The sequence below is a fragment of the Streptococcus parasanguinis genome (genome assembly GCF_901875555.1).
Taxonomy (GTDB): Bacteria; Bacillota; Bacilli; order Lactobacillales; family Streptococcaceae; genus Streptococcus; species Streptococcus parasanguinis_H.
Map to the genome: position 1 here is coordinate 171,338 of NZ_CABFMD010000011.1, position 57,671 is coordinate 229,008.

Here is a 57,671-nt window from a genome sequence, read left to right on the forward strand (position 1 = left end):
GTCGTTGGTATTCATTTGCGCTCCTTTTATAATAAATTTGTGAGTAAATAGATGGCTGTCCCGATAGCTAAGAGCATCAGGCAGATTCCCATCAAAAAGATCAGGACCTTGAGAATCTTTCTTTGATGAATCAAAAAAGATAAGAGAAAGACAAGGAGTCCGATCAGAAAAATGATGAATAATAGTGATACAATCATACCTTTCATTATATCACGAATCGACTTGAAAATGAAAAAAATGCCAGAAAAAGATAGCGGTTTCACTTGACAAAAATTGGTCTATACCATATAATAAAAGTATAGAGAAACAGGAGGTCTATCCAATGAAAATTATTGAAGTAAAGGACCAAATTGAGGGTGGAAAAGTTGCCTTTGATATATTGAAAGAATCCTTAAAGGAAGGTGCTCAAACCTTAGGTCTTGCGACAGGTAGCAGTCCCCTTGAGTTTTATAAACAAATTCGTGAAAGTGATTTGGATCTGTCCAATCTAATCAGTGTTAACTTAGATGAGTACGTAGGGTTAACAGGAGATGATCCTCAATCTTATCGTTATTTCATGGAGAAACATCTCTTTGATGCCAAACCATTTAAAGAAAGCTACCTCCCATCAGGTGTAGAAGAATCTGCCGATCAGGAAGTAATCCGTTATAACCAAATACTCAAAGACCATCCAGTGGACCTTCAAATCTTGGGTATTGGGCGCAATGGGCATATCGGTTTTAATGAGCCTGGAACATCCTTTGATAGTCAGACACACCTAGTTCAGTTGGATGCCTCTACGATTGAGGCCAATTCTCGTTTCTTTGATAAGATAGAAGATGTACCAACTCAAGCCATTTCGATGGGGATTGCCAATATCTTAGCTGCCAAATCAATTGTCTTGTTTGCCTATGGGGAATCGAAAGCCCAAGCGATCAAAGGTACGGTAGAAGGTGAAAGGACAGAAAAAGTGCCAGCTAGTGCCCTTCAAGGACATCCAAATGTGACCATTATTGCAGATAAGGAAGCCTTGAGCTTGTTGAGTCGTTAAATGAAGGGACCTATCGCTGATTTTGCAGGGGTGATAGGTTTTTTTATACTTCAAAGTATGGTACAATACAAGTAATTATCTGCTGTGATTAGCTCTTTTCATCTACTGGGAGACAAGAGGAAAGGGCGTGAGGGCTAGAAGCTTATTTCAGCCTCTAGCTGATTAGTCTGTAATAAAGGAAAAGTTTATGATAAAAAAATATTTGATCCATATTTGCCTCCTTTTGAGTCTCTTATGCCAGCCAATTCTAGCGAGTGCGGATGAATTGGTGGATATGGCGCAAAAGATGTATCCAAATGACCATGTCCAAGCCATTAACCGTCCACACTCTTCGCTCATTATTGACGGAAATACGGGAAATGTTCTTTGGAAAGACAATATCGATGAAGTCAGAGATCCGGCCAGCATGAGTAAGCTCATGACGCTCTATCTCTTGTTTGAAGATATGGCAAATGGCAAGATCAGTAAGGATACAGTGATCAAGGCGACCGCTTCAGATCAAGCGATCGGAAAGATCTATGAGATCTCCAATAATAATATTGTTGCTGGAGTAGACTACACAATTCCTGAGTTAATCACCATGACAGTGGTTCCATCCTCAAATGTATCGACCCTCATGTTGGCCAATCTCATTTCCAACAATGATCCAGACGCCTTTATCGAGCGAATGAATGCCAAGGCTAAGGAATTAGGGATGACCAATACGGTCTGGAATAACCCGAGTGGGGCGGCCATCTCCACCTTGCAAGGCTACTATCAGGTAAATAATTATCCTAATGATGCGGCCAACCAGACAACTGCACGTGATTTGGGAATTTTGGTCTATCATTTCATCAACCAATACCCAGATATCTTAAGCTATACCAATCAAGCACAAGTCACGGTCAAAAAAGGAACTCCGTATGAGGAAACCTTTGATACCTACAATTATTCATTGCCAGGAGCAAAGTATGCCTTAAAAGGGGTGGATGGTTTAAAAACCGGATCGAGCCCTCGTGGAGCCTTTAACTACATCGCAACGATTAAACGGGGTGATCAACGTTTAATTGCTGTGATTATGGGAGTTGGGGATTGGGCAGACCAAGATGGGGAATACTACCGTCATCCATTTGGGAATGCCTTGATCGAAAAAGCCTATAAAGATTTTGGCTATAAAAAATTGTTGGATGCAGGTGTCCAGAAGATTGACGGCAAGACCTATACACTCGAAAAACCCTTCTATGCAACGGTCAAAAAGGGTGCTAAAGAACCAACCCTTGCAGTAAAAGATGGGTATTTGACAGCGGATAACGATCTCTATACTTTGTCTGAAGGAATCCGAGATGACATGAAGGTGGAAGAAGGAGCCAAGCCAGAACTGGTCAAAGAAACAGCAAGTGGGAAAAAGACAGCTGCTAAGCAAAGTAAATGGCTTTCGCTAGATCACTTCCTGATTTTGATTCCGATTCTCATTCTTGTCATCATTCTCTCGATTGAAAAACAAAGTCGTGAGAGACGCAAAAAAGAGGCTCAAAAGCGCTATAATAAAGAATAAAATAAAACCTAACTGATTGTCAGTTGGGTTTTGTCATTGTCTCATTCCGATATTTTTAGAAAGGATTTATATGAAAAAATTCCGAAATTCTTATTCGGCTTATATGTTGCTCTATAGTTTTTATTTTATGTCCACATCTCTCTTTACGACCCTCATATCCGTCTATTTGATGGGGAAACACTATAGTGCCACCCAAGTGTCGACCTTAGTATCGGTTGCCTTTTTCTTATCCATGGTAGCCCAACCCTTCTTTGGCTATATCAATGAACGATTTGGAATCGTAAAAATGACAACCCTCAGTCTGAGCATTATCATAGGTGGAGTTTTAGGTTTTCTTTGGGCTCCCAATCTCTTTTGGCTGACAGCTTTTTATGGAATCGTTTTAGTCTGTTTGAATGGAACAGCTCCCATGATGGAAGTTTTTGCAACGCAAAGTCCATACGCTTTTGGGAAGATTCGCGTTTGGGGAACGATTGGCTACTCAGTTGGAGTACAAATCGCTGGCTGGGTTTATCATCAGTTTAGCCCTCAAGCGGTCTATTATACTGTTTTAATCACTATTGTCCTAAGTATTTTCTGTCTGAGTGCCGTTCGAATGAAGAAAAAAGAGACAGTTATAGAAAAGGAAACAGAGCCCGTTTCTATTTGGCCTCTTCTTCACAACGGTCCTTATCTCTTCTTTATTATTCTGATTGGCTTGGCTTCAGGGGTTGGTAATATCGGTCACACCTATATTCCTGAGTTGCTCATGGATAGTGGTCTACCGGTTCATATTGCCTCTACGGTTGTGGCTATCTCAGTTGTAGTAGAAGCTCCTTTGATCTTTTTCTCCGATCGATTCATGGACCACTGGCCTTTACGGGTTTTGATCGCTCTTCCAATCGGGATTATTTTCGCTCAATATGCCGTCTATGCTCTTCCAAGTCCTGTCTTCTTAAAAGTACTCCTGACACTCTTATCCAAGCATACGACGGGCATGGTTTTGATTATGGTATCCTTGCGTTTTATTGCCCAACAGGTGAAGGGGAAAGACTTGGTTCTTGCTATGGCTATTGTACAGGGGGCACGCTACCTAGGTACGATTCTATTACAACCGATAGCAGCCCACTTTATTGAAGTAGGTGGCTACCAACTCATGAGCTTCTTTTTAGCAGGAGTTGTTGGTCTTGCCTTTCTTCTGAGTTTTGCCTTAAAAATGCCCCAAGGAAGATCTCACAGCCTTTTTGGTGGCAATGTAGAATAATTTATTTGTTAGAATTGTACGACTAGCTCCTGAGGAATTGGACAGAAACACTGATTTCATCGTGTTTTGTCCAATTATTTTTGCTATTATCAAGAACTAGTAATTAATTTGACAATCAAAGTATTCGATGATAGAATGAGGTGAAATAAAAATAAAGGAGACCATTTTATGAAAAAAATGATCTTATCGACTGCCGCACTTTTGACTCTTGTCTCGCTTGCTGCTTGTTCAAACAAGCAAGAAACAAAGAAGGAAACTTCCAATAGTCAAACAACTTCAAAAGTCACCAGTAAGTCTTCTGGCACTTCAAAAAGTAAAAATACGGCAACAGATTCTGAAGAAGGATCTGCTTCAAGTGTTGTGACAGATGATGACATCAGTAAGGCAAAGACAGTTGGCGACTTCAAAAAGCTGTTTGCAAAATTAATGGATCAATCTGTTTCTATTACTGAAGAAGCAGGTACTTCTGTGACAGGTTCTGCAAAAGAACAATACGATGCAACTGTTAGCGCCTTGAAGCAAGAATTGGAAAATCAAAAAGAAATCTTTAATGAAGGCTTGGAAAGCATAGGTTCAGATAGCACTGTCGTTCCTAAAGAAGACCGTGAAGCTCTGATCGAAAGCTTGAAAGATGCTCGAGAAGAGTTGGAAAGTACTCGTAAAGAGATGAAAGATATGCAGAAAGAATTGAGTAAATCACCTGTTGCAGATGACGACAGTGATGATTCAGATTCTGAAGAATAAAAGGAAGAAAAGGTTGGAATTTCCAGCCTTTTTCTTATTTTTTTTCGAATGATATAGATGAGGAGGTGGGCCTATGTTTATTGCCGTGGATAAAAATCAAAAGCGGTGGAACTGTATGGAAGAGATCCCACCTGTGGCAGCAGGGCCCTTTTATTGCTTAGCTTGTCAGAGTGAAGTGCGGTTGAAAAACGGTACGGTGCTACGGGCTCATTTTGCCCATGTAGAATTACAACAGTGTCCCTACCATCATGAAGCTGAGAGCATGGAACACCTGGAATTAAAAGCCAGTCTTTATGACTGGGGATCAAAGGAAGCTAGAACAGAAGTCGAATATTATTTGCCAGAGTTTCAGCAAATTGCGGATCTTTTGGTTGTGGATAAGAAGTTGGCTTTGGAGGTGCAGTGCAGTCCCTTATCTTTGGAACGATTAAAAGAGAGAAGCGATGCATATCGAGCCCACGGTTATCAGGTTTATTGGTTGCTGGGAAAAAAGCTGTGGCTCAAGGAAAGACTGAGCAACTTACAAGCTGGTTTTCTTTATTTTAGTCAGAATCGTGGATTTCATCTTTGGGAATTGGATCTTGCAAAGAGAGAAGTGCGGTTGCAGTACCTCATTCATGAGGATTTACGGGGACGACTGCATTATAAAACAGAAGTATTTTCTTTTGGGAAAGGGCCCTTGCTTGAAATGCTACGGACACCTTATCTAAAGCAACCCTTGCAGCAACTACCAGTAGACCTGGATCGGCAATTTTTATCTTACGTAAGGCAGCAACTATTCTACCGTCAGCCAAGGTGGATGAAGTTACAGGAGCAACTCTATTTGCAGGGACACCATTTACTTGAGAAAGATCTAGATTATTTTTATCCTATGTGTCGTCCCATTGTTTCAGACCATTTGATTCAGATTGAGGGCAATCTCAAAGATTATTATCAGCAATTTCTCGCTTATTACAAGGAGCAAGGAATAAAGCCGGTTCAAACTCTTTATTCTCCCTGCTTTTATAGGTGGCAGAAAAGATAATTTTCTGTGTTGGAATTCCCCACCAAACACTATTTTTATAACGGCAATTATCGAGTTTGTCTATTATAACGGCAATAAAAAAAGCCCTCGGGCTCGTTCTCTCAATTGTGCGGGCAATGAATACGATTTTGAATACGATTTTTTTCAATTATTGAAAAATGACGAAAACGATATTTTAACAAAATACGCGTTTTTTAAACGTTTGAGAATGTATAGCGCAATAATGGCAACAGTTTTTGAAATATGCTAAAATAGTACTTTGGAGGATGAATTGAAATGGTAAAACAACGTAATGAAATTGATGAAAAATACCAATGGGATTTGTCGACGATTTTTGCGACAGATCAAGCTTGGGAAGATGAAGCAGCCAGCTTAGCTGCGGATATGAAAGCAGCCAGCCACTATGCTGGTCATTTATTGGATTCGGCACAAAGCTTGTTAGACACCACCGAAGCTTATTTGGAATTGAGCCGTCGTTTAGAAAAGGTCTACGTTTATGCTCATATGAAAAATGACCAAGATACACGAGTGGCTAAATACCAAGAATACCAATCAAAAGGGATGTCTCTTTATAGCTTGTTAGGCGAAACTTTTGCCTTCTATGAGCCTGAGTTCATGGCCATTACGGATGAGCAGTACAAAGCTTTTGTGAGTGAGGTTCCAGCCTTGGAACAATATGGTCATTATTTTGATCGTTTGCTAGAGAAAAAAGAACATGTCTTGTCCCAAAAAGAGGAAGAATTACTTGCAGGAGCTGGTGAGATCTTTGCTGCTGGTGGGGAAACATTTGAAATTTTGGACAATGCAGATATTGTTTTTCCAACTGTGCATGATGACAAGGGTGAAGAAGTTCAATTAACACATGGGAACTATATTTCTTTGGTAGAGTCAAAAGATCGTGCCGTTCGTAAAGAAGCTTATGAAGGGCTCTACAAGGTCTATGAACAGTACCAACATACCTATGCTAAAACCTTGCAAACCAATGTAAAAGTTCACAACTTCAATGCCAAAGTGCGCAAATTCTCTTCTGCTCGTGAAGCAGCCCTTTCTGAAAACTTTGTGCCAGAAAGCGTTTATGAACGCTTGGTAGTCGCAGTCAACAAACACTTGCCACTCTTGCAACGTTATATTCAGTTGCGTTCTAAAATTCTTGGAATCTCTGACTTGAAGATGTATGATATGTATACCCCATTATCAGATACAGACTACAAGTTTAGCTATGAAGAATCATTGGCAAAAGCAGAAGAAGTCTTGGCTGTTTTGGGTGAGGATTATCTGTCTCGTGTGAAACGGGCCTTTAGTGAACGATGGATTGATGTCCATGTTAACCAAGGAAAACGCTCAGGTGCCTACTCAGGTGGTTCTTATGATACCAATGCCTTCATGTTGTTGAACTGGCAAGATACACTGGATAATCTCTTTACCTTGGTTCACGAAACTGGTCACAGTATGCATTCGAGCTATACCCGTGAAAATCAACCCTACGTCTATGGGGACTACTCTATTTTCCTTGCTGAAATTGCCTCTACGACCAATGAAAATATCTTGACAGAACGTCTCTTGGAAGAAGTAGAAGATGATCAAACCCGCTTTGCCATCCTCAACCATTTCTTAGATGGTTTCCGTGGAACCGTCTTCCGTCAAACTCAGTTCGCTGAATTTGAGCATGCGATTCATAAGGCTGACCAAGAAGGGACTGTTTTGACGAGTGAGTTCTTGAACAACCTTTATGCAGATCTCAATGAGAAATACTATGGTCTTTCAAAAGAAGACAACCCTGAGATCCAATATGAATGGGCTCGCATTCCTCATTTCTACTATAACTACTACGTTTTCCAATATTCAACTGGTTTTGCGGCAGCTTCAGCTCTAGCTGAAAAAATTGTTCATGGAACCCAAGAAGACCGTGATAAATATATCAATTACCTGAAAGCTGGAAACTCTGATTATCCACTTAATGTCATCCGCAAAGCAGGTGTGGATATGGAAAAAGAAGACTATTTGGACGCAGCTTTTGCAGTCTTTGAACGTCGTTTGAATGAATTTGAAGCCCTCGTAGAAAAATTAGGACTCGCATAAAATGGTAGAGTCTTATAGTAAAAATGCCAACCACAATATGCGCCGGCCAGTCGTTAAAGACGAGATCGTTGACTTTATGCGGACCCGTCAAAAACCGGTAGCTGGTGCCCTCAAGGAATTAGAAGCATTCGCTCGCAAGGAAAATATTCCCATCATCCCGCAGGAGACGGTCGCTTACTTTCGATTACTTCTGCAAAGCCTACAACCAAAGAAAATCCTTGAAATTGGGACGGCCATTGGTTTTTCGGCCCTCTTGATGGCGGAAAATGCCCCCAATGCGCAAATTACCACCATTGATCGAAACGAGGAAATGATCGGTTTTGCCAAGGAAAATCTGGCTAAATTCGATCAGAGAAAGCAAATCACCTTGCTGGAAGGAGATGCGGTGGATGTCTTACAGGATTTAACCGAGACCTATGACTTTGTCTTTATGGACTCAGCCAAGTCTAAATACATCGTCTTTTTGCCACGGATCCTAGAGCTTCTAGAAGTTGGAGGTATCGTGGTGCTAGATGATATTTTCCAAGGGGGAGATGTTGCCAAAGACATCCTGGAGGTCCGTCGTGGACAACGAACCATCTATCGAGGTCTGCAGAACCTCTTTGATGCAACTCTCAATCATCCAGATTTGACCGCTAGCTTGGTGCCGCTTGGTGACGGCATCTTGATGATCCGAAAAAATGCAGAGACAGTTACCTTGCCAGAGCCTGGCTCATTTTAGGTAAATTTAAGGTATTCTCTCTAATTTGTGGTAAAATAGAAGAAGTTTAAAAAAGGAACGGAGAAATTTCATGAAGAAAAAACTTGTAGCAGGTGCTGTGACCTTGCTATCAGTCGTAACACTAGCAGCATGTGCCAATGGCACAAACAAAGATATCGTGACCATGAAAGGGGACACGATTACAGTTTCTGATTTCTACGATGAAATCAAGAACAACCAAGGAGCTCAACAAGTTCTTTTCCAAATGACCATCAATAAGGTCTTTGAAAAAGAATATGGATCAAAAGTTTCTGATAAAGAAGTCGATAAAGAATTGGCTAAACAAAAGAAACAATTGGGGAACCAATTCGATGCTTACTTGGCACAACAAGGCTTGACGGAAGAAACAGCGAAGAAACAAATCCGTAGCAATATGTTGTTGGAATATGCAGTCAACCAAGCTGCTAAGAAAGATATCAAAGATTCAGACTACAAGGCGGCTTTTGAATCTTACACACCAGAAGTAACAGCACAAATTATTAAGTTGGATTCTGAAGATAAAGCAAAAGAAGTGTTGGAAGCGGCTAAAGCTGAAGGTGCAGACTTTGCTCAAATTGCCAAAGAAAATTCAACAGATACTGCTACAAAAGACAAAGGTGGCGAAGTCAAGTTCGACTCAGGAACAGCAGATATTCCATCTCAAGTCAAAGAAGCTGCCTTTAAGTTGGATGAAAATGGCATTTCAGATGTGATCACCGTATCAGCAGGCCAAAACTATTCTGCTAGCTACTATATTGTGAAATTAAACAAGAAGAATGAAAAAGGTTCTGACTGGAAGAAATACGAAAAACGCTTGAAAGAAATCATTGTCGAAGGTCGTAAGCAAGATACTAACTTCATCCGTAGCATTATTGCCAAAGCGATGACCGATGCCAATATCAAGGTCAAAGATGATGCCTTCAAGTCAACCTTTAACCAATATTTGCAAAATATCGGTGTCCAAACGAGCGATAGCAGCTCATCATCTAAAAAATAGTTGACGGTTCCTTTTGGAACTTGTATAATGAAATAGTTGAGAATAAATCATTGTTACTCGGAATCAGAGAAGTGGCGGGGGTGCGAGCCATGGAAGAGAAATGATTTTGCTACTCGGCTGAGACAATTGCATACAAAATGAAGAATGACAAGTTCATTGAATGAAGGTGGTACCGCGGTTTTTCGCCCTTCGTTTGGTGGCTTGTCTTTTGTTTATGCATGCCTGTTAGCGTCTTTTCAAAGGAGATAGAAAATGAGAACCTATCAAGTGAAACAAAAATTTCGATTGGGTGGTGAACGCTTCGATATCAAGGATGAGTTAGGAAATATTGAATACCAGGTTGAGGGATCCTTTTTTAAAGTTCCTAAAACTTTTACCATCTATGATAATGAGGGGCAAGAAGTCAGTCAGATCACGAAAAAGCCATTCACCCTTCTTTCAAAATTTGAGGTTAGCTTGAAAAATGGGGATCGCTTTTTTATCACTAAAAAGCTTACGCTTTTGAGAGACAAATACGACATTGAAGATTTGGGACTGCGGGTTCAAGGAAATATCTGGGACCTGGATTTCAAATTGTTGGATGATCGGGATCAAATTGTTGCTGAGATTAGCAAAGAACTCTTTCACCTTACCTCAACTTACCAAGTATCGGTTTATGAGGATGAATACGCTGATTTAGTCATTTCACTGTGTGTCGCTATCGATTATGTCGAAATGTTAGAAGCTGGCGCAAATTAATCTTAAAAAAATAAGGAGATAAATATGAAACAACTATCTAGTGCACAAATTCGCCAAATGTGGCTTGATTTCTGGGCAAGCAAGGGACATTCTGTAGAGCCATCTGTTAGCTTAGTTCCAGTTAACGATCCAACCCTTTTATGGATCAACTCAGGGGTTGCAACTCTTAAGAAATACTTTGATGGAACCATCAAACCCGAAAATCCACGGATTACCAATGCTCAAAAGGCTATTCGTACCAATGATATCGAAAACGTAGGGAAGACTGCTCGTCACCATACTATGTTTGAAATGTTGGGGAACTTCTCCATCGGAGATTACTTTCGTGATGAAGCCATTACGTGGGCTTATGAGCTTTTGACAAGTCCGGAATGGTTTGATTTCCCTAAAGACAAACTTTACATGACCTATTACCCTGACGATAAGGATTCATACAACCGTTGGATCGCTGTTGGTGTAGATCCAAGTCACTTGATCCCAATCGAAGACAACTTCTGGGAAATCGGTGCGGGACCTTCTGGACCAGATACAGAAATCTTCTTTGACCGTGGAGAAGCCTTTGACCCTGAAAATATTGGTCTTCGTCTGCTTGCAGAAGATATCGAAAACGACCGTTACATTGAAATCTGGAACATTGTCTTGTCCCAATTTAACGCAGATCCTGCTGTACCTCGTAGTGAATACAAGGAATTGCCACACAAGAACATTGATACGGGCGCTGGTTTAGAGCGTTTGGTAGCTGTCATTCAAGGGGCTAAGACCAACTTTGAAACAGACCTCTTCATGCCGATCATCCGTGAAGTTGAAAAGATGTCTGGTAAAACCTACGATCCAGATGGCGACAACATGAGCTTCAAGGTCATTGCTGACCACATCCGTTCGCTTTCATTTGCGATCGGTGATGGGGCTCTTCCAGGAAATGAAGGACGTGGCTATGTCCTTCGTCGTCTCCTCCGTCGTGCTTCTATGCATGGCCAAAAATTGGGTATCAATGAACCTTTCCTTTACAAATTGGTTCCAACTGTTGGAAAAATCATGGAAAGCTATTACCCAGAAGTGCTTGAAAAACGTGACTTTATTGAAAAAATCGTTAAGAGCGAAGAAGAGTCATTTGCTCGTACCCTTCACTCAGGTCAACACTTTGCTCAAGGTATCGTAGCTGACTTGAAGGCCAAAGGTCAATCAGTTATCGATGGACAAGACGTCTTCAAACTTTATGATACTTATGGATTCCCAGTTGAATTGACAGAAGAAATTGCTGAAGAAGCTGGTATGACTATCGATCGTAATGGTTTTGAAGCAGCTATGAAGGAACAACAAGAACGTGCGCGTGCATCAGCTGTTAAAGGTGGATCTATGGGCATGCAAAATGAAACTCTTCAAAACATTACAGTTGAAAGTCACTTTAACTATAATGCTAGCCAATTGTCTTCTAAGTTGGTAGCTATCGTAGCGGACAATACAGAAGTAGAAGCTGTTTCAGAAGGAACTGCATCTCTCATCTTTGCTGAAACTCCTTTCTACGCTGAAATGGGTGGACAAGTAGCTGACCACGGTCAAATCTTGGATGCGGCAGGAAATGTCGTAGCGAATGTAACAGATGTTCAAAAAGCACCAAATGGTCAACCACTCCATACCGTTGAAGTATTGGCACCACTTTCCTTGAACCAAGAATACACCTTGGCTATCGATACCAATCGTCGTCATCGTGTTATGAAGAACCATACAGCAACTCACTTGCTCCATGCGGCTCTTCACAATATTCTTGGTAACCACGCAACCCAAGCAGGATCTCTCAACGAAGTAGAATTCCTTCGCTTTGACTTTACCCACTTCCAAGCCGTAACGCCTGCAGAATTACGCGCTATTGAGCAACAAGTCAATGAAAAAATATGGGAAGCTATTGCAATCAAGACAATTGAAACGGATATCGATACAGCTAAAGAAATGGGAGCAATGGCCCTCTTTGGTGAGAAATACGGTAAAGAAGTCCGTGTTGTCACCATCGGTGACTACTCAGTGGAACTCTGTGGTGGTACCCATGTAGGCAATACTTCTGAAATCGGTCTCTTCAAGATTGTCAAAGAAGAAGGGATCGGATCAGGAACTCGTCGTATCTTGGCAGTGACTGGTAAGGAGGCCTTTGAAGCTTATCGTGATCAAGAAGATGCTCTGAAAGCAGTCGCAACAACCTTAAAAGCCCCTCAACTCAAAGAAGTCCCTCACAAGGTGGAAGGCCTTCAAGAGCAACTCCGTCAATTGCAAAAAGAAAATGCAGAATTGAAGGAAAAAGCAGCGGCTGCAGCAGCAGGTGATGTCTTCAAGAATGTTCAAGAAGCAAATGGTCACAGCTTTATCGCAAGCCAAGTTTCTGTATCAGATGCAGGTGCTCTTCGTACCTTCGCGGATAACTGGAAACAAAAAGACTACTCTGATGTGCTTGTCCTTGTTGCAGCCATCGGTGACAAAGTGAACGTCCTTGTAGCCAGCAAGACAAAAGAGGTCCACGCAGGTAATGTGATTAAAGAATTGGCTCCAATCGTTGATGGACGTGGCGGTGGTAAACCAGACATGGCCATGGCAGGGGGAAGCAACCAAGCGAAAATCCAAGAATTGTTGGATGCAGTAGCAGGTAAATTGTAATAATAGGAGAGAGTGGGACAGAAATCTGTAATTTGTTAGAATTCGATTTCGTCGTCCCACCTCCGCACAGTTGAGTAGGGCTGTAAAGGCTGATGAAATCAGTGTAGTAGAGCCCACTCAACCACTGCGTCTTGCTCGACAATCCAAAGACAAGAAGAGGCTAGGACTTTTGTCCCAGCCTCTTTTTTCAAATAAGAAGCAGATCCAATCAGTAAAAGATTGCAACAAAAAACCTCTCCGTCTGGAAAGGTTTTTCTTCTTATAATCCGTAATTGTAATCATCATCCTGCATGGCTTCTACTTCACCGAGAAGGTAACCATTTCCGACTTGAGAGAAGAAGTCGTGGTTGGAGGTTCCGGTTGAGATTCCGTTCATGACGATTGGGTTGACATCATCTGCTGAGTCAGGGAAGAGCGGATCTTGTCCCAAGTTCATGAGGGCTTTATTGGCGTTATAACGAAGGAAGGTCTTGACCTCCTCTGTCCAGCCCACACCGTCATAGAGGCTCTCTGTGTAGCCTTCTTCATTCTCATAGAGGGTGTAGAGCAGGTCGTACATCCACTCTTTGAGTTTTTCTTGCTCGTCTTCTGGTAATTCGTTAAATCCAAGTTGGAACTTGTAGCCGATATAGGTTCCGTGAACAGATTCGTCTCGAATGATCAACTTGATAATCTCAGCCACGTTAGCTAACTTGTTGTTCCCAAGATAGTAGAGAGGTGTGAAGAAACCAGAGTAGAAGAGGAAGGTTTCAAGGAAGACGCTGGCGACTTTCTTTTCAAGAGGAGTCCCATTGAGGTAGATTTCGTTGACAATCTCAGCTTTTCTTTGAAGATATGGATTGGTGTTGGTCCATTCGAAAATCTCTTCGATTTCTGACTTGGTATTCAAGGTCGAAAAGATAGAAGAGTATGACTTAGCATGGACTGATTCCATGAATTGGATGTTGTTAAAGACAGCTTCTTCGTGGGGAGTACGAATATCTGCACGAAGAGCTTGAACACCTGTTTCAGATTGCATGGTATCCAACAGAGTCAATCCACCAAAGACTTTACCAACGAGGTCTTTTTCCTTATTAGATAACTTTCTCCAGTCATCCAAGTCGTTTGACAAAGGGATACGCGTATCCAACCAGAATTGCTCGGTTAGTTTTTCCCAGGTCGATTTATCGATGACATCTTCGATAGCATTCCAGTTAATGGCTTTGTAGTATGTTTCCATTTGCATCACTTTCTTTTTCTATTCATTCAATCGTTACTATTCTACCATAAATTGATAGAATACCGCACAAAAAGTCGGCGAACCGACTTTTGATAGCTATCTAGGATAGCGGATTAGATGACACAGCTTTCACATTGGTTGGCACCAACTTCTCCACCATCATCTGTAAAGGTGCGAACGTAGTAGATAGACTTGATTCCCTTGTTAAAGGCGTAGTTGCGAAGGATAGACAAGTCACGAGTGGTTTGTTTGTTTTCGGTTTTCCATTCGTAAAGACCCTTTGGAATATCGCTGCGCATAAAGAGAGTCAGTGAAAGACCTTGGTCTACATGCTCAGTAGCGGCAGCATAGACATCGATGACTTTTCGCATATCCATGTCGTAGGCAGAAGTGTAGTAAGGAATCGTTTCTGTTGACAATCCTGCTGCAGGGTAGTAGATCTTACCGATTTTCTTCTCTTGGCGTTCTTCAATCCGTTGTGTGATTGGGTGGATAGAAGCAGAGACATCATTGATGTAGCTGATAGATCCATTTGGTGCGACAGCCAAGCGGTTTTGGTGGTAAAGACCATCTGCTTGAACTTTAGCACGCAGTTCTGCCCAGTCAGCAGCGCTAGGAATAAAGATATCTTTGAACAATTCTTTGACACGATCGGATTTTGGAACAAACTCTCCAGTCACATACTTATCAAAGTAAGTGCCGTTAGCATAGTCTGATTTTTCAAAGTTGTGGAAGGTAACGCCTCGTTCACGCGCGATGTTGTTTGATTCTACGAGAGTCCAGTAGTTCATGAGCATGAAGTAGATACTTGTAAACTCAACAGACTCCGGTGATCCGTATTCAATCAATTGTTGCGCAAGGTAGCTGTGAAGTCCCATAGCTCCAAGACCAAAGGTATGGGCTTGTTTATTACCATGATCAATAGTTGGGACGGCCACGATATGGGAGCTATCTGTAACGAAGGTTAAAGCACGCACCATGGCACGAATCGAACGACCAAAATCAGGTGACGTCATCATGTTAACTACGTTGGTTGAACCAAGGTTACATGAGACGTCGGTTCCCATTTGGACAAATTCTTGAGCATCGTTGATCAAGCTTGGTTCTTGAACCTGTAGGATCTCTGAACACAAGTTACTCATGATGATTTTCCCATCAACAGGATTTGCGCGGTTAGCTGTATCAATATTGACGACATATGGATAACCGGATTCTTGTTGCAATTTAGAAATTTCAGTTTCCAAATCACGCGCCTTGATCTTTGTCTTGCGGATATTCGGATTTGCTACTAATTCGTCATATTTTTCAGTAATGTCGATGTAGTTGAACGGCACACCGTATTCGCGTTCGACAGAGTATGGGCTGAAGAGGTACATCTCTTCATTTTTACGTGCCAATTCATAGAATTTGTCTGGAACGACGACGCCTAGTGAAAGCGTCTTAACACGAACTTTTTCATCGGCATTTTCTTTTTTAGTTGAAAGGAAGGCGATGATGTCTGGGTGAAATACGTTGAGGTAAACAACTCCGGCACCTTGACGTTGACCTAATTGGTTAGAGTAAGAGAAGCTATCTTCAAACAACTTCATAACTGGAACGACACCTGAAGCAGCACCTTCATAGCCCTTGATGGGTGCACCACCTTCACGAAGGTTGCTGAGGGAAATTCCCACACCACCACCGATACGTGAAAGTTGAAGAGCTGAGTTGATAGAACGTCCAATGGAGTTCATATCATCTGTTACCTGGATCAAGAAACATGACACCAATTCACCACGACGTGCACGACCTGCATTTAAGAAAGAAGGCGTAGCAGGCTGGTAGCGTTGGTGGATGATTTCATTTGCGATATCTTTGGCAATGGCTTCATTTCCATCAGCGAAGTAGAGAGCATTAAAGAAGACCCGGTCTTCCATGCTTTCAAGGTAAGCATCCCCATCATTAGTTTTCAAAGCGTACTGGTTATAAAATTTATAAGCTGCCATGAAGGACTTGAATTGGAAGTGTTGGTCTTTGATAAATTGGACCAATTCTTCCAAAAATTCTGGACGGTACTTCTCGATAAAAGCTCTTTCAATGTAATTATGCTCTAGAAGGTACTGAATCTTGTCAGTGATTGAATCAAAGGCCAAAGTATTTGGCACTACATTTTCTTTAAAGAAGGCATCCAAAGCTTCTTTGTCTTTATGAAGCATGATTTGGCCGTTTACTGGACGGTTGATTTCATTGTTAAGACGAAAATACGTCACATCTTCGAGAGATTTTAATCCCATAATAATCCTTTTCTAGTTCAAAAAAATGAAGAGGAGAAGTCCTCTCTTTACAAGTAAAAAGTCTAGTGTTAGGTTGCTAACGCTAGACCCCTATTTCAGCAAAATACTGCGTTTATTAAGAAAGTTTCTTCAACTTAGCTGGTTGAAAACCAGAAAATACTTCATCCGGTGTTTGAATAACTGGAGCTGCATTGAAGCCAAGGTTTTTAACATGTTCTACAAATTCTGGCTGTTCATCTAAGTTAATTTCGCGGTATTCCACGTGATTACTATCGAGGAATCGTTTGGTCATTTTGCACTGAACACAATTATTTTTTGAATAAATGGTTACCATTTCTTTTTCCGTTCTCCTATCAAAATATAAATCTGTAAACAGTATAAACAAAATCCTGCAACTTGTCAACAAAATAAAACTAAATATTGTGCAAAGAAATGAATTGGGGTTTTTAAAACACAATATATTGTGGTGGACGGAAATTGAGAAATTCCAAGAAATGGGATAGGAATAGGCTTTAAAGCATCTTTAATTAGTTATAATTTTTTGGTGAATCAATATCCTGTGGTACAGTTGCTTCTTTTTATTTGAAAGCGGAGGAAAATGTTACTTATAATATAGTAGAAAATTGAAAAGATATTTTCTCCGTTCTTCAGTAGCTTCTTAGAATGTATCTAAATTGGGATTTTTCGCAGTCTTTTTCTGTAAGTCAGTGATAAAAATCTTGAAAAAAATTTCAAAAGATGATATAATACCAAATTGTAAGGGTTATCAAAAGGTAACTCAAAAACTATTTTTAAAAAGGAGAGTCCAATTATGGCTTCTAAAGATTTCCACATCGTGGCAGAAACAGGTATCCACGCACGTCCAGCAACTTTGTTGGTTCAAACTGCTAGCAAATTTGCATCAGACATCACTCTTGAATACAAAGGTAAATCAGTTAACTTGAAATCAATCATGGGTGTTATGAGCCTTGGTGTTGGTCAAGGTGCTGACGTTGTGATCTCTGCAGAAGGTGCTGACGCTGATGATGCGATCGCAGCTATCTCAGAAACAATGACTAAAGAAGGATTGGCTTAAAATATGACAAAAATGCTAAAAGGAATTGCAGCATCTGACGGTGTTGCCGTTGCTAAGGCATATTTGCTCATTCAACCAGACTTATCATTTGAGACTGTTTCAGTCGAAGATACAAGTGCAGAAGAAGCTCGTTTGGATGCAGCTCTTGAAGCTTCACAAAACGAGCTTTCTCTTATTCGGGAGAATGCAGTAGCAAGCCTTGGTGAAGAAGCAGCGCAAGTTTTTGATGCGCATATGATGGTTCTCGCTGACCCTGAAATGATTGGTCAGATCAAAGAAACGATTCGTACGAAAAAAATCAATGCAGAGGCTGGCTTGAAAGAAGTCACTGACATGTTCATTGCAATCTTTGAAGGAATGGAAGACAATCCTTACATGCAAGAACGTGCAGCAGACATTCGCGACGTTACCAAACGTGTGCTTGCCAACTTGCTTGGTAAGAAATTGCCAAACCCTGCTTCTATCAATGAAGAAGCAATCGTGGTGGCGCATGACTTGACACCATCTGATACAGCTCAGTTGAACAAAAAGTACGTAAAAGCCTTTGTTACTAACATCGGTGGACGTACCAGTCACTCAGCTATCATGGCGCGTACACTTGAAATCGCAGCTGTTCTTGGTACAAATAATATCACAGAACTTGTCAAAGACGGTGATGTTTTGGCTGTTTCAGGGATCACTGGTGAAGTGGTCATCAACCCAACTGAAGAACAAATTGCAGCCTTCAAAGCAGCTGGTGAAGCTTATGCGAAACAAAAAGCTGAATGGGCTCTCCTTAAAGATGCTCAAACGGTAACAGCTGATGGCAAACACTTCGAATTGGCTGCTAACATTGGTACTCCTAAAGATGTTGAAGGGGTCAACGCAAATGGTGCAGAAGCAGTTGGTCTCTACCGGACTGAATTCTTGTACATGGATTCTCAAGACTTCCCAACAGAAGATGATCAATACGAAGCATACAAAGCAGTTCTTGAAGGTATGAACGGTAAACCTGTTGTCGTTCGTACAATGGATATCGGTGGGGATAAAGAACTTCCTTACTTCGATCTTCCTAAAGAAATGAACCCATTCTTGGGTTACCGTGCTTTGCGTATCTCTATCTCTGAAACTGGTAATCAAATGTTCCGTACACAATTGCGTGCTTTGCTTCGTGCATCTGTTCACGGTAAATTACGGATCATGTTCCCAATGGTTGCTTTGTTGAAAGAATTCCGTACAGCTAAAGGTATTCTTGAAGAAGAGAAAGCAAAATTGGTTGCTGAAGGTGTTGCAGTTGCAGATGATATCCAAGTAGGTATCATGATTGAAATCCCAGCTGCGGCTATGCTTGCTGACCAATTTGCCAAAGAGGTTGATTTCTTCTCAATTGGTACAAATGACCTTATCCAATACACAATGGCTGCTGACCGTATGAACGAACAAGTTTCATACCTTTACCAACCATATAACCCATCAATCCTTCGTTTGATCAATAACGTGATCAAGGCGGCTCACGCAGAAGGTAAATGGGCCGGTATGTGTGGTGAAATGGCTGGTGACCAAACAGCTGTTCCGCTTCTTGTCGGAATGGGCTTGGATGAGTTCTCCATGTCAGCTACTTCAGTACTTCGTACACGTAGCTTGATGAAGAAATTGGACACAGCTAAGATGAAAGAATACGCTAACCGTGCTCTTACTGAATGTTCAACAATGGAAGAAGTTCTTGAACTTTCAAAAGAATATGTGAATGTAGACTAAGAGTCGAATAAGACTAAGACAAATCTGTCTTAGTCTTTTTTGTGAATTTTTTTCATGCTCACTAGTGCAAATGTTTGTGTTTGTTTGCAATCAACTAGTTAGTGATAATTTTTTAAACAGAAATGTTCGGTTTCTTGTTTAATTTTACTAAGATATATAGTATAATCGTAAGTAAGATGAAGAGGATGACCAAGGAAGGATAGAAAAGGTTCAGGAAAGAAAATGAAAAAATTTTTCCTGATAATTTTACATGATTTTACAGGAATCAACTTGAAAATTAAGTGATTTTATAGTAAAATAAAAACAAATAGAAAACGCTTTCAGAAGGTAAAAGAGGTGAGTATATGGATAGAAGCACAGATTTATGGACATTTGGAAGAGGGGATAATTTCCAGCTTCAAGAGTATTTAGGTGCTCACAAGGAAACAAGGGGAGAACAAGAAGGGTATACTTTCCGTGTTTGGGCTCCCAATGCCCAGGCGGTCGATCTGATTGGTGACTTTACTGATTGGGAAGCCCGGAAAATTCCAATGGTTCGTAATGAAGGAGGCGTCTGGGAAGTCTTCTGTTCAGATGCAAAAGAGGGAGATATATACAAATATTTGGTGACACGACATAATGGTCATCAGGTTCAAAAAATTGATCCCCTAGCGTTATGGATGGAAAAACGCCCCAATACAGGGTCTATCATTAAGACCATTCCGGAAAAGAACTGGAAAGACGGTCTTTGGAGAGCACGCCGAAAGAAATTTGGTTTTAAGGAACGACCTGTTAATATCTATGAGGCTCACGCAGGATCGTGGAAACGAAATGAGGATCACAGTTCTTATACTTTCAAACAACTAAAAGAAGAACTCATCCCTTATTTGGTTGAGATGAACTACACCCACGTAGAATTTATGCCAGTGATGGCCCATCCATTGGGACTGAGCTGGGGGTATCAGCTCATGGGCTATTTTGCCCTCGAGCAGACTTATGGTAGCCCAGAAGAATTTCAAGACTTCGTGGAAGAATGTCACCTCAACAATATCGGAGTGATCGTGGATTGGGTGCCTGGCCATTTCATCATTAATGATGATGCTTTGGCATATTATGATGGAACACCAACCTTTGAATACCAGGATGAACATCGGGCTCATAACTATGGTTGGGGGGCTTTGAACTTCGATTTAGGAAAGAATCAAGTACAGTCTTTCTTGATTTCTAGTTTGAAGTTTTGGATTGAAACCTATCATTTAGATGGAATTCGGGTCGATGCTGTGAGCAATATGCTCTATCTCGATTATGATAGCGGTCCATGGACTCCAAATATTGATGGAGGAAACCTCAATTATGAGGGCGTTCATTTCCTTAGACGTTTGAACGCGATTATAAAAAACGATCATCCAGATGTCATGATGATTGCTGAAGAAAGTTCTGCTGGTCAAAAGATCACAGGCCCTGAAGAAGAAGGTGGTCTTGGTTTTGACTATAAATGGAATATGGGTTGGATGAATGATATTCTCCGATTCTATGAGGAAGACCCGGTCTACAGGAAATTTGATTTCAATCTGGTGACTTTTAGCTACATGTATGCATTTTCTGAAAATTTCCTTCTTCCGTTTTCACATGATGAAGTAGTGCATGGCAAGAAGAGTTTGATGCACAAGATGTGGGGAGATCGCTACAATCAATTTGCTGGACTTCGTAACCTCTTGACCTATCAGATCTGCCACCCTGGTAAGAAACTACTCTTTATGGGTTCAGAATTTGGTCAGTTTTTGGAATGGAAGTCTGAAGAGCAACTGGAATGGGGCAATCTAGAGGACGAAATGAATGCTAAGATGCGTCGTTTCACTTCCCAGCTTAATCATTTCTACAAAGAACACAAGGAATTGTGGGAGATTGATGATAGCTTTGAAGGCTTAGAGATTATTGATGCAGATAACCGGGATCAAAGCGTCTTGTCTATGGTCCGGAAGAATCGTAAAGGTGATCTTCTGGTATGCGTCTTCAATATGGCACCAGTAGAACGCAAGGACTTTACGATTGGTGTGCCTGTATCAGCGGTCTATGAAGAAATTTGGAATACAGAATTAGAAGAATGGGGAGGTGTCTGGAAAGAGCACAATCCAACAGTTCAGTCTCAAGAGGGACTGTGGAAGGATTATGAACAAACCTTGACCTTTACCTTGCCGGCTTTAGGAGCTAGCATTTGGAAGGTAAAACGCAAGGTGCGTAAGACAAAATCTAAAACATCAGATAAGAAATGACGATCGGTTGACTCTATGGGAGTCCAAGCTTTAAAAAGAGGAAGTAGTCAATGAAGAATGAAATGCTCGCTTTAATTCTTGCCGGTGGGCAAGGAACACGTCTTGGAAAATTAACCAAAAACATCGCAAAACCTGCGGTTCAATTTGGTGGGCGCTATCGGATTATCGATTTTGCGCTATCAAACTGCGCCAACTCAGGAATTCACAATGTTGGTGTGATTACACAGTACCAGCCACTTGCCCTCAATAGTCATATTGGAAATGGTTCAAGCTGGGGCTTGGATGGAATCAACACAGGAGTGTCTATTCTCCAACCTTATTCAGCTAGTGAAGGAAATCGGTGGTTCGAAGGAACTAGTCATGCCATCCTCCAAAACATCGACTATATCGACAGTATCAATCCTGAATATGTCTTGATTCTTTCTGGTGACCATATCTACAAGATGGACTATGATGATATGCTTCAATCTCACAAGGATAATAATGCGAGCTTGACTGTTGCCGTCCTAGATGTACCTTTGAAGGAAGCAAGCCGTTTTGGAATCATGAATACCGATGCCAATAATCGGATTGTTGAATTTGAAGAAAAACCAGCTGAACCAAAATCTACCAAGGCTTCTATGGGGATTTACATCTTTGACTGGGCTCGTCTCCGCAATATGTTGGTTGCTGCTGAAAAGAGCGATATCGATATGTCAGACTTCGGTAAAAATGTCATTCCAACTTATCTAGAATCAGGCGAAAGTGTTTATGCTTATGAATTCAATGGTTATTGGAAAGACGTTGGTACGATTGAGTCTCTTTGGGAAGCCAATATGGAATATATCGATCCGAATAATGCCTTGGATAGTCGCGATCGTCACTGGAAAATCTATTCACGCAACCTCATTTCTCCACCGAACTTCTTTGGGGAACATGGCCACATCGAAGATTCTCTTGTCGTCGACGGTTGTTCGGTAGACGGTACAGTCAAACACTCCATCTTATCAACAGAAGCTCAAGTTCGTGAAGGAGCAGTTGTCGAAGATGCTGTCGTGATGAGCAATGCCATTATCGGTAAAGGAGCTGTTGTGAAACGCGCGATTATCGGAGAAGGCGCAGTCATTGCAGAAGGTGTCGTGATTGATGGAACAGAGGAAGTACAAGTTGTCGGTTACAATGAAAAAGTGGGGGTAGCAACAGATGAAGATTGATAAATATTCAGCCATTTTAGGAAATACAGTTGGGTATCATGATATGTCCACTTTGACCAGCCATCGTCCGGTAGCATCCCTACCGTTTGATGGGAAATACCGCTTGATTGACTTCCCATTGTCTAGTCTTGCGAATGCTGGTATTCGCAGTGTTTTTGGAATTTTCCAACAAGAAAATATTAGTTCGGTCTTTGACCATATTCGTTCAGGTCGTGAGTGGGGCTTGTCTACTTTATTGAGCCACTATTACCTCGGAATCTATAATACTCCAGTTGAAAATACAACGGTAGGGCCAGAATACTACCAACAATTATTGACCTATTTGAAACGGTCTGGTTCGAACCAAACAGTTGCTTTAAACTGTGATGTTTTGATGAATATTGACCTCAACCAAATTTTCCACCTTCATAATACCATTGATCGTCCGATTACAGTGGTTTATAAAAAATTACAACCTAAAGACATTTCAGAGGTTAACGCTGTTTTAGAAATTGATGAAACAGACCATGTTACAGAGCAAAGACTTTTTGATGGCAAGGATCCTGATGAAGTCTACAACATGTCCACAGATGTCTTTATTGTGGATACTCCTTGGTTGATTGAAAAAATTGAAGAAGAAGCCAAGAAAGAATACCCACAAAAATTGCGCTATATCTTGCGTGATTTGGCGGTAGAATACAATGCTTTTGCTTTTGAATATACAGGCTACCTAGCCAATATTCATTCAGTTGAATCTTACTACCATGCAAACTTAGATATGTTGGAAAACCAAAAATTCATGAAGCTCTTTTCTCCAAACCAAAAGGTTTACACGAAAGTGAAGAATGAAGAGCCAACTTATTATTCCAAGACTTCAAGTATAAAAACTTCTCAATTTGCTTCTGGTAGTATTGTGGAAGGAACCGTTGAATGTTCTGTTGTTTCTCGTCGAGTATATCTCCATGAAGGTTCAGAGGTCCGTAGTAGTCTTCTCTTCCCTGGTGTTGTGGTTCATAAAAATGCAATCGTTGAACATGCCATTCTGGATAAGGGTGTCGAAGTAGCCGCTGGTGTGACGATCCGTGGGACAGAAGAAGCACCTCTCGTGGTTAAAAAAGGAACGATTGTTACAGAGGATATTGTCTAATGAAACTATTATTTGTTGCAGCTGAAGGAGCACCGTTTTCGAAAACAGGTGGTTTGGGAGACGTTATTGGTGCTCTTCCTAAATCCTTAGCTAAAAGTGGTCATGATGTCCGCGTAATTCTCCCATATTATGATATGGTAGAGGCAAAATTTGGAGATCAAATCGAAGACGTCTTGCATTTTGAGACCAAGGTTGGCTGGAGAAGTCAATATGTGGGTGTGAAGCGCATTGTACGCGATGGAGTGACTTTTTACTTCATTGATAACCAACATTATTTCTTTAGAGGTCATGTTTATGGTGACTTTGATGATGGCGAACGCTTTGCCTTCTTCCAGCTCGCAGCCTTGGAAACGATGGAACGAGTTGACTTCATTCCAGATGTTCTTCATGCCCATGATTACCATACAGCGATGATTCCTTTCTTACTTAAGGAAAAATACCGTTGGATTCAAGCTTATCATGGAATTAAAACAGTATTGACCATCCATAATTTGGAATTCCAAGGTCAGTTCGACCCAGGAATGTTGTGGGATCTATTCGGAGTGGGATTTGAACGCTATGCAGATGGAACGCTTCGGTGGAATGATTGCCTGAACTGGATGAAAACCGGCATTCTATATGCCGACCGTGTGACAACTGTTTCTCCTAGCTATGCGCATGAAATTATGACATCTGAATATGGTTGTGGCTTGGATCAGATTCTTCGAATGGAATCTGGCAAGGTAACTGGAATTGTTAACGGAATTGATGCAGATCTATATAATCCTGAAACGGACCCACTCTTGACGTATCATTTCAGTCTCTCAGATCTTTCAGGTAAAGCAGCTAGTAAACGAGCTCTTCAAGAACGTGTCGGTTTACCTGTTCGTGATGATGTTCCTTTGTTTGGGATTGTCTCTCGTTTGACACGTCAAAAAGGTTTTGATGTTGTGGTAGAAGAGTTGCATCAACTCTTGCAAAAGGATATTCAGATTGTCTTGCTCGGTACAGGAGATCCTGGATTTGAAAATGCCTTTGCTTGGTTTGGTCAAGCCTACCCAGATAAACTTTCAGCTAATATCACCTTTGATATCCAATTGGCCCAAGAAGTCTATGCGGCGTCGGATGTCTTCTTGATGCCAAGCCGCTTTGAACCATGTGGCCTTTCTCAAATGATGGCCATGCGTTATGGAACCCTTCCTTTGGTGCATGAAGTCGGTGGACTTCGAGATACGGTCCAACCGTATAATGCTGTTGATGGAAGTGGAACAGGTTTTAGCTTCAATAATTTATCTGGCTATTGGTTTAACTGGGCAGTTGATGAAGCCTTGGCTGTCTACTATAATGACAAACAGGCTTGGTATGGCCTGCAAGAACAAGCTATGACGCGTGACTTCTCATGGGATACGGCTAGTCAACGATACAACGATTTGTACCAGTCCTTATAAGTAAATCTTGTGTAAAAACGCCTTTCGAGGCGTTTTTTGTTTTGCTTTCTTCCTATAAAGAAAACGGTTTATTTTTTTGAGTTTTAGAGCTTGCTAAAATAAAAGAAAAAAGATAAGATAGGTAAAGGTAAAAAATCCCGGGAAGGTTTTTATTTCTGGAAAGGGTCTCATCCTCTCTAGAAACAATCAGGTCCCTGTTTGAGGATTAAATATTACTATATAGGAATTTTAGAATGAAAAAAGCGAAACAAACGTTTGAAAAAATGACCAAATATTCGATTCGGAAATTATCTGTCGGGGTTGGTCCTGTTGCCATTGGAGCCTTTTTATTAGGGGGAACTCTCTTAGGAGCTCGTCCTGTACAAGCAGATCAGGTGACCTCACCTGCGAATGTGCACTTAGGTTATGTGACAGAAGAAGAGCTAACCGCTGAAGAAAAAGCACAGGTGATTCATGCAATTCCTGAAGACTATCAAAATGAAGATACCTTCTTTCTAGTTTATAAGAAGAAGGAGGCAACTCAGCCAGTGCTTCCCCAAACAGGAAGTCAGGAAGTGGCCCTCTTCGGTCTAAGTATAGCCACTGCTTCTTTTGCTGTGCTCTTACTTTCTAAAAAGCAAAGAAAGAAAGTCATGGCTGTTCTTTTGATTGGAGCCATGGGACAAAGTCTTCTGCTACCAAATGAAGTTGCAGCTTTGCAAAACCAAGTTTTACGCGCTTATAATCAGGATCTTTCGCTCTCATCTAGTAAAGATCTGGCAAATGGCGTGATTCATATTGACGGCTATGACTATGTTGGCTATCTGCGCTACCCGTCTATCCAAAAACAGAACTCACAAGAACCAAAAGCTATTCAGAGAATCCAACCATCTGCAGAGAGTTCTATCAAAACAAGTGCAGGGATTGCACAAATGGAACCACAAGCGCGTGTGACGCCAGAAGTCGCTCCAGCCTTTCCTCAAGTTGAAAAACCAAGCCTTGAAGTCTCTACTGAGCCTGTGCCGTTTGAAATTGTCAACCAAGCTGATCCTACATTAGCCAAAGGGCAAACCAAGGTGCTGACAGCTGGCCAAAATGGAGAGCGGACTATCTTGACGGAAGTGAGTGTAGTAGATGGACAAGAAGTTCGCAGAGTAGTTGAAAGCAAGCTCACTAAAGAACCGGTTTCGCAAATTATTGCTATTGGAACAAAGGAGGAGATTCAACAAAGTCCTCTACCTGCTCCAGTTGTAACAGCTAAGGGGACGCAGGAAGAAGGTCACGTGGGTGAAGCTCCTGTTCAACCTGAGAACCCAGCCTTTACAGGAGTATTGGAAGCCAAGGGAACGCAGGAAGAAGGCCATGTTGGCGAAGCTCCAATTCAGCCTGAGAACCCAGCCTATACAGGAGTAGTGGAAGCTAAGGGGACGCAGGAAGAAGGTCACGTGGGTGAAGCTCCAATTCAGCCTGAGAACCCAGCCTTTACAGGAGTAGTGGAAGCTAAGGGGACGCAGGAAGAAGGCCATGTTGGCGAAGCTCCAATTCAGCCAGAGAACCCAGTTTACCAAATAACGGAAGGAACAGTTACAGAAACAGAAACGGTGCTCCTTCCTTATGAAACTGAATATGTACCAGATGCGGACCGCTATACTGATGAAGAAAGTATCCTTCAAAAAGGAGAGGCAGGTAGCCAGGAAATTCGTCGTGTCTATAAAACGGTCAATGGTGAGAAAGTTGGAGAGCCTCTCAGCACGACAACTGAAACGGTAAAAGCTCCTGTGACAGAAAAAATTAGTCGTGGGACTAAGGCGATTGAAGGCCAAACAGAGGAAGTTGATTTTGAGGAAATTCCATTTAAGACGGTAACCGAAGAAGATGCCACCCTGCTAAAAGGAAGCGAAACGGTTTCTCAAGCAGGAAAAAATGGAAAGAAGAAAATCAGCAAAGTTTATAAGACCATTAAAGGTGTAAAAACTGCGGATGCTCCAACGGTTTCGGAGGAAGTCATTGAACAAGCCCAAGATCGGATCATTCAAAAAGGAACCAAAGAACTAGATAAGCCAACCTTGACTCTAACCAACCTTGATAAGGAAGAATTGAAGCGCAGTGCTAGGGCTTCCTATCATTTGGATAAACCAGAGGGGGTGACCATCAAGTCCATCCAGGCTGTATTGAAAAAGGGCGATCAAGTGGTGAAAACGTTCGCCCTTTCAGAGTCTGATTTAGCAGCTGCCTTAGCGGACTTGGACTACTACAAGGATTATACGCTGGCAACGACCATGGTCTATGACCGTGGAAATGGGGATGAAGAAGAAGTTCTCAAGGAAGAACCACTAAGACTTGACCTTAAAAAAGTTGAAGTCAAAAACATCAAGGAAACTAGTCTGATTAGCGTGGATGACCAAGGCCTTGAGACTGATCGTAGCCTCTTGTCAGAAACACCTTCAGATGTGAAACCTTATTACTTAAAGGTTACCACCCATGATAATAAGGTCACAAAACTGGCTGTTGATAAAATTGAAGAAGTGACGGTAGATGGAGCGACCTTATACAAAGTAACAGCCAAAGCTCCAGATCTGATCCAACGGACTGCGGACAACCAGTTTAGTGAGGACTATGTTCACTATATTGCGAAGCCCAAAGCTCATGAAGGAGATGTCTACTACAATTTCAACGAACTTGTAAAAGCTATGCAAGCCAATCCGACTGGTATCTTTAAGCTTGGTAGCAGTATGAATGCAAGTAATGTGCAACCAGCTGGCAAGTCTTATGTAACCAATGCCTTCAAGGGAATATTGGAAAGTACAGAAGGCAATACATTTGCCATCCATAACATTACGAGACCGTTATTTGGTAACATCGAAGGTGGTACTGTTAAGAATCTCTTGCTTGAAAATGTTAACATTGACATGCCTGGATTTGATCGAGTAGCACCAATCGCAGGTGTCATCAAAAATAATGCGACTGTCGAAAATGTTAAAGTAACAGGAAACGTTGTTGGAAACAACGATGTAGCTGGTATTATCAATAAAATTGATGGTAGTGGGAAGGTCAGTAATGTTGCCTTCATCGGGAAACTGCACGCTGCTGGCAATAAAGGTGGTTATCTGGCAGGTGTTGTTGGCGAGAACTGGAAAGGTATTGTCGAAAAGGCTTACGTTGATGCTGAAATTACTGGGAATAAAGCAAAAGCTGCAGGTTTAGTTTATTCTTCTCAAAATGGTGGGAATAACAATACGCTAGGTAAAGAAGGAGTTCTCAGAAATTCAGTTGCTAAAGGTTCTATTGAACTGAAAGAAGCGGTCCAATCGGGTGGATTACTAGGGACTAACTGGGCCTTAGGTGCTATTGAAGACAACATCACCATGATGAAAGTCAAAACTGGTGAGATGGTCTTCGGACACTCGGATATCGACGCAGATGATTACTTTACTTACTCAAGAACCAAACGCAATTACAGCGTGGAAGGCGTGAGTGAAGGGAAGAAAACCTATAACAACTCCCGTAAAATTCCTAGCATCTCTCTGGCAGAAGCTGAGCAGAGAATCGATGCAATGGGAATTACGGCTGATAAATTTACCAGCAGCAAACCGATTGAAGATACGCTCAATAATCTCGTTAACAAAGACGATCAATACAAGGCGATCACTGCTTACGATGCGACTCGTGAGCTAGCATACCGCAATATCGCTAAATTGCAACCTTTCTACAATAAAGAGTGGATTGTCGACCAAGGGAATAAATTGGCTGCAACTAGTCCTCTCTTGACCAAGGAAGTCTTGTCTGTGACCGCTATGAAGGGCAATGATTTTGTAACAGAATTGGCTGATGCCGACCACATTCTGATCCATTACTCGGATAAGACAAAAGATATCTTTAGCATTTCACCGAAAGATTCAAAAGTTAAACAAGTGAAAGAGTACAGTGTAGCTGAGCTAGGAGATGTGGTCTACACGCCAAATATGGTTGACAAAGACCGTAGCGATCTTATCAATGCTATCGTTGAAAAATTAAGCCCTGTTGAATTGCAATCAGATCCTATCTACACACATCTAGGTAGAACTGGTCCAAATAAAGTCAATGCCATTAAGAACCTTTACCTGGAAGAAACATTCAAAGAAGTCAAGGATAATCTGGCTCACTTTGTCAAACAACTGGTTGAAAATGAAGACCATCAATTAAACACTGATGAGGCTGCAAAACGTGCGCTGATCAAGAAGATTGATGACAACAAGGCTGCTGTTCTTCTTGGTTTGTCTTACCTCAATCGTTACTACGGAGTTAAGTTTGATAACTTCAATATCAAGCAACTCATGTTGTTCAAACCAGACTTCTATGGTAAAAATGTAAGTGTGTTAGACTTCTTGATTAAGATTGGTTCTAAAGAAAATAACATTAAAGGTGATAGAACTTTAGAAGCTTATCGCGAAACTATCGGTGGAGTTATCGGTATAGGCGAGTTAAACAGTTTCTTAGACTATAATATGCGCCTATTCACAGAAGACAAAGATCTAAATGATTGGTTCATCAAAGCCACGAAAGACAATGTTTATATTGTGGAGCCTGAGACTTCAAATCCAGCATTTGCTTCTGCCAAACACCGGGCATATGAAGGCTTAAATAACGATATCCACGGTAAAATGATCTTGCCGCTCTTGAATCTTAAAGATGCGCATATGTTCTTGATTTCAACCTACAATACCTTGGCCTATAGTTCCTTTGAAAAATATGGTAAAAATTCAGAAGCAGAACGGACTGCTTTCAAGGCTGAGATTGATAAAGTAGCCAAAGCCCAACAAGACTACTTGGATTTCTGGTCACGATTAGCAGCTGATAATGTTCGCAACCAGCTCCTAAAGAGCAATAATATGGTGCCAACACCGGTCCTTGATAATCAAAACTACAAAGGCATTAGTACAGACCGTTATGGCCATACGAATAGTGGTAAAGATGTCGCTCCAATCCGTGAATTGTATGGTCCAACCGATCGTTACCATGCGACAGATTGGCGTATGGGAGCAACTGCTCGCGTCTATGGAAATCCTTATAAAGATGATTCGGTCTTCTTCATGGTGACGGATATGATCAGTGATTTTGGGATTTCTGCTTTTACCCATGAAACGACCCACGTCAATGACCGGATGGTATACTTGGGTGGCTGGAGGCACCGTGAAGGAACGGACTTGGAAGCCTATGCTCAAGGCATGCTCCAAACACCATCCGTATCCAATCCAAATGGGGAATACAAAGCCCTAGGTCTCAATATGGCCTATGAACGACCGAACGATGGGAACCAATGGTACAATACCAATCCAAATGACCTCACCTCACGCGAGGAGATTGATCGGTATATGAAAGGCTATAATGACACCCTCATGCTTCTAGATTATCTAGAGGGAGAAGCTGTCCTCAACAAAGGAAGTCAAGACTTAAACAATGCTTGGTTCAAGAAGGTGGATAAACAATACCGAGGGGCTAACACCAAGAATCAATTTGATAAGGTGCGACCTTTGAGTGATGAGGAAAAAGCCATCACCTTACATTCAGTAGATGATCTCATCACCAACAACTTCATGACCAATCGTGATCCTGGAAATGGAGTCTATAATCCATCTGACTTTGGTTCAGCCTATGTGACTGTGCCGATGATGACAGGGATCTATGGAGGAAACACCAGTGAAGGAGCTCCAGGAGCCATGTCCTTCAAACACAACACCTTCAGAATCTGGGGTTACTATGGCTATGAAAAAGGCTTCCTAGGATATGCTTCAAACAAGTATAAACAGGAATCGAAACAAGCTGGACATGCCACTTTAGGAGACGACTTTATCATTCAAAAGATTTCTGATGGAAAATTTAACACTCTTGAAGACTGGAAGAAAGCTTACTTCAATGAAGTAGTGACTAGTGCCAAAAATGGACTTCAATCAATCGAAATCGATGGTACAACATACAATAGTTATGAAGACTTGAAACGTGCATTTGCTGAAGCAGTTGATAAAGATAAGGCTACTCTAAGTAACGGATCCGTCAAATTTGACAACACCGTATCACTGAAAGAAAAACTCTTTAAGAAATTACTTCAACAAACAGATAGCTTTAAAACTTCTATGTTTAAATAATCAATGGACTCTCATCTGCCTAGCAGGTGGGAGTTTACTTTTTAGGAAAATAGCATCGGGTGTATTGTATCAGAAGGATAGAAGGGGCGGAAGTATTTCAAAATAGGAGTTGATTGAAAAAATAAGGGTGAAGTTTCCCCCGTAGAATAGGACTTTTATAAAAGTAAAACGCTTACTTTATGAGGAAATATTTGACTATTAAATTTAATAGGAGTAAACTAATAAGGTAAAATTTATAAAAGGAGAATTCATCATGAATTTAACATTTTTAGGTCTTTGTTTAGCCTGTTTTGGTGTATCACTGGCAGAAGGTTTGATGATGAGCAGCTTATTGAAATCTGCGTCTCGTCAACCAGAAATTATTGGTCAATTGCGTAGCCTCTTGATTCTTGGTGTTGCCTTTGTCGAAGGTACTTTCTTCGTAACCTTGGTTATGGCCTTTATTATCAAATAGATGCTTCTGTTTTAGAAAAGGAGGTGTCAAACCTTGGAAGAAAGTATCAATCCAACGATTACTCTTGGACCTGTAACTTTTAATTTGACCCTACTTGCTATGACCTTGATTGCTGTTTTGGTGGTTTTTGGCTTTATTTATTGGGCCAGCCGTAAAATGACGATCCGACCAAAGGGCAAACAAAATGTGCTGGAATACGCATATGACTTTGTCGTAGGTTTCACCAAAGGAAATATTGGGGAACATTATATAAAGGACTATTCCTTGTTCTTGTTTGTTCTTTTCCTATTTCTTTTAGTGGCCAATAACATTGGATTGATGGCTAAAATCGAAACGACCAATGGTTACAATTTGTGGACATCACCAACCGCTAACCTTGGTTATGACTTTGCCTTTTCATTTTTGATCACCTTGATCGCCCATGTAGAAGGAATTCGCAGGCGTGGTGTAAAGGAATATTTGAAGGCCTTTGTGACACCTGGATTTATGACCCCCATGAATATTTTGGAAGAATTAACGAACTTTGCCTCCTTGGCACTTCGGATCTTCGGAAATATCTTTGCGGGTGAGGTACTAGCAAGCTTGCTTGTGACTTTATCGCATCAAGCTGTTTATTGGTATCCATTTGCCTTTATTGGAAGCATGGCGTGGACAGCGTTTTCGATTTTCATTTCATGTATCCAAGCCTATGTGTTTACCATGTTGTCATCAATCTACATTGGTAAGAAAATTAATGGCGAAGAGTAAGTAGAGGAGGAGTAGAAGAATGCATGTATCAATGAGTGAAATTATTGGTAACTTTATTCTCATTGCTGGTTCCTTCCTATTATTAATCTTTTTAATAAAGAAATTTGCATGGAACAATATCAATGGAATTTTAGAAGCGCGTGCCAAAAAGATTACAGATGATATTGATGGAGCAGAATCAGCTCGTCAAAAAGCTGAGGAACTAGCAAATAAACGTGAAGAAGAGTTGGCGGGTAGTCGCAAAGAAGCTGCGTCTATCGTAGAAAATGCAAAGGAAACTGCTGAAAAGAACAAATCGCAAATCCTTTCAGATGCCACTCAAGAAGCTGTACGTTTGAAAGAAAAAGCGCAACAAGAAATTGCGCACAACAAAGAAGAAGCATTGAACAGTATCAAAGGCGATGTGGCGGATCTTACTGTGCATCTCGCTGGAAAATTGTTGAGCCAACAGCTAGATGCTGAAGCTCAACGCCAACTGATCGATCGCTATCTTGATGAATTAGGAGAAGCCTAATGGACAAAAAGCAACTGATGGTGATTGAGAAATATACCCAGCCTTTTGTTCAATTGGTCTTTGAAAAAGGAGAACAAGACCTGGTCTTTGAAAAGTTAACCCAAATCAAGGGTGTTTTTGAGGAGACGGGACTTGCTAACTTCTTAGCTCATATCGGTGTAGAGGATGAAGAGAAAGCAAAAAGTCTACGACTTTTTCAACCCTCGGATTCACAATTACTCGACCATTTGATTGAAGTGGTTATTCTCAATCATCGTGAAGCCTTATTTTATGACATTGTAACGATCTGTTTGGATCAGATCCAACGACTGAGTAATGCTTTCGTCGTGACGGTTACGACAGCTACAGCCTTGGATCCAGCTCAAGAGCAAAAATTGGTACCCATTATCGAAAGAAAATTTGGCATTCAGGTTCGCTCAATCAAACAAAAGATCGATCCAGATTTAATTGGTGGCTTTGTCGTGACAGCCAATCATAAAACATTGGATACCAGTCTCAAACACCAATTGCAAGTCATAAAATCTAAATTGAAATAGAAAGTGGTGTGAATTTTGGCGATTAACGCACAAGAAATCAGCGCTTTAATTAAGCAACAAATTGAAAATTTCCAGCCAAACTTTGACGTCACTGAGACAGGTGTTGTAACCTACATTGGTGACGGGATTGCCCGTGCTCATGGTCTTGAAAATGCCATGAGTGGTGAGTTATTGATCTTTGAAAATGGCTCATACGGGATGGCTCAAAACTTGGAAACAACGGATGTCGGGATCATTATTTTGGGTGATTTCACAGATATTCGTGAAGGGGATTCGGTTCGTCGTACGGGTAAAATCATGGAAGTCCCTGCAGGGGATGCCTTGATTGGTCGTGTTGTCAACCCACTTGGCCAACCAGTGGATGGTTTGGGTGAGATTGTGACAGATAAATTCCGTCCAGTTGAAACACCAGCTCCTGGCGTTATGCAACGGAAATCAGTCTCAGAACCACTCCAAACTGGTTTGAAAGCCATTGATGCTTTGGTCCCAATTGGACGTGGTCAACGGGAATTGATTATCGGTGACCGTCAAACAGGGAAAACTTCGATTGCCATTGATACCATCTTGAACCAAAAAGGTCAAGATATGATTTGTATCTACGTGGCAATTGGACAAAAGGAATCAACGGTTCGTACCCAAGTAGAAACTCTCCGTAAATATGGAGCCATGGATTACACGATTGTCGTGACGGCATCTGCCTCTCAACCTTCCCCATTGCTCTTTATCGCACCTTATGCTGGGGTTGCCATGGCAGAAGAATTCATGTATAACGGTAAACATGTTTTGATTGTCTATGATGATTTGTCAAAACAAGCCGTAGCCTATCGTGAATTGTCCCTTCTTCTTCGTCGTCCACCAGGTCGTGAAGCCTTCCCAGGGGATGTCTTCTATCTTCACAGCCGTTTGTTGGAACGTTCCGCAAAAGTTTCAGATGAATTGGGTGGTGGTTCCATCACTGCGCTTCCAATCATTGAAACCCAAGCAGGGGATATCTCCGCTTATATCGCAACCAACGTGATCTCCATCACAGATGGCCAAATCTTCTTGCAAGATAGTTTGTTCAACTCAGGAATTCGTCCAGCCATCGATGCCGGATCTTCTGTATCCCGGGTAGGTGGATCTGCTCAAATCAAGGCCATGAAGAAGGTTGCTGGTACCCTTCGTATCGACCTTGCTTCCTATCGTGAGTTGGAAGCCTTCACGAAATTTGGTAGTGATTTGGATGCGGCCACTCAAGCTAAATTGAACCGTGGTCGTCGGACAGTGGAAGTCTTGAAACAACCTGTTCATGAACCATTGACAGTCGAAAAACAAGTCTTAATCTTGTACGCATTGACACATGGTTACTTGGACAGTGTTCCAGTGGATGATATTCTTCGTTTTGAATCAGAATTGTTTGATTATTTTGAAGCCCATCATGCAGGAATTTTTGAAACTATTCGGACAACGCTCGACCTTCCAAATGAAGAAGAACTGGATGCGGCCCTTACTGAATTTGTCAACCAGTCAAATTTCAAATAGAAATAGGAGTGGAAGATGGCAGTTTCATTAAATGATATTAAAAATAAAATTGCATCCACAAAAAACACCAGCCAAATCACCAATGCGATGCAGATGGTGTCCGCTGCCAAACTCGGTAAGTCTGAGCAGGCAGCCAAGGATTTTCAGGTTTATGCTGCTAAGGTTCGTAAGCTCTTAACAGACTTGCTCCATGGCCATGAAACAGAAAATACCAAGTCCCATCCTATGCTTGCGAGCCGTCCAGTCCAAAAGACAGCTTATATTGTGATTACATCAGACCGTGGTTTGGTGGGAGGCTATAATGCTTCTATTTTGAAAACCATGATGGAAATGAAGGAAGAATACCATCCAAACGGAGATGACTTTGAAGTGATCTGTATTGGAAGTGTCGGTGCGGATTTCTTCCGTGCGCGTGGGATTCAGCCAGTTTATGAATTGCGTGGCTTGGCGGATCAGCCTAGCTTTAAGGAAGTTCGTAAAATCATTTCAAAAACCGTTCAAATGTACCAAGAAGGCTTGTTTGATGAGTTGTACGTTTGCTACAACCATCATGTCAACAGTTTAACCAGCCAAATGCGGGTGGAGCAAATGCTTCCCATCATTGACTTGGACCCCAATGAAGCCGATGAAGACTATGTCTTAAATTTGGAATTGGAATCCAGTCGTGATGCGATTTTGGACCAATTGCTTCCTCAGTTTGCAGAAAGCATGATCTATGGGGCCATTATTGATGCCAAAACAGCTGAAAATGCTGCAGGTATGATGGCCATGCAAACTGCGACAGACAATGCCAAGAAGGTCATTGACGAATTAACGATTCAATACAACCGTGCTCGTCAGGCTGCGATTACTCAGGAAATTACTGAAATCGTTGCTGGTGCGAGTGCTCTTGAATAGGTGTCGGATACAATTTTTAATACAAAAAAAGCTTATTGTTAAGCAGTAGAAATTAGTTAGAATAGGAGAATGACATGAGTTTAGGCAAAATTTCTCAGGTCGTAGGTCCCGTCGTTGACGTTGCCTTTTCCGTAGGAGATAAACTTCCTGAGATCAATAATGCACTTGTAGTCTATAAAAATGACCAACAAAAATCAAAAGTCGTTCTTGAAGTAGCTCTTGAACTTGGTGATGGTGTCGTTCGGACCATTGCCATGGAATCAACCGATGGTTTGACACGTGGAATGGAAGTCTTGGACACTGGTCGTCCAATCTCAGTTCCTGTCGGAAAAGAAACCTTGGGACGTGTCTTCAACGTTCTGGGAGATACCATTGACTTGGATCAACCTTTTGCAGAAGATGCTCCACGTGAATCCATCCACAAAAAAGCCCCATCTTTTGATGAGCTTTCTACTTCAGAAGAAATTCTTGAAACAGGGATCAAAGTGATTGACCTCTTAGCCCCTTACTTGAAAGGTGGGAAGGTCGGCCTCTTCGGTGGTGCCGGAGTTGGGAAGACCGTCTTGATTCAAGAATTGATCCACAACATTGCCCAAGAACACGGTGGTATTTCCGTATTTACAGGTGTTGGGGAACGGACACGTGAAGGGAATGACCTTTACGGAGAAATGAAAGAATCAGGTGTTATCGAAAAGACTGCTATGGTCTTTGGACAAATGAATGAACCACCTGGAGCACGGATGCGTGTGGCTTTGACTGGTTTGACCATTGCGGAATACTTCCGTGACGTGGAAGGTCAAGACGTGTTGCTCTTCATTGACAATATCTTCCGTTTCACCCAAGCCGGATCTGAAGTATCAGCCCTTTTGGGACGGATGCCATCAGCCGTTGGTTACCAACCAACCTTGGCAACTGAAATGGGTCAATTGCAAGAACGGATCACGTCAACCAAGAAAGGTTCTGTTACATCGATCCAAGCCATCTATGTGCCAGCCGATGACTATACAGACCCAGCGCCAGCAACCGCCTTTGCCCACTTGGATTCAACCACCAACTTGGAACGTAAATTGGTACAATTGGGGATCTACCCTGCGGTAGATCCATTGGCATCAAGCTCTCGTGCCCTTTCTCCAGAAATCGTAGGAGAAGAGCACTATGCCGTAGCTTCTGAGGTCAAACGTGTCCTTCAACGGTACCATGAATTGCAAGATATCATTGCCATCTTGGGGATGGATGAGTTGTCTGATGATGAAAAAACATTGGTTGCTCGTGCTCGCCGGATCCAATTCTTCTTGTCACAAAACTTCAACGTTGCCGAACAATTTACCGGTCAACCTGGTTCATACGTACCTGTTGCTGAAACTGTTCGTGGCTTTAAAGAAATCTTGGACGGAAAATATGACCATCTTCCTGAAGATGCCTTCCGTGGTGTTGGTTCAATCGAGGATGTCATCGCCAAAGCTGAAAAAATGGGATTCTAAGAAGAGGTGAAAGATGAGTCAAATGAACGTCCAAATCGTGACACCCGATGGACTGGTTTATGATCATCATGCCGCATTTGTATCTGTCAAGACAATTGATGGTGAATTAGGGATTTTACCTCATCATATCAATACCATTGCGGTTTTGGCTGTAGACCAAGTAAAGGTTCGTCGGATAGACGATGACAAACATATTGATTGGATTGCAGTCAATGGTGGGATTATCGAAGTAGCAGACAATGTCATTACCATCGTTGCCGATTCTGCTGAACGCGCTCGAGATATCGATATTAGTCGCGCAGAACGGGCTAAACTACGAGCTGAAAAAGCGATTGAAGAAGCCAAAGATCAGCATTCGGTTGATATGGAACGTCGTGCTAAAATTGCTCTTCAACGCGCCATTAACCGGATTAATGTCGGAAATCGTTTATAACATATTCAAAATAAGGTGGAGGTACGTCCTCACCTTATTTTTGTTGGAAGTCAAATCAAAAGAAGAAACTAGAAAGCAAATATGATATAATAGCGATATGATTCAAATGATATTTAATCTTTCCAGCCATTTATTGTTTATCTTTTTTTCCTATTATTTACTCTTCAACTTGGTAAGATGGGAAAAATTTTTAAAAGTTAGTGCGGAAAATGCGATCAAAATTCGCTTCTTAATTCTGCTGTTCAGTGTTGCCTTAGGCTATTTAGCCAGCTCATTTTTTATTAGTATTTACGAGATGAGTCGGCAAATTTTTATTGGCCAATTCTAGCCACATTTTATAAAAAATATGGTATGATAGAAAGCGTGACTTTAAGAAATTGGAGAACAATCCCGTATGGAAAAAATAATCGTTAATGGTGGAAATAATCGACTAGTTGGAATCGTTAAAATTGAAGGGGCAAAAAATGCGGTCCTTCCTCTTCTTGCCGCAACCGTGCTTGCAAGTGAGGGTGTGACAACCTTGAAAAATGTGCCGGTTTTATCAGATGTCTTCACAATGAACAATGTCGTTCGTGGGTTGAATGCACAAGTGACCTTCAATGAAGGAGAAAATACGGTTGTCGTAGATGCGCAAGCAAAGTTGTCTGAGGAAGCACCCTACAAATATGTGAGTAAGATGCGGGCATCAATTGTTGTCTTGGGGCCAGTCTTGGCACGTAATGGCCATGCTAAAGTTTCCATGCCTGGAGGTTGTACGATCGGTAGCCGTCCGATTGACCTCCACCTCAAAGGTTTAGAAGCCATGGGAGCTGAGATTACTCAAGCCGCTGGTTATATCGAAGCCAAAGCAGATCGTCTTAAGGGGGCACATATCTATATGGACTTCCCATCAGTAGGGGCGACACAAAATATTATGATGGCCGCAACCTTGGCAGATGGCGTGACGGTCATTGAAAATGCAGCTCGAGAACCTGAAATTGTTGATTTAGCACTCTTGCTTAATAAAATGGGTGCGAATGTCAAGGGTGCAGGAACAGAGACTCTAACTATCGTCGGAGTGGAGAGCTTACATGGGGCAGTTCACAATGTGGTTCAAGACCGGATCGAAGCAGGAACCTTCATGATTGGGGCAGCCATGACCGGTGGAGATGTCTTGATCGAAGATGCCATTTGGGAGCATAACCGTCCGCTTCTTTCGAAGATGCAGGAGATGGGCGTTACGGTAACCGAAGAAGACAATGGCATTCGGATCCAATCAGATATTAGTAAGCTTCGTCCAGTATCCGTTAAGACCCTTCCTTACCCAGGATTTCCAACAGATATGCAGGCGCAATTTACAGCCTTGATGGCGATGGCCAAGGGTGAATCGACCATGATTGAAACGGTCTTTGAAAATCGCTTCCAGCATCTGGAAGAGATGCGCCGGATGGGGGTTCATTCTGAAATTATGCGGGATACAGCCCGTATCGTCGGTGGTGAAAGCTACCAAGGTGCTGAGGTCATGTCTACGGATTTACGCGCCAGCGCAACCTTGGTCTTGATGGGCTTGGTGGCTGAAGGAGAAACCAAGGTCAGCAAATTGAATCACCTGGATCGTGGCTATTACCAATTCCATGAAAAATTGGTAGCACTTGGTGCAGATGTGAAACGTGTAGAGGAAGTAGACGATGAAAACGAATCTTAAATATGTTGCAAAACAGCTAGGGATTGTCCTTCTTTTAGTTGTAATCGGAATCATGATTTTTGCGGTAGGATTGGTCATTGGCTATGGGGTGATTGGAGATGGAAAAAATCCATGGTCCATTCTTTCGCCTAGTACTTGGTCAGAGATTATTGGAAAGCTAACTGGCAAATAAGATTTAAATGAAATTGAGAAAAAGGAGAGCAGCGAATCGAGTCAGTGACCCATCTAGCGCTGCTCTTTTTTGGAGAAAGATATGACAAAACAAAAAGTAACCAAACGTACCAAACAAACCTTGGCAGGCTTTTTGGTCGCTACAGTCCTAGCAATTGGTGGCTATTTTATCCATCAACCAACTCAGAAAGGTGGAGGTGACCAGGTTGTTTCCGTGGTGACCAGTAGCCAAAATGAAACCCCTAGTAAGGAATTAGCCAGTTCTGTCCTGACAACTTCCGCTCGTTCACAATTAGGAGATCAGTTAGAGTGGAATGGAACGGGAGCCTTTGTGGTCAAGGGGAATCGGACCGATCTGGATGCCAGTGTCGCTAGTCAACCCTATGCGGATAACAAGACGAAAGAAGTACAGGGAAAGACTGTACCGATGGTTGCCAATGCCTTGATGAGCAAGGCAACACGACAATACCGGGATCGGGAAGCAACAGGGAGTGGTCAAACCGATTGGAAACCAGCAGGATGGCATCAGGTTCATAATCTATCAGGTGAATATGACCATGCGGTAGATCGGGGGCATTTATTGGGCTATGCTTTGATTGGCAATCTCAAAGGCTTTGATGCTTCGACCAGCAATCCAAAAAATATTGCTGTGCAAACTGCCTGGTCCAATCAGGCCAAGGACGAGGATTCTACAGGACAAAACTACTACGAGACCCTAGTCCGAAAAGCACTGGATAAGAACAAGCGGGTCCGCTATCGGGTAACCTTGATCTATAATCAACCGGATGATCTGATACCTCTAGGTTCTCAGATTGAAGCCAAATCGAGTGATGGGACGCTGGAATTTAATGTCTTTGTGCCCAATGTTCAAAGTGGGATCAGCCTGGATTACCAGACAGGAAAAGTAACCATCCATCAATAAGCAAAAAAGCAGGTTTATTTAAGTTATTTTTAAGTATGGAGTGGTATAATTGCATACCTTCTTTAAGAGAAAGGAGAATGTATGAGAACCATTTTTCGGTTTTTCAGAGGAATCCTTCGTATGGCTTGGAGTCTCTTTTGGGGATTTTTCTGGACTATTGCGATCAGTTTTCTCGTCCTAGTGGGGATCATCTATTTCACAGATTCTCCTAGTTCTGGTATGGATGGGGTTGGGCGAGCTGCCCAAAAGGTTGTCTATCAAGTCGGGAATTTATTTGGTGATCAGGGCTTTGCATCGCGCTTTGGAATGGCACCTAGCTCACAGACGACGCAGACGGACAATCATGAGCATAGTGGGGCTCGCTGGGACAAAGCAGAGGCCACGGTTTATCTAGATCCCAATATCAGTCAAACTTTTATAAAAGCCTATCGGGATGCCATTGAGGCTTGGAACCAAACAGGTGCCTTTACTTTCAAGCTGGTCACAAATGAAAAAGAGGCCAATGTGGTCTTGACCGAAATGGACAACGCATCCGTTTCTGCAGCAGGAGAAACTGCCTCTCAAACTAACCTCTTAACCAATCGGTTCACCCACATCACAGTTCGCCTCAATCGCCATTATCTGTTAAATTACGTTTATAACTATAGTTATGAACGAATTGTTAATACAGCTGAACATGAGCTAGGGCATGCCATTGGTTTGGACCACAATGATGGAGAATCCGTCATGCAACCGGCTGGCTCTTTCTATAGTATTCAGGATACAGATGTGGAAGCAGTCCGACAATTATACAAGGAATAATGAGTTTTAAAATACTTGCTAAAAGTTCTGGGCCTCAAGGGGCTCGGGATTTTTTGATGCTTCGTCTTCCCTTGTTTAATCCGTAAAAAGATAGTAAAATAGGGACATGATTATTTTACAAGCCAACAAAATTGAACGCTCTTTTGCAGGGGAGGTTCTTTTTGATCATATCAGCCTGCAAGTGGATGAACGGGACCGGATTGCCCTGGTCGGAAAGAATGGAGCCGGCAAGTCGACGCTCTTGAAAATCTTGGTCGGAGAAGAAGAGCCGACTTCTGGGGAAATCAATAAAAAGCGCGACCTTTCTCTCTCTTATCTAGCCCAGGATAGCCGATTTGAGTCGTCCAATACCATCTACGATGAGATGCTTCATGTCTTTGACGATCTCAGAAAGACAGAGAAAGCTTTGCGTCAAATGGAGCTTGAGATGGGGGAAAAAACTGGAGCCGATTTGGAGAAACTCATGCAGGATTATGACCGGCTATCGGAAGAATTCCGTCAGGCTGGTGGCTTTACCTATGAGGCGGATATCCGCGCTATTCTAAATGGTTTCAAGTTCGATGAATCCATGTGGCAGATGAAGATTGAGGAGCTGTCTGGTGGGCAAAATACCCGTCTGGCTCTGGCCAAAATGCTCTTAGAAAAGCCAAATCTCTTGGTACTGGACGAGCCGACCAACCACTTGGATATTGAGACCATTGCCTGGTTGGAAAACTATCTGGTCAATTATAGTGGGGCCCTTCTCATTGTTAGCCACGACCGGTATTTCCTAGATAAGGTCGCTACCATTACTCTGGACTTGACCAAGCATTCTTTGGACCGCTATGTCGGCAATTACTCCAGCTTTGTCGAACAAAAAGAGCAAAAACTTCTGACCGAAGCCAAGAACTACGAGAAGCAACAAAAAGAAATTGCAGCGCTCGAAGACTTTGTTAATCGCAATTTGGTTCGGGCCTCAACCACCAAGCGGGCCCAGTCTCGTCGCAAGCAGTTGGAAAAAATGGAGCGCTTAGACAAGCCTGAAGCTGGGACCAAGTCTGCCCATATGACCTTCCATTCCGATAAGACATCGGGAAATGTTGTCTTGACAGTAGAAGAGGCCGCTGTTGGTTATGACGATCAAATCCTGTCCGAGCCGATCAATCTGGATATCCGCAAGATGAATGCGGTCGCCATTGTGGGGCCAAATGGGATCGGGAAGTCTACTCTTATCAAGTCTATCGTCGGACAGATTCCTTTTATCAAGGGGGAAGCTCGTTTTGGGGCCAATGTCGAGGTGGGCTACTATGACCAAATCCAAAGTAAACTAACTCCTCATAACAGTGTCTTGGATGAACTTTGGAATGACTTTAAACTGACGCCTGAAGTGGAAATTCGCAATCGCCTAGGAGCCTTCCTTTTCTCAGGGGACGATGTCAAGAAAACCGTCGGCATGCTGTCAGGTGGAGAGCGGGCGCGCTTGCTTCTAGCCAAGCTGTCCATGGAAAATAACAATTTCTTGATTCTCGATGAGCCGACCAACCACTTGGACATCGATAGCAAGGAAGTACTGGAAAATGCCTTGATTGATTTTGACGGGACTCTTCTCTTTGTCAGCCACGACCGCTACTTTATCAATCGGGTGGCGACACAAGTCTTGGAACTCTCAGAAGAGGGCTCAACCCTTTATCTGGGAGACTATGATTATTATCTGGAGAAAAAAGCAGAGTTAGAGGTCCTTGCTGTAGCGCAAGCAGAAGCTGAGCCGGCTTCTTCAACGGAAGAAGTTACCAGCAATGACTATCACTTACAAAAGCAAAACCAAAAGGAACTCCGTAAAATCACTCGTCGCATTGAGCAATTGGAAGCGGAGATGGAAGAGTTGGATCAAAAAATCCAAGCCATCACCGAAACCATGCATAACACCAATAATGCAGAGGATTTAGTTCAATTGCAAAGCGAGCTGGACCAACTAACTGTCCAGCAGGAAGCGGTCATGGAAGAGTGGGCAGAACTGTTAGAGCAGGTAGAATAAATGGAAGATTTAGGCAAAGTTTTTCGTGAATTTCGAATGAGCAAAAATTATTCATTGAAAGAAGCTGCAGGAGAAGCCTGCTCGACCTCTCAGTTATCCCGTTTTGAATTGGGCGAGTCGGATCTGGCTACGTCGCGCTTCTTTGAAATTTTGGACAATATCCATGTGACTGTTGAGAATTTTATGGATAAGGCCAGAAATTTCCAACACCATGAGCATGTGGCCTTGATGGCTCAGATTATTCCGCTTTACTATGCAAATGATATTGCTGGTTTTCAAAGGCTTCAAGAGGAGGAACTTGAAAAAGCTAAGAGTTCGACCAATCCCCTCTATTTTGAATTGAACTGGATTTTGTTACAAGGGCTGATTTGCCAGAGAGATGCCAGCTACACGATGAAGCAGAGCGATCTGGACAAGGTGGCGGACTATCTCTTTCAAACGGAAGAATGGACCATGTATGAGTTGATCCTCTTTGGCAATCTTTATAGCTTTTATGATGTGGATTATGTCACTCGGCTTGGTAGAGAAGTGATGGAGCGGGAAGATTTCTACAAGGAAATTGGTCGCCATCGAAAACTGGTCTTGATTCTAGCCCTCAATTGTTACCAGCATTGTTTAGAACACCGTTCTTTTGAAAGTGCTAGTTATTTTGAAGCCTATGTGGAAAAGATTATCGGCAAGAGCATCAAACTCTACGAGCGCAATATCTTCCATTATCTTAAAGGTTTTGATTTGTACCAAAAAGGACAGTGTAAAGAAGGCTGTAGCCAGATGCAGGAAGCCATGCATATTTTTGACTTACTAGGTCTTCCGGAGCAGGTAGCCTATTATCAAGAGCACTTTGATAAATTTGTAAAACACTAATTTTCCCAAATAGGGGACAAAATGAAAACCTCTTTCATGTACTGATACAATAGTTTCAGAAAATGAAGGAGGTTTTTGTATGAATCGACATGCAGTCCAATTAATTGCTCGTGGAGCTATCGATAAAATAGGGAATATGCTCTATGATTATGGGAATAGTGTTTGGCTGGCCTCGATGGGGACGGTGGGAAAGACAGTATTAGGGATTTATCAAATTTCGGAGTTGGTGACAGCTATACTAGCTAATCCCTTTGGAGGCGTGATTTCAGACCGTTTTTCCCGTCGCAAGATTTTGATGACAACAGACTTGGTTTGTGGGATTCTCTGTCTGGTCATTTCTTTTATCAGAAATGATAGCTGGATGATTGGCGCTTTGATCTTTGCTAATATTGTCCAGGCCATTGCCTTTGCTTTTTCTCGGCCTGCCAATAAAGCTATTATCACAGAGGTGGTAGCAAAGGACGAGATAGTGACCTATAATGCACACTTGGAGTTGGTCTTGCAGGTTGTCGGTGTTAGTTCACCTGTGCTCTCTTTCCTTGTTTTACAATTTGCCAGTCTTCATATGACGCTCTTACTAGACGCTTTGACTTTTTTCATTGCTTTTGCTCTAGTGGCTTTACTTCCAAAAGAAGAACCAAAGGTTCAAGAGCATAAGAGTTTTACAGGGAAAGATATTTTTGCGGATATCAAAGATGGCTTGCACTATATCAGGCATCAAAAAGAAATTTTCTTTCTCTTGTTAGTGGCTTCTAGTGTTAATTTCTTTTTTGCAGCCTTTGAGTTTTTGCTCCCTTTTTCAAATAAACTTTATGGTGTAGACGGAGCCTATGCGACTATCTTAACTATGGGTGCGATTGGCTCCATCATCGGAGCCCTCATAGCCAATAAATTTAAATCCAGCATGAAGATGCTTTTATTCTTAATGATTTTAACAGGAGTAGGAGTTTTCGTGATGGGCTTGCCACTGCCCAATTTTCTAACTTTTTCAGGAAACCTAGTTTGTGAACTTTTCATGACAATTTTTAATATTCACTTCTTCACGCAGGTACAGACCAAGGTTGACGGAGAATATCTGGGGAGAGTCTTAAGTGCTATTTTTACCCTAGCCATTCTCTTTATGCCTGTGGCTAAAGGCTTGATGACCTGGTTACCAAGTGTCCGAGTAGAATCCTTTCTCCTAATTGGAGCTGGAGTTATTCTCTTTTCACTCCTAGCTCAACTAGTAGCCAAGCAGCTACAAGCAAAAAATCATTAGAACTACATCAAAAAAGCACCGATTGGTGCTTTTTTAGTCTTTTAATTTTCTTCTTTTGCCATTTTTTGTCCCAACTGCTTTTTGGCTGACTTGAGTTCATTTTTTAGTGAAAAGTCTTTTGGGAGGCTAACCAAGAAGGTAACCAAGGAACCCAACAAAACACAGATTAAGATCAAAATAATTAATGGCAGTTTGAATTGGATCAGTAGAAAATTTACTGTCACAGTCTGCATATTGGCTAGTGAAATGATCGCAATCAATAAAATGGATATCAACAGTGCGACATATTGAACTTTCTTTTTCGTCATTTGTATCTCCTCATAAATGGTGGCTTTATTCAGCCTTGCTCTTCACATCCGCATATTCTTCCGGCTGTTCTAGACTTAGAATCTCCTCGTAAGACGGTAGGGAAAGGTCCTTGCCATATTTATTTTTTAGGGCAGTGCTCACCAATCGATAGGCCAAATTGGCATTTCGAGACAGGATAGGGCCGTGGAAGTAGCTGCCAAAGACGTTCTTGTAGTGAAGTCCTTCGCACCCATCTTCTTTGTTGTTCCCATTTCCATAGACAACCTTACCTAGCGGTTTTTCATCCTCTGCCAAGAAGGTCCGACCTTGGTGGTTCTCAAAACCATAATAGGTTTCGTTAAATTCTTCGTTATGGATTTTGATATCACCAATATAGCGGTTGTTGACTTGGTTGAGCGTATAGTGGCCCATGATACCAAGGCCCTCAATGCGTTTGCCAGAAGCTTCAATGTAGTACTGGCCTAGAAGTTGAAAACCTCCGCAGATAGCTAGCATCACCTTATCTTCTTGGATAAAGCGGTCGAGGTCTTCTTTTTTATCGGGTAGGTCCTCTGAAACAATGGTTTGTTCAAAATCTTGGCCTCCACCGAAAAAGGCAATATCGTAGGTATCTGGATCAAATCGGTCTTTGAGGGAGACGATATCGACTGTCACATGAGCCCCTAGTTTTTCTGCTACATACTTGAGCATGAGGATATTTCCATTGTCTCCATAGGTATTCATCAAGTTGCCATAGAGATGGGCAATGCGTAGACTATAAGGGTATTGAACCTGATGAGAAGATTCGAGGGAAGTATAAGTCATTAGTGCATCTCCTTTTCAATCAGGTGTTCTTGAGCTAAAAGCTCGCGGAATTCTAACATAGCTGTATAAGTCGCTAAAATATAAGCATGCGACGTTTTTTGCTGTTTGATTCGTTCATAGACCTCCGTTAAGGCAGCGACCTCTGTGATCTTTTCGGCAGGATAGCCAGTGACCCGAAGGCGACGAGCAATTTCAGAGTGACGTACTCCACCTGCATTGATCTCAGGAATGTCCATCTGGGTAATTTGCTCAAAATCTGCATCCCAAATCCAACTGGTGTCGATCCCATCCGCATAGTTTGCATTTAAAAGGACTGATAAACTAAATGGATAGGGCGCCAGCTTAATCATTTCAATGGCTTGCGTCGCACCGACAGGATTTTTAATCAGGACCAAGGTACATTCCTTGTCCCCGATTTTAAAGGTTTCCTGACGGCCAAAGACGGCCCGACTACGGTCAAATCCTTGCTTAATCACTTCCGGTTGAACTCCAAAGAATCCTGCAACGGAAACAGCAGCCAAGGCATTGTATATGTTGTAAAGGCCACCAATATTAATGTGGTAATCTTGGCCTTGGATTCGGAAATGCGAAGAATTCTGAGTGAGAGAGAGCAGATCCGATAGCGCATAAGTGAGAGACGGCCGGTGGAAGCCACAGTGTTCACAAATATAATCTCCAAGATTGGCATAAGTATTGAGCTTGTACTTGAGGATATTGTGGCAATGCGGGCACAGGATGCCTTCCGTATTGTAATGAGCGAGTTGTGGTTCAGATTTTTCAGTATCAAAGCCATAATATTGAATGGGATTTGAAAGAGTCTGACTATTAAAGAGCGGACTATCTCCATTTAACAGAACCGTTGCAGTTGGGACCTTTTGAATGGCATCCAAGATCATCTGATAGGTCGTATAGATCTCTCCGTAGCGGTCCATCTGGTCCCGGAAAATATTAGTGACCACAAAAAGGCTGGGCTTAATATAGTCACAAATCCGAGACAGGCTAGCTTCATCGATTTCCAGTACCGCAATCGGTCGATTTGATTTCGAATGTTTGGCCCTTATAAAGGTCGTCGTGATTCCAGAAATCATATTGGCTCCACTTGGATTAGTCAAAATGGGTCCAAAGGCTTCTTGGAGAATTCCAACAGTTAGGGCTGTGGTCAAGGTTTTTCCATTTGTCCCAGTGATCACAACGATTTCGTAGTTTTTAGCCAATTGGCTAAGAATATCTTTATCAAATTTGAGGGCTAATTTTCCAGGGAGGGTTGATCCGCGACCCATTTTTTCAAGAATAGAGCCGGATAGCTTGCCTGCCAAGACGCCCAAGGTTGTTTTTATCTTCATAAATCATATTTTATCATAAAAAGCATCAGAAGGTTACAGAAAAATCTGTTGAAACGTGTTATAATAAGATGATGTCTTTTAGAGAAGTGGTAGGTATGAGAAAATGAATATTCAACAGTTTTCAAATCCACAATTTTGGACCAGTTTGTTCCCGAATTGGTGGAGTGTTATTATCAATATCATCGATATTGCCCTGGTGGCTTGGTTGTTGTATTTTTTGATCAAGGCGATTGTTGGCACCAAGATCATGATTTTGGTGCGTGGGGTCATTATCTTTTTCTTAGTTCAGTTTTTGGCCAATTTCTTGGGACTCACGACTATTTCTTGGCTGATCAATCAAGTGATTACCTATGGGGTTATTGCCCTGGTTGTAATTTTCTCTCCTGAGATTAGGATTGCCTTAGAGCGTCTGGGTCGGGCGACAGAATTCTTTACGACGAGTGAAGTCAGCCAAGAAGAGAAGATGGTCCAAGCCTATGTTAAGGCAGTAGCTTATATGAGTCCTCGTAAGATAGGAGCTTTGGTGGCCATTCAGGGAGCTAGAACCCTTCAAGAATATATTTCGACCGGGATTCCTTTGGATGCTGAGATCTCTGGTGAATTATTAATCAACATCTTTATTCCAAATACACCTTTGCATGATGGTGCTGTTATTGTTCGAAATGATAAGATCGCAGTTTCTTGTGCCTACCTGCCTTTGACCGAAAACACTGGAATTTCAAAAGAGTTCGGAACTCGTCACCGCGCAGCCATTGGTTTATCTGAAGTTTCTGATGCCTTTACTTTTGTGGTATCAGAAGAAACGGGCGGGATCTCTGTGACTTACAATGGAACCTTCCGTCACGATTTAACGTTAGAAGAGTTCGAGGCAGAATTGAGAGCCTTCTTGGTTCCTGAAGAGAATAAAACGACTAGTTGGAAAGAGCGTCTATTTGGGAGGGTAACAAAATGAGATCGAAAAAAGAATTTCTTTATGTTTTGGCCTCCGTGTTATTGTCCTTTATCTTGTTTATCAATGCATCTTCCTTTAATTTTCAAAATAATAGCAGCGCTAGACAAGTGAGTTCAGAAACCTATACCAATACCTTGACCAATATTCCAATTGATGCTAAATATAATGACAAAAAATACTTTGTCAGTGGGTTGACCTCAGAGGTAACGGTCTTTCTAAAGGGTTCAAACCGGGTCGCTTTAGCAAGTGAGATGCAGCCGGGAACGCGAAAATTTCGCGTGGTAGCCGATCTTCGTAAGGCAAAGGAAGGTACCGTCGAAGTGCCGTTGATTGTGGAAGATCTTCCAGCTGGTTTAACAGCAACTGTAGAGCCTCAGAAAGTTTCTGTAAAAATCGGGAAGAAAGCGAAAAAAACGTTTGCTGTCAGAGCCACGATCCCGGACAATCAAATTGTAAATGGAATAACGGTATCGGATATTACTCTTGAAACCACTAAGGTAGAAGTGACCAGCGATCAAGAAACCTTGAGCCGCATTGATCATGTCCAAGCTGTCTTCCCATCCAGTGAGATCATCAGTGGGAATTATAGCGGAACTCTTTCATTAAATCCGGTAGATGCTCAAGGAGATGGTCTACCTGGCTTAGTCAATCCGAGTGAAACACGGATTAAAGTAACCACAAAGACTAGCTCGTCTACGTCAAGCTCTAGCAGTTCGTCGTCGACCTCCTCCAGTTCAAGTAATTAGAAAGTAAAAAGGTAATAAAGAATGGGTAAATATTTTGGAACGGACGGTGTCCGTGGAGAAGCAAATGTAGAATTAACGCCAGAATTGGCCTTTAAGTTGGGTCGTTTCGGTGGCTATGTGTTGAGCCAACATGAAGAAGAAACACCCTTGGTATTTGTTGGACGTGATACACGTATTTCTGGTGAAATGTTGGAGCATGCTTTGATCGCTGGCCTCTTATCAGTTGGAATTCGCGTCTACAAGTTGGGGGTGATTGCAACACCAGGTGTTGCTTATCTGGTTCGTACGGAAAAAGCTAGCGCCGGAGTTATGATTTCTGCTAGCCACAATCCAGCCTTGGACAATGGCATCAAATTCTTTGGTGGTGATGGTTTCAAATTGGATGATGATCGCGAGCTTGAAATTGAAGCCTTGCTTGATGCCGCTGAAGATACCCTTCCACGTCCAAGTGCGCAAGGTTTAGGAACGGTCATGGAATATCCAGAAGGCTTGCGTAAGTATCAAGAATTCCTTGTATCGACAGGTGTCCAACTCGAGGGGATGCACGTGGTCTTAGATACAGCAAATGGTGCAGCCTCTACTAGTGCCCGTCAAATCTTTGCAGATTTGGGAGCTCAATTGACCGTCATCGGTGAAAACCCAGATGGTTTGAACATCAATGATGGGGTTGGCTCTACTCACCCAGAGCATTTGCAAGAGAAAGTAAGAGAAGTAGGCGCAACGATTGGTCTAGCCTTTGACGGAGACAGCGATCGCTTGATTGCAGTGGATGAAAATGGAGAGATCGTAGACGGAGATAAGATCATGTACATCATCGGTTCTTATCTTTCAAGCAAGGGCTTGCTCGAAAAAAATACGATCGTCACAACCGTCATGTCCAATCTTGGATTCCATAAGGCATTGGATGCAAAGGGAATTCAAAAAGAAATCACAGCTGTTGGAGACCGTTATGTGGTCGAAGAAATGCGCAAGTCAGGATACAACCTTGGTGGGGAGCAATCGGGTCACGTAGTTATCATGGATTACAATACGACTGGTGATGGCCAATTAACAGGGGTTCAATTGACGAAAATCATGCAAGAAACCGGCAAGAAATTGTCTGAATTGGCTGCTGAAGTGACCATTTACCCACAAAAACTGGTCAATATCCGGGTTGAAAATAGCATGAAAGACAAGGCGATGGAAGTGCCTGCTATTCGTGAAATCATTGAAAAAATGGAAGCGGAAATGGCAGGAAATGGCCGGATCCTGGTTCGCCCTAGTGGAACTGAACCCCTCCTTCGTGTGATGGCAGAAGCACCAACCCATGAAGAAGTAGACTACTATGTAGATACCATTGCCACAGTTGTTCAAGCCGAAATCGGACTTTAACTTAGTAAAAAACATGGCTCGCAAATAGGCGAGTAGAGGAGGTATGTATGAAACAGGTTCGTCAAATTGTATGGGCACTTGCCTTAGTGTTAACGATTCTATTCACAGCTGGTTTGACTAAAACAATTCATGCTGCAGAAGTCTCATCATATACACAGACAGCACGCTTAACGAAAGATGGAAATACTTTAACGAATGGGAGCAAGGTGTTGACAAATGAAAAATTGTCAGCAAACATTTCTTTGACCTTCCCTGATTCGCAAGCCATTCAAGCTGGTGATACCTTAACACTTAGCTTACCAAAAGAATTAACCCTCTACACAGCATTGGAATTCAATGTTCTTGAGGAAGGCCAATCAAATGGTCAAACTGTGGGGAAAGCGGTTGTTGATACAGGTAAGAAAACAGTGACCGTTACCTTTAATGATTATTTCGCATCTCATCCACTTAATAAACGAGTTGCCTTGCATTTTGATGTAAAAGTAGATTCCGAAGTGGTTACTAAAACCTCCCCAATCCAATTTAAACTTGGAAATACGGATTTTTCATTGAATTATGAAAAGACAGATGGGGAAGCTGGAGAATACGAGATGAAATACGGCTATCAAGATAAGTCTGATCCGACCATTGTCAAATGGCGTATTCTCTTAAATGCCCGCCAAGATATCCTCCGTGGAATGGTCATTAAAGACCAATTTGGAGATGGTTTAACATTGGTTAAAGGTAGCTTACGTGCTGTTCGGTATGCTCCTGTACCAGGTGGCATCAAGAACGAAGCGCAGATTTTAAGTCTTCCGGTTCTTGACAACTTTACTAAAAAAGCGGTCTTCGAAAAGAATGCAGATGGACAAATCACTGGCTTTACCATTGATTTTGGAGATAACTACAACTGGCCAATGTACATTGAATATTCGACCAAAGTAGCTCCTGGTACAAAAGTAGGTGATCTTGTTCATAACACGCTAACATGGACAGCAACTAATTTCCCGGCACCGCGTAGCTTAACCCGCGAAGTGAGATTGGAAACAGGATCTGGCGAAGGATTGGGTGAGAAAGAACAAACCCCACCGACACCTAGCTCAACCTCCTCGTCAAGTTCTAGTTCATCATCAAGCTCATCATCTTCAACTAGTTCTAGTTCTTCATCAAGTTCTAGCTCTTCATCAACCCCATCAAGTTCTAGTACTTCATTAACCTCATCATCAACTTCTGTCAAAGAAGAAGCAGCAAAACCTGGTAAGAAAAAAGTTCTTCCAAGTACAGGTGAAAAGATGACACCTGTGGTTCTTGTTATGGGTGTCTTTCTAGCGGTTCTTTCTGTTAGTGTTTTACACGTAAAAAAAGATTCTTAAAATGATCAATGAAAGATCAGACGTTTGTCTGGTCTTTTTGTGTAGGCTCGATTTGAAAAATCCCCTATTTCGTGGTAAAATAGGGCTAATGAATTTATAGTAATCGAGGTATTAGAAGTGGCTTTTGGAGATAACGGAAAACGTAAAAAAACACCATTTGAAATGATCACGATGGTGGTTATTGTGATTATGTTGATTGTAACGGTTGGTGCAATCTTTGCAACCGCAATTGGTGCTCTTTCTTATTAAGACGCACGCAGAAATAAAGGAAATCATCTATTTATGAGTATGTTTTTAGATACAGCCAAGATTAAGGTCAAGGCTGGAAATGGCGGCGATGGCATGGTGGCCTTTCGCCGTGAAAAATATGTCCCTAATGGTGGACCTTGGGGTGGTGATGGAGGCCGTGGAGGGAACGTCGTCTTTGTGGTAGACGAAGGTTTGCGCACCTTGATGGACTTCCGTTATAACCGACATTTTAAAGCCCAAAGTGGGGAAAAAGGAATGACCAAGGGCATGCATGGACGGGGAGCAGAAGATCTCTACGTACGAGTTCCCCAAGGAACGACCGTACGAGATGCTGAGACTGGCAAGGTCATTACCGACTTGGTTGAAAATGGACAAGAGTACATCGTTGCACACGGTGGCCGTGGCGGACGAGGCAATATTCGTTTTGCAACTCCTAAAAATCCAGCACCAGAGATTTCTGAAAATGGAGAGCCTGGTCAGGAACGTGAATTAGAGTTAGAACTGAAGGTCTTGGCAGATGTTGGTTTGGTTGGCTTCCCTTCTGTTGGGAAATCGACCCTTCTCAGTGTCATCACTTCAGCCAAACCAAAAATTGGGGCTTATCATTTCACAACCATCGTTCCAAATTTGGGTATGGTTCGGACACCGTCAGGTGAATCCTTTGCCGTAGCAGATCTTCCTGGATTGATTGAAGGGGCTAGCCAAGGTGTTGGACTAGGAACCCAGTTCCTTCGTCACATCGAGCGCACTCGAGTTATCCTGCATGTTATTGATATGTCTGCCAGTGAAGGACGTGACCCTTATGAAGATTATGTTCAAATCAATAAAGAGCTTGAAACCTATAATCTTCGCTTGATGGAACGTCCTCAGATTATCGTGGCGAATAAGATGGACATGCCGGAAAGCCAAGAAAACTTGAAAGAATTCAAGAAGAAATTGGCAGCCAATTACGATGAGTTTGATGAATTGCCACAGATCTTCCCGATCTCTAGTTTGGCGCATCAAGGTTTGGACAATTTGTTAGAAGCAACAGCAGAATTGTTAGACAAAACACCAGAATTCCTCTTGTATTCAGAAGACGAAATGGCTCAAGAAGAAGTTTACTATGGCTTTGATGAAGATCAGCCAGCCTTTGACATCAGTCGTGATGACGATGCTGCTTGGGTCTTGTCTGGTGAAAAACTTGAAAAACTCTTCAATATGACGAATTTCGATCGGGATGAAGCGGTCATGAAATTTGCTCGTCAATTGCGTGGCATGGGTGTTGATGAAGCTCTCCGTGCACGTGGGGCAAAAGATGGCGATATCGTCCGGATCGGAAACTTTGAATTTGAGTTTGTAGATTAAGGGTGGTCCCAAGCGGATCAAGGATTCCAAATAAGAAATGAGGCTTTTTCAGTGGGAGATAAACCAATATCTTTTCGAGATGAAAATGGAAATTTTGTTTCAGCAGCTGATGTTTGGAATGCTGAAAAATTAGAAGAACTCTTTAATACGCTAAATCCTAAGCGCAAGTTGCGCCTACAAAGGGAAAAATTAGCAAAAGAAAACCAGCAGAAGTAAATAGACTTGGAGAATACTATGGCAAAAACAATTCATACAGATAAAGCACCTGCAGCAATTGGACCTTATGTTCAAGGGAAAATCGTAGGCGATCTTCTCTTTGCAAGCGGACAAGTTCCCTTGTCACCTGAAACAGGAGAAATTATTGGCCAAACCATTCAAGAGCAAACAGAGCAAGTATTAAAAAATATCGGAGCCATTCTAAAAGAAGCCGGAACAAACTTTGATCATGTAGTCAAAACCACTTGCTTCTTAAGTGATATGAATGACTTTGTACCTTTTAATGAGGTCTATAAAACAGCCTTTACCAATGAGTTTCCAGCTCGATCAGCTGTTGAGGTAGCCCGCTTGCCACGTGATGTGAAGGTTGAAATTGAAGTTATTGCGGAAATCAAAGCCTAATAACCATTCAAAGACAAAAGACAGAGTGGAGAGCAGGAAGCTGTTAGCTACTCTGTTTTATTTTGGGAGGAGAAAATGACAGAAAGTAAGATTCAACTGGTCGTAGTGACAGGGATGAGCGGTGCAGGTAAGACCGTCGCCATCCAATCTTTTGAGGACTTGGGTTACTTTACCATCGACAATATGCCACCAGCCTTGTTACCGAAATTTATTGAACTCATGCGTCTTAGTCCAGACAATAATAAATTAGCAGTTGTTGTGGATATGCGAAGCCGTTCTTTTTTCAATGAGATTCCCACCGTCTTGGATGAATTGGACAACCAAGAAGACCTCGATTTCAAGGTCTTGTTCTTGGATGCCACTGACAGTGAATTGGTAGCACGATACAAGGAAACCCGCCGAAGCCATCCTCTGGCAGCAGATGGGCGTGTCTTGGATGGGATTACCTTGGAGCGAGAGCTATTGTCTCCGCTTAAAAATATTAGTCAAAATGTGGTCGATACGACTGAGTTAACGCCTCGTAATCTAAGGAAAGAAATTGCTGAACAATTTGCTAGTCAAGATAATCAGCCAGATTTTCGGGTTGAGGTCATGTCATTTGGGTTTAAATACGGCCTTCCGATTGATGCTGACCTCGTGTTTGACGTGCGTTTTCTGCCAAATCCATACTACCAGTTGGAGCTTCGGAATTTAACCGGTCAGGATCCAGCAGTCTATGATTATGTTATGGATCACCCTGAATCAGAGGACTTTTATCGTCACCTCCATGACTTGATCGTTCCTATTTTACCGTCTTATAAACGAGAAGGTAAATCCGTTCTCACCATCGCTATGGGCTGTACCGGTGGGCAACACCGTTCAGTAGCCTTTGCAGAGCGCTTAGCGCATGATTTAGAAAAAAATTGGCAGGTCAATTGCAGTCATAGAGACAAGGACAGACGGAAAGAAACGGTGAATCGCTCATGAGAAAACCTAAAGTAACGGTTATTGGTGGTGGGACAGGAATTTCTGTTATCCTTGATAGTTTACGAAAGAAACCAGTTGATATTACGGCTATTGTCACTGTTGCGGATGACGGAGGCAGTTCTGGTGAATTGCGAAAGAACATCCAAAAATTGACACCACCTGGAGATCTTCGAAATGTGCTGGTTGCCATGTCAGATATGCCTCGTTTTTATGAGAAGGTCTTTCAATACCGCTTTGCAGACGATGATGGCCCTTTGGCCGGACACCCTTTGGGAAACTTGATCATTGCAGGGATTTCAGAGATGCAAGGCTCGACCTATAATGCCATGCAGTTGTTAACCAAGTTCTTTCATACGACTGGCAAGATCTATCCTTCCAGTGATAGTCCATTGACCCTTCACGCCGTCTTTCAAGATGGAAAAGAAGTGGTAGGAGAAAGCCACATTGCCAACTACACCGGCATGATTGATCATGTCTATGTAACCAATACCTTTGATCAAGAGCGGCCAAAAGCTAGTAAAAAAGTGGTGGAAGCGATTCTTGAAAGTGATATGGTCGTCTTAGGTCCTGGTTCGCTCTTTACCTCAATCCTCCCTAATTTAATGATCGATGAGATTGGGAAAGCCATCCTTGAAACCAAGGCCCAAGTAGCCTATGTGTGTAACATCATGACCCAAAGAGGAGAAACCGAGCATTTCACAGATAGTGACCATGTGGCCGTGCTCCACAAACATTTGGGAGAAAAGTTCATCGATACCGTCCTTGTCAATATCAATCAGGTTCCTGCAGCTTACATGAACAGTAATAAATTTGATGAATACTTGGTGCAGGTAGAGCACGATTTCAAGGGCTTGCACTCGCAAGTTCCTCAAGTGATTTCTTCCGATTTCTTGAAGTTGGTCAATGGAGGTGCCTTTCATGATGGTGAAAAAGTGGTCGAAGAGCTGATGCAGATCGTGCAGGTGAGAAAATGAGTTTTACGATTCGTGTAAAAGAAGAATTATTGTCTCTCAAGCGATTTGAAAAGAGTGAATTAGCTGCTATTATCAAGATGTCTGGAAGCCTCGGAATTTCAATGGGGGGCTTGACGCTCTCGGTGACAACCGAAAATGCCAAGATCGCTCGCCATATCTATGAATTGTTGCTTCATTTTTATGAAGCTAAATCAGATATTCGCCATCACCAAAAGACCAATTTACGGAAGAATCGGGTTTATACGGTTTTCTTGGATGAAAAAGTAGAAGCTATTCTAGCAGACCTTCATTTGGCAGATTCCTTTTTTGGGATTGAGACGGGCATTGATACCAGTGTTTTAGAAGATGAAGTAGCTAGTCGTGCTTATCTTCGGGGAGCTTTTCTGTCGAGTGGTTCAATAAAAGATCCTGAAAAAGGGAAGTACCAGCTGGAAATTCATTCTGTTTATACAGACCACGCGGAAGGAATTGCCCTTCTCATGCAAGGATTTTTACTAGACGCCAAAACCATCGAGCGGAAAAAAGGAGTGGTGACCTATTTGCAACGAGCGGAAGATATTATTGATTTTCTCATTGTAGTAGAGGCCATGCAAGCCATGCAGGAATTTGAGTCCATCAAGGTCATGAGAGAGACGCGTAATGATCTCAATCGGGCCAATAATGCTGAGATGGCAAATATTCAACGCACGGTCACAGCTAGTATGAAAACCATTAATAATATCAGTAAAATTGTGGATACGATCGGTCTAGGAAGTTTACCAAGTGACCTACAAGAAGTTGCTTATATTCGAATGAGCCATCCAGATTATTCCATCCAGCAGATCGCGGATAGTTTGCAAAAACCTCTTTCAAAAAGCGGTGTTAACCACCGTTTACGAAAAATCAATAAGATTGCTGATGATTTAGATAAATAAAAAAGGCCATTGGCCTTTTTTATTATAAACTAGTTGAGTGTGTTGGTTGGACTTTCTTATCTGGATAGATGTAGTTGATGGCATTGTTTACAGCTGTTGGAGCTTCCCCCAGACCTGTAGCAATGAGATCGATCTTTCCTTCATAGAAGCAGCAGTCTCCACAAGCATAAATTCCAGGAAGGTTGGTTTCTTGTTTCTGATTCACCTTGATTTTATGGCGTTGCAATTCTACACCCCATTCTTTCAAGTTTCCAA

Annotated in this window: 52 protein-coding genes (2 of these 52 running past the window's edge); 44 read left to right on the forward strand and 8 right to left on the reverse strand. The window is 42.1% G+C overall.

The window, feature by feature from the left end; translation table 11 throughout:
- Nucleotides 1-15: the beginning of a tRNA preQ1(34) S-adenosylmethionine ribosyltransferase-isomerase QueA gene (gene queA, locus JX304_RS03525; RefSeq protein WP_205011290.1), read on the reverse strand. It extends 1,014 nt beyond the left edge of the window; 15 of the gene's 1,029 nt are visible here — the first part of the coding sequence; the start codon lies at nt 13-15; its stop codon lies beyond the left edge, outside the window.
- 307 nt (nt 16-322) lie between these two features.
- Here queA and JX304_RS03530 point away from each other — a divergent pair, with 307 nt between their 5' ends.
- From JX304_RS03530 to alaS, 10 genes are all read left to right on the forward strand, one after another.
- Nucleotides 323-1,030: a glucosamine-6-phosphate deaminase gene (locus tag JX304_RS03530; protein ID WP_205011291.1), complete on the forward strand. Its 708-nt coding sequence runs from the start codon at nt 323-325 to the stop codon at nt 1,028-1,030.
- 187 nt (nt 1,031-1,217) lie between these two features.
- On the forward strand, nt 1,218-2,564 hold the full coding sequence (locus tag JX304_RS03535; RefSeq protein ID WP_205011292.1) for a DUF1958 domain-containing protein: 1,347 nt from the start codon (nt 1,218-1,220) through the stop codon (nt 2,562-2,564).
- Between the two features lie 70 nt (nt 2,565-2,634).
- On the forward strand, nt 2,635-3,807 hold the full coding sequence (locus JX304_RS03540) for an MFS transporter (protein WP_205011293.1): 1,173 nt from the start codon (nt 2,635-2,637) through the stop codon (nt 3,805-3,807).
- A 168-nt stretch (nt 3,808-3,975) separates the two neighbouring features.
- Nucleotides 3,976-4,551 carry an LptM family lipoprotein gene (locus JX304_RS03545; protein WP_205011294.1) on the forward strand — a complete coding sequence of 192 codons (576 nt, stop codon included), beginning with the start codon at nt 3,976-3,978 and terminating at the stop codon, nt 4,549-4,551.
- Nucleotides 4,552-4,624: 73 nt separating this feature from the next.
- Entirely contained in the window at nt 4,625-5,575 is a 951-nt protein-coding gene (locus JX304_RS03550) for a competence protein CoiA (protein WP_205011295.1), read from the forward strand.
- 276 nt (nt 5,576-5,851) lie between these two features.
- Entirely contained in the window at nt 5,852-7,654 is a 1,803-nt protein-coding gene (pepF, locus tag JX304_RS03555) for an oligoendopeptidase F (RefSeq protein ID WP_205011296.1), read from the forward strand.
- 1 nt (nt 7,655) lies between these two features.
- A complete protein-coding gene (locus JX304_RS03560; RefSeq protein ID WP_205011297.1) occupies nt 7,656-8,375 on the forward strand; it encodes an O-methyltransferase in 720 nt (239 codons plus the stop codon).
- A 70-nt stretch (nt 8,376-8,445) separates the two neighbouring features.
- The gene (gene prsA, locus JX304_RS03565; RefSeq protein ID WP_205011298.1) at nt 8,446-9,390 is read left to right on the forward strand and encodes a peptidylprolyl isomerase PrsA; all 945 of its coding nucleotides are present in this window, start codon (nt 8,446-8,448) and stop codon (nt 9,388-9,390) included.
- Nucleotides 9,391-9,642: 252 nt separating this feature from the next.
- Entirely contained in the window at nt 9,643-10,128 is a 486-nt protein-coding gene (locus JX304_RS03570) for an LURP-one-related/scramblase family protein (protein WP_205011299.1), read from the forward strand.
- Nucleotides 10,129-10,152: 24 nt separating this feature from the next.
- A complete protein-coding gene (gene alaS, locus JX304_RS03575; protein ID WP_205011300.1) occupies nt 10,153-12,771 on the forward strand; it encodes an alanine--tRNA ligase in 2,619 nt (872 codons plus the stop codon).
- Between the two features lie 259 nt (nt 12,772-13,030).
- On the opposite strand, the gene nrdF is transcribed toward alaS, so the two are convergent.
- The 3 genes from nrdF to nrdH all read right to left on the reverse strand — a co-directional run bounded on the left by nrdF (nt 13,031) and on the right by nrdH (nt 16,597).
- Nucleotides 13,031-13,990, reverse strand: coding sequence for a class 1b ribonucleoside-diphosphate reductase subunit beta (gene nrdF / locus JX304_RS03580; RefSeq protein ID WP_205011301.1), 960 nt, complete (start codon nt 13,988-13,990; stop codon nt 13,031-13,033).
- A 113-nt stretch (nt 13,991-14,103) separates the two neighbouring features.
- Nucleotides 14,104-16,263: a class 1b ribonucleoside-diphosphate reductase subunit alpha gene (gene nrdE, locus JX304_RS03585; RefSeq protein ID WP_205011302.1), complete on the reverse strand. Its 2,160-nt coding sequence runs from the start codon at nt 16,261-16,263 to the stop codon at nt 14,104-14,106.
- Between the two features lie 115 nt (nt 16,264-16,378).
- On the reverse strand, nt 16,379-16,597 hold the full coding sequence (gene nrdH, locus JX304_RS03590; RefSeq protein ID WP_003006408.1) for a glutaredoxin-like protein NrdH: 219 nt from the start codon (nt 16,595-16,597) through the stop codon (nt 16,379-16,381).
- A 477-nt stretch (nt 16,598-17,074) separates the two neighbouring features.
- On the opposite strand from nrdH, the gene JX304_RS03595 reads away from it, so the two are divergent.
- From JX304_RS03595 to JX304_RS03705, 23 genes are all read left to right on the forward strand, one after another.
- Complete coding sequence (locus JX304_RS03595; RefSeq protein WP_003006411.1) at nt 17,075-17,338, forward strand: phosphocarrier protein HPr; 264 nt, start codon at nt 17,075-17,077, stop codon at nt 17,336-17,338.
- A 3-nt stretch (nt 17,339-17,341) separates the two neighbouring features.
- Nucleotides 17,342-19,075: a phosphoenolpyruvate--protein phosphotransferase gene (gene ptsP, locus JX304_RS03600; RefSeq protein ID WP_205011303.1), complete on the forward strand. Its 1,734-nt coding sequence runs from the start codon at nt 17,342-17,344 to the stop codon at nt 19,073-19,075.
- 344 nt (nt 19,076-19,419) lie between these two features.
- Nucleotides 19,420-21,327: a 1,4-alpha-glucan branching protein GlgB gene (gene glgB, locus JX304_RS03605; protein ID WP_205011304.1), complete on the forward strand. Its 1,908-nt coding sequence runs from the start codon at nt 19,420-19,422 to the stop codon at nt 21,325-21,327.
- 50 nt (nt 21,328-21,377) lie between these two features.
- Nucleotides 21,378-22,520: a glucose-1-phosphate adenylyltransferase gene (locus JX304_RS03610; protein ID WP_009732550.1), complete on the forward strand. Its 1,143-nt coding sequence runs from the start codon at nt 21,378-21,380 to the stop codon at nt 22,518-22,520.
- On the forward strand, nt 22,510-23,646 hold the full coding sequence (gene glgD, locus JX304_RS03615; protein WP_205011305.1) for a glucose-1-phosphate adenylyltransferase subunit GlgD: 1,137 nt from the start codon (nt 22,510-22,512) through the stop codon (nt 23,644-23,646). The genes JX304_RS03610 and glgD overlap by 11 nt, the downstream gene beginning before the upstream one ends.
- Entirely contained in the window at nt 23,646-25,073 is a 1,428-nt protein-coding gene (glgA, locus tag JX304_RS03620) for a glycogen synthase GlgA (RefSeq protein WP_205011306.1), read from the forward strand. Before glgD ends, glgA begins: the two co-directional genes overlap by 1 nt.
- A gap of 233 nt (nt 25,074-25,306) precedes the next feature.
- The gene (locus JX304_RS03625) at nt 25,307-31,174 is read left to right on the forward strand and encodes a ZmpA/ZmpB/ZmpC family metallo-endopeptidase (RefSeq protein ID WP_205011307.1); all 5,868 of its coding nucleotides are present in this window, start codon (nt 25,307-25,309) and stop codon (nt 31,172-31,174) included.
- Between the two features lie 253 nt (nt 31,175-31,427).
- Nucleotides 31,428-31,628: a F0F1 ATP synthase subunit C gene (locus JX304_RS03630; RefSeq protein ID WP_003006433.1), complete on the forward strand. Its 201-nt coding sequence runs from the start codon at nt 31,428-31,430 to the stop codon at nt 31,626-31,628.
- Nucleotides 31,629-31,661: 33 nt separating this feature from the next.
- Nucleotides 31,662-32,375 carry a F0F1 ATP synthase subunit A gene (atpB, locus tag JX304_RS03635; protein ID WP_118397048.1) on the forward strand — a complete coding sequence of 238 codons (714 nt, stop codon included), beginning with the start codon at nt 31,662-31,664 and terminating at the stop codon, nt 32,373-32,375.
- Between the two features lie 19 nt (nt 32,376-32,394).
- Nucleotides 32,395-32,889: a F0F1 ATP synthase subunit B gene (gene atpF, locus JX304_RS03640; RefSeq protein WP_049490536.1), complete on the forward strand. Its 495-nt coding sequence runs from the start codon at nt 32,395-32,397 to the stop codon at nt 32,887-32,889.
- The gene (locus JX304_RS03645) at nt 32,889-33,425 is read left to right on the forward strand and encodes a F0F1 ATP synthase subunit delta (protein ID WP_205011308.1); all 537 of its coding nucleotides are present in this window, start codon (nt 32,889-32,891) and stop codon (nt 33,423-33,425) included. The genes atpF and JX304_RS03645 overlap by 1 nt, the downstream gene beginning before the upstream one ends.
- A 15-nt stretch (nt 33,426-33,440) precedes the next feature.
- Nucleotides 33,441-34,946, forward strand: a complete 1,506-nt coding sequence (gene atpA, locus JX304_RS03650; protein WP_200772305.1) for a F0F1 ATP synthase subunit alpha — start codon at nt 33,441-33,443, stop codon at nt 34,944-34,946.
- Nucleotides 34,947-34,961: 15 nt separating this feature from the next.
- Entirely contained in the window at nt 34,962-35,843 is an 882-nt protein-coding gene (locus tag JX304_RS03655) for a F0F1 ATP synthase subunit gamma (protein WP_187539308.1), read from the forward strand.
- Nucleotides 35,844-35,917: 74 nt separating this feature from the next.
- Nucleotides 35,918-37,324: a F0F1 ATP synthase subunit beta gene (gene atpD / locus JX304_RS03660; protein ID WP_187539306.1), complete on the forward strand. Its 1,407-nt coding sequence runs from the start codon at nt 35,918-35,920 to the stop codon at nt 37,322-37,324.
- 13 nt (nt 37,325-37,337) lie between these two features.
- Nucleotides 37,338-37,757 carry a F0F1 ATP synthase subunit epsilon gene (locus tag JX304_RS03665; protein ID WP_200772307.1) on the forward strand — a complete coding sequence of 140 codons (420 nt, stop codon included), beginning with the start codon at nt 37,338-37,340 and terminating at the stop codon, nt 37,755-37,757.
- A gap of 97 nt (nt 37,758-37,854) precedes the next feature.
- The gene (locus JX304_RS03670) at nt 37,855-38,085 is read left to right on the forward strand and encodes a DUF1146 family protein (RefSeq protein WP_205011309.1); all 231 of its coding nucleotides are present in this window, start codon (nt 37,855-37,857) and stop codon (nt 38,083-38,085) included.
- Nucleotides 38,086-38,151: 66 nt separating this feature from the next.
- Entirely contained in the window at nt 38,152-39,441 is a 1,290-nt protein-coding gene (gene murA, locus JX304_RS03675; protein ID WP_205011310.1) for a UDP-N-acetylglucosamine 1-carboxyvinyltransferase, read from the forward strand.
- Entirely contained in the window at nt 39,425-39,613 is a 189-nt protein-coding gene (locus JX304_RS03680) for a DNA-directed RNA polymerase subunit beta (protein WP_205011311.1), read from the forward strand. The genes murA and JX304_RS03680 overlap by 17 nt, the downstream gene beginning before the upstream one ends.
- Before the next feature lie 81 nt (nt 39,614-39,694).
- On the forward strand, nt 39,695-40,534 hold the full coding sequence (locus JX304_RS03685) for a DNA/RNA non-specific endonuclease (protein WP_205011312.1): 840 nt from the start codon (nt 39,695-39,697) through the stop codon (nt 40,532-40,534).
- Nucleotides 40,535-40,615: 81 nt separating this feature from the next.
- Nucleotides 40,616-41,335, forward strand: coding sequence for a matrixin family metalloprotease (locus JX304_RS03690; RefSeq protein WP_205011313.1), 720 nt, complete (start codon nt 40,616-40,618; stop codon nt 41,333-41,335).
- A gap of 106 nt (nt 41,336-41,441) precedes the next feature.
- A complete protein-coding gene (locus tag JX304_RS03695; protein ID WP_205011314.1) occupies nt 41,442-43,349 on the forward strand; it encodes an ABC-F family ATP-binding cassette domain-containing protein in 1,908 nt (635 codons plus the stop codon).
- Nucleotides 43,350-44,213 (forward strand): XRE/MutR family transcriptional regulator, encoded by an 864-nt coding sequence (locus tag JX304_RS03700; protein WP_205011315.1) that lies wholly within the window; start codon nt 43,350-43,352, stop codon nt 44,211-44,213.
- A gap of 79 nt (nt 44,214-44,292) precedes the next feature.
- Nucleotides 44,293-45,471, forward strand: a complete 1,179-nt coding sequence (locus tag JX304_RS03705; RefSeq protein WP_205011316.1) for an MFS transporter — start codon at nt 44,293-44,295, stop codon at nt 45,469-45,471.
- Nucleotides 45,472-45,512: 41 nt separating this feature from the next.
- On the opposite strand, the gene JX304_RS03710 is transcribed toward JX304_RS03705, so the two are convergent.
- From JX304_RS03710 to murT, 3 genes are read right to left on the reverse strand one after another with little or no spacing between them, the layout of a single operon-like run.
- Nucleotides 45,513-45,779, reverse strand: coding sequence for a lipopolysaccharide assembly protein LapA domain-containing protein (locus JX304_RS03710; protein WP_205011317.1), 267 nt, complete (start codon nt 45,777-45,779; stop codon nt 45,513-45,515).
- A gap of 25 nt (nt 45,780-45,804) precedes the next feature.
- Nucleotides 45,805-46,584 (reverse strand): lipid II isoglutaminyl synthase subunit GatD, encoded by a 780-nt coding sequence (gene gatD / locus JX304_RS03715; protein ID WP_205011318.1) that lies wholly within the window; start codon nt 46,582-46,584, stop codon nt 45,805-45,807.
- Entirely contained in the window at nt 46,584-47,927 is a 1,344-nt protein-coding gene (murT, locus tag JX304_RS03720; RefSeq protein ID WP_205011319.1) for a lipid II isoglutaminyl synthase subunit MurT, read from the reverse strand. Before murT ends, gatD begins: the two co-directional genes overlap by 1 nt.
- A 103-nt stretch (nt 47,928-48,030) precedes the next feature.
- Between murT and cdaA the strand changes: the two genes are divergently transcribed.
- The 11 genes from cdaA (at nt 48,031) to whiA (ending at nt 57,416) form a co-directional block, all read left to right on the forward strand.
- Nucleotides 48,031-48,879, forward strand: coding sequence for a diadenylate cyclase CdaA (cdaA, locus tag JX304_RS03725; RefSeq protein WP_205011320.1), 849 nt, complete (start codon nt 48,031-48,033; stop codon nt 48,877-48,879).
- Nucleotides 48,876-49,625: a CdaR family protein gene (locus JX304_RS03730; RefSeq protein ID WP_205011321.1), complete on the forward strand. Its 750-nt coding sequence runs from the start codon at nt 48,876-48,878 to the stop codon at nt 49,623-49,625. The genes cdaA and JX304_RS03730 overlap by 4 nt, the downstream gene beginning before the upstream one ends.
- A gap of 21 nt (nt 49,626-49,646) precedes the next feature.
- Complete coding sequence (gene glmM, locus JX304_RS03735; protein WP_205011322.1) at nt 49,647-50,996, forward strand: phosphoglucosamine mutase; 1,350 nt, start codon at nt 49,647-49,649, stop codon at nt 50,994-50,996.
- Nucleotides 50,997-51,043: 47 nt separating this feature from the next.
- Nucleotides 51,044-52,348, forward strand: a complete 1,305-nt coding sequence (locus JX304_RS03740) for an LPXTG cell wall anchor domain-containing protein (protein ID WP_205011323.1) — start codon at nt 51,044-51,046, stop codon at nt 52,346-52,348.
- Between the two features lie 117 nt (nt 52,349-52,465).
- Entirely contained in the window at nt 52,466-52,597 is a 132-nt protein-coding gene (locus JX304_RS03745) for a DUF4044 domain-containing protein (protein ID WP_003011566.1), read from the forward strand.
- A gap of 33 nt (nt 52,598-52,630) precedes the next feature.
- On the forward strand, nt 52,631-53,944 hold the full coding sequence (obgE, locus tag JX304_RS03750; RefSeq protein ID WP_205011324.1) for a GTPase ObgE: 1,314 nt from the start codon (nt 52,631-52,633) through the stop codon (nt 53,942-53,944).
- Nucleotides 53,945-53,995: 51 nt separating this feature from the next.
- The gene (locus JX304_RS03755) at nt 53,996-54,160 is read left to right on the forward strand and encodes a hypothetical protein (RefSeq protein WP_003006512.1); all 165 of its coding nucleotides are present in this window, start codon (nt 53,996-53,998) and stop codon (nt 54,158-54,160) included.
- Between the two features lie 18 nt (nt 54,161-54,178).
- Nucleotides 54,179-54,562: a RidA family protein gene (locus tag JX304_RS03760; protein ID WP_205011325.1), complete on the forward strand. Its 384-nt coding sequence runs from the start codon at nt 54,179-54,181 to the stop codon at nt 54,560-54,562.
- Nucleotides 54,563-54,637: 75 nt separating this feature from the next.
- Nucleotides 54,638-55,528 carry an RNase adapter RapZ gene (gene rapZ, locus JX304_RS03765; RefSeq protein WP_205011326.1) on the forward strand — a complete coding sequence of 297 codons (891 nt, stop codon included), beginning with the start codon at nt 54,638-54,640 and terminating at the stop codon, nt 55,526-55,528.
- Nucleotides 55,525-56,502 carry a YvcK family protein gene (locus JX304_RS03770; RefSeq protein WP_003017791.1) on the forward strand — a complete coding sequence of 326 codons (978 nt, stop codon included), beginning with the start codon at nt 55,525-55,527 and terminating at the stop codon, nt 56,500-56,502. The genes rapZ and JX304_RS03770 overlap by 4 nt, the downstream gene beginning before the upstream one ends.
- Nucleotides 56,499-57,416 (forward strand): DNA-binding protein WhiA, encoded by a 918-nt coding sequence (gene whiA, locus JX304_RS03775; protein WP_205011327.1) that lies wholly within the window; start codon nt 56,499-56,501, stop codon nt 57,414-57,416. The genes JX304_RS03770 and whiA overlap by 4 nt, the downstream gene beginning before the upstream one ends.
- A gap of 22 nt (nt 57,417-57,438) precedes the next feature.
- On the opposite strand, the gene JX304_RS03780 is transcribed toward whiA, so the two are convergent.
- Nucleotides 57,439-57,671, reverse strand: the 3' portion of a protein-coding gene (locus JX304_RS03780; RefSeq protein WP_205011328.1) for an NAD(P)/FAD-dependent oxidoreductase. Its footprint extends 736 nt past the window's final position; only the last 233 of its 969 coding nucleotides appear in the window; its start codon lies off the right edge, out of view; the stop codon is at nt 57,439-57,441.

Bases quoted from the DNA above. Each gene is read 5' to 3' on its own strand.
- gatD (WP_205011318.1), bottom strand. From the start codon at position 46,584: ATGACTTATACTTCCCTCGAATCTTCTCATCAGGTTCAATACCCTTAT.
- prsA (WP_205011298.1), top strand. From the start codon at position 8,446: ATGAAGAAAAAACTTGTAGCAGGTGCTGTGACCTTGCTATCAGTCGTA.
- whiA (WP_205011327.1), top strand. From the start codon at position 56,499: ATGAGTTTTACGATTCGTGTAAAAGAAGAATTATTGTCTCTCAAGCGA.
- pepF (WP_205011296.1), top strand. From the start codon at position 5,852: ATGGTAAAACAACGTAATGAAATTGATGAAAAATACCAATGGGATTTG.
- JX304_RS03700 (WP_205011315.1), top strand. From the start codon at position 43,350: ATGGAAGATTTAGGCAAAGTTTTTCGTGAATTTCGAATGAGCAAAAAT.
- JX304_RS03625 (WP_205011307.1), top strand. From the start codon at position 25,307: ATGAAAAAAGCGAAACAAACGTTTGAAAAAATGACCAAATATTCGATT.
- rapZ (WP_205011326.1), top strand. From the start codon at position 54,638: ATGACAGAAAGTAAGATTCAACTGGTCGTAGTGACAGGGATGAGCGGT.
- nrdE (WP_205011302.1), bottom strand. From the start codon at position 16,263: ATGGGATTAAAATCTCTCGAAGATGTGACGTATTTTCGTCTTAACAAT.
- JX304_RS03610 (WP_009732550.1), top strand. From the start codon at position 21,378: ATGAAGAATGAAATGCTCGCTTTAATTCTTGCCGGTGGGCAAGGAACA.
- JX304_RS03545 (WP_205011294.1), top strand. From the start codon at position 3,976: ATGAAAAAAATGATCTTATCGACTGCCGCACTTTTGACTCTTGTCTCG.
- JX304_RS03570 (WP_205011299.1), top strand. From the start codon at position 9,643: ATGAGAACCTATCAAGTGAAACAAAAATTTCGATTGGGTGGTGAACGC.
- nrdH (WP_003006408.1), bottom strand. From the start codon at position 16,597: ATGGTAACCATTTATTCAAAAAATAATTGTGTTCAGTGCAAAATGACC.
- JX304_RS03680 (WP_205011311.1), top strand. From the start codon at position 39,425: ATGAAAACGAATCTTAAATATGTTGCAAAACAGCTAGGGATTGTCCTT.
- glgB (WP_205011304.1), top strand. From the start codon at position 19,420: ATGGATAGAAGCACAGATTTATGGACATTTGGAAGAGGGGATAATTTC.
- cdaA (WP_205011320.1), top strand. From the start codon at position 48,031: ATGAATATTCAACAGTTTTCAAATCCACAATTTTGGACCAGTTTGTTC.
- JX304_RS03705 (WP_205011316.1), top strand. From the start codon at position 44,293: ATGAATCGACATGCAGTCCAATTAATTGCTCGTGGAGCTATCGATAAA.
- murT (WP_205011319.1), bottom strand. From the start codon at position 47,927: ATGAAGATAAAAACAACCTTGGGCGTCTTGGCAGGCAAGCTATCCGGC.
- JX304_RS03560 (WP_205011297.1), top strand. From the start codon at position 7,656: ATGGTAGAGTCTTATAGTAAAAATGCCAACCACAATATGCGCCGGCCA.
- JX304_RS03645 (WP_205011308.1), top strand. From the start codon at position 32,889: ATGGACAAAAAGCAACTGATGGTGATTGAGAAATATACCCAGCCTTTT.
- JX304_RS03690 (WP_205011313.1), top strand. From the start codon at position 40,616: ATGAGAACCATTTTTCGGTTTTTCAGAGGAATCCTTCGTATGGCTTGG.
- JX304_RS03540 (WP_205011293.1), top strand. From the start codon at position 2,635: ATGAAAAAATTCCGAAATTCTTATTCGGCTTATATGTTGCTCTATAGT.
- atpD (WP_187539306.1), top strand. From the start codon at position 35,918: ATGAGTTTAGGCAAAATTTCTCAGGTCGTAGGTCCCGTCGTTGACGTT.
- glgD (WP_205011305.1), top strand. From the start codon at position 22,510: ATGAAGATTGATAAATATTCAGCCATTTTAGGAAATACAGTTGGGTAT.
- JX304_RS03740 (WP_205011323.1), top strand. From the start codon at position 51,044: ATGAAACAGGTTCGTCAAATTGTATGGGCACTTGCCTTAGTGTTAACG.
- atpF (WP_049490536.1), top strand. From the start codon at position 32,395: ATGCATGTATCAATGAGTGAAATTATTGGTAACTTTATTCTCATTGCT.
- JX304_RS03685 (WP_205011312.1), top strand. From the start codon at position 39,695: ATGACAAAACAAAAAGTAACCAAACGTACCAAACAAACCTTGGCAGGC.
- JX304_RS03630 (WP_003006433.1), top strand. From the start codon at position 31,428: ATGAATTTAACATTTTTAGGTCTTTGTTTAGCCTGTTTTGGTGTATCA.
- JX304_RS03695 (WP_205011314.1), top strand. From the start codon at position 41,442: ATGATTATTTTACAAGCCAACAAAATTGAACGCTCTTTTGCAGGGGAG.
- JX304_RS03530 (WP_205011291.1), top strand. From the start codon at position 323: ATGAAAATTATTGAAGTAAAGGACCAAATTGAGGGTGGAAAAGTTGCC.
- glgA (WP_205011306.1), top strand. From the start codon at position 23,646: ATGAAACTATTATTTGTTGCAGCTGAAGGAGCACCGTTTTCGAAAACA.
- JX304_RS03710 (WP_205011317.1), bottom strand. From the start codon at position 45,779: ATGACGAAAAAGAAAGTTCAATATGTCGCACTGTTGATATCCATTTTA.
- nrdF (WP_205011301.1), bottom strand. From the start codon at position 13,990: ATGGAAACATACTACAAAGCCATTAACTGGAATGCTATCGAAGATGTC.
- JX304_RS03665 (WP_200772307.1), top strand. From the start codon at position 37,338: ATGAGTCAAATGAACGTCCAAATCGTGACACCCGATGGACTGGTTTAT.
- JX304_RS03770 (WP_003017791.1), top strand. From the start codon at position 55,525: ATGAGAAAACCTAAAGTAACGGTTATTGGTGGTGGGACAGGAATTTCT.
- murA (WP_205011310.1), top strand. From the start codon at position 38,152: ATGGAAAAAATAATCGTTAATGGTGGAAATAATCGACTAGTTGGAATC.
- ptsP (WP_205011303.1), top strand. From the start codon at position 17,342: ATGACAAAAATGCTAAAAGGAATTGCAGCATCTGACGGTGTTGCCGTT.
- glmM (WP_205011322.1), top strand. From the start codon at position 49,647: ATGGGTAAATATTTTGGAACGGACGGTGTCCGTGGAGAAGCAAATGTA.
- JX304_RS03550 (WP_205011295.1), top strand. From the start codon at position 4,625: ATGTTTATTGCCGTGGATAAAAATCAAAAGCGGTGGAACTGTATGGAA.
- JX304_RS03655 (WP_187539308.1), top strand. From the start codon at position 34,962: ATGGCAGTTTCATTAAATGATATTAAAAATAAAATTGCATCCACAAAA.
- JX304_RS03730 (WP_205011321.1), top strand. From the start codon at position 48,876: ATGAGATCGAAAAAAGAATTTCTTTATGTTTTGGCCTCCGTGTTATTG.
- JX304_RS03535 (WP_205011292.1), top strand. From the start codon at position 1,218: ATGATAAAAAAATATTTGATCCATATTTGCCTCCTTTTGAGTCTCTTA.
- JX304_RS03670 (WP_205011309.1), top strand. From the start codon at position 37,855: ATGATTCAAATGATATTTAATCTTTCCAGCCATTTATTGTTTATCTTT.
- obgE (WP_205011324.1), top strand. From the start codon at position 52,631: ATGAGTATGTTTTTAGATACAGCCAAGATTAAGGTCAAGGCTGGAAAT.
- JX304_RS03595 (WP_003006411.1), top strand. From the start codon at position 17,075: ATGGCTTCTAAAGATTTCCACATCGTGGCAGAAACAGGTATCCACGCA.
- alaS (WP_205011300.1), top strand. From the start codon at position 10,153: ATGAAACAACTATCTAGTGCACAAATTCGCCAAATGTGGCTTGATTTC.
- JX304_RS03760 (WP_205011325.1), top strand. From the start codon at position 54,179: ATGGCAAAAACAATTCATACAGATAAAGCACCTGCAGCAATTGGACCT.